This window comes from Caloramator sp. ALD01, assembly GCF_000472625.1.
In the GTDB taxonomy this organism is placed as follows: domain Bacteria; phylum Bacillota; class Clostridia; order Clostridiales; family Caloramatoraceae; genus Thermobrachium; species Thermobrachium proteoclasticum.
This window is the reverse complement of record NZ_AXAA01000018.1, coordinates 5,587-47,974: the sequence shown is the minus strand read 5'-3', so window position 1 is coordinate 47,974 and position 42,388 is coordinate 5,587. Positions and strand designations below refer to the sequence as shown.

Genomic DNA, 42,388 nt, shown 5'->3' with positions numbered 1-42,388 from the left:
CTACGAGTTTCAGAATTACAACGAGGACAAGTATGAGGCTTCTTTTTCATTTCTAAATAAATTTCATAGCAAACATTATCAAGTACTTTTGTTATAATAACATCTTTAAAACCAAGTAAATTTTTGATACAATTATTAGTGTGCACTTGTAGGATGCCTCCTTTCAGGTAATATTTTTGTAGTTAATTTAATTTTACCAGGCATCTAAAACAGGTGCATATTTTTTTTGTAAAAAAATATGCTGGGGCTACGCCCCAACATTTATTATAGAACCTTAATACAATCTCAGGTATTTATTTAAAATACCTGAGATTGTTGACAAACCTACTTATTAGATAAATTATGAAAAAGCCCTATGAATGGATTTCAATAGGCTCTTTCGTGAGCTTTAGCAATTCTTAGCTTTTCGACTTTGAAAAAGTCCGTAATTCGGCACAGGACGTGCCGAGCCGAGCGGCCATCAGGACGATGGCATCGCGAGGTTAGGACTTTTCAAACAAAGAAAAGCTTAGAATTGATCAGCGAAATGAATGAATGCCCAAGAAATCCTTCATAGGGCTAATCAAAATATATCTTTTTCAACAGCCTGAGGTATTTATTTAAAATACCTGTTTTTGTGTTTGTAAGATTAATGGTAATTGTATTATTGATGATGATATCAATTTTATTCAATATGTTAATATATGTTAAAAAATATTTTGGAATATTTTATACATAATTGAAATATTTTGATTATATTGTTATAATAAGAATATGCACAAAATGTGCACAATTTTCCTTGGGGGGGATTTAATGAATTTTTTTAATGATTTTAAGAAAAACCTCGAAGGCCAATATGAAGAATGTACTGCATATAGAGAGCTATGCAAAAGAGAAGGGTTTAATCCTTTTAACGACTTAAAAACAGAAGAAGATTTACAATTTGTTCCTTTTATTATGACAACATCCTTCAAGAGGTCTTATGGTTCATTTACCAAACTTTTAAGGGTTGGAGTTGATAGGGTATATAAATGGACTGTATCGAGTAGTACAAGTGGAGATCCAAGTATAGTTGGAAGAAGTAAAGAGGATATTGAAAACTTAAGAAAATTTGTTTTGGAAGATGAAATAAGACATAGAGCAGAAAGAGATTATGAGTGTACTTTTTTCCCAAGAGCAGAAGAAATGAAGGCGTTTAATAGGGGTTTGTTTTTAAATAAGGTATGTGAGTCCTACTTGGGAAATATTGTGGATATATATACTTATTTAGAGCAGACAATATTTCTACTTAAACTGCAGGATGGAAAGATGGTGCTCGATATTGAACCCTTTATACAATATATTAAGGAGCATAATGGTAAAAATCATCGTGCAGCATTAGGTGGTTCTACGCCTTTGATTTTCAAAACAGTATTAAATCTAAAGGAAAAGATGAAGCCTGTTGAACTTGGAGACAGAGCTATACTTCATACAGGTGGCGGTGGATGGGACGGAAGAAAGGGAAATATAAACATAGGTGCACTAATTGAAAGGTGGAGGTTTGTAGAGGAGGTATCTAATTTTTTGGGTATACCACAGGAAAACTTTACAGATACATACTCCTTTACTGAAAATAGCTTTACGATGACAGGGCATTATAGTAGAGAGCATAGGGATTATTTATTCCACGTTCCAGAGTTTGCAAGAGTCATAGTAAGAGATATAAAGACACTAAAACCTGTTAAGGAAGGTGAAAGAGGCTTTATTCAGGTATTAAATGCCTATGGAACTTCAGCCTTTGCAGGTGCAAGTATCCTTGTTGATGATATAGGAGAGGTAGTTTCCTATACTCATTGTCCTGAATGTGGCTATAAGGGAATGGTTATTAAACTTTTAGGTAGAGTAAAGGGGACAGAGGCAAAGGGTTGCGGTGCTACCTTAGGAGGTGATGGGGTTGGAAATAATTAAAAGGGATTATAATGGCTGTGTTGTAGATGTTGCAGTTTATGATATTTCTGATATAAAGTCGGAGGTTTTAAGGCTTAAGGAGAATAAAAATAAGGCACACAATATAAAAACAGAAGAAACACTAAATATTCTTGATTTGTGTGCTAAGAAGTGGCTGGATAGAGATTATTCGAAAAAACACATTGAGCAATTGGCAAGGATAACAAATCAAAGTGAAGAAATGGTATTATTTGAACTTCAACACACAATGCAGGGCCTTTTAAAGGAAAATACAAAAAAATTAATAGAGGAAGAACTAAGGAGAGAGGATATTTTAGATAATTGGGTTTCAACCCATTATGGTTTGGTTCATAGACAACCACGTGGATTAGTATTCCACAACGTATCAGGTAATGCCTTTATAGTAGTACCAATTAGTATTGCTATGGGACTAATATCAAAGAATGTTAATATAGTTAAGGTATCAAAGGATGAACCATATTTTGCTAATGTATTTTATAAAAGTCTAATGGAGATAGATGAGTCTATTAAGGAAAGATTATCTATTGTATACTTTGATAGTTCCTCAAGTGACATTTATGAATATATAGTGTCAAATTCTGATTGTGTTGTACATTGGGGAGGAAAAACTTCAAGGGACTATATGGCTAATTTATGTGCAAAACATTCTGTTCACTTTATAGAACACGGACCAAAAATAAGTTTTGAAGTTATAGATAAACAGCCAAGTATTGAAGAAATAAGAGGTATAGCTATTGATATGTCGCTGTGGGAACAAAAGGCTTGTTTATCACCAAGGATTGTATTTTTAAATACAGCAATAGATAAAGAGCAATTTCTTGAGCAATTTAAGTCCTGTTTAGAGGAAATAAATGAGGTACTACCTAAGGGTTACTACGATTATTTTTCTTCTATAAAAATATTGCAGGATAGACAAAGTTTGTTTTTAAAGAACATAGATAATCCTAAATTTAATATGTTCTGCAGCAAAAATTCAGATTATACTATAGTTTATTCTGAGGATTTCCCAAAGAACAACGAGGTCGATATGTGTTTTGGCAGATTCATATATGTTTGCCCATATAAAAATAAAGAAGAAGTTATAAACTATATTAACACTTATCTTAAGGGGTATCTTCAAACAATGGGATACTGTGGTGATGATTTAGAATTTATTGAACAAGTTACTTTGTGTGGTGTTAGCATTGTTACAAAGTTGGGGGAAATGTCGCTTCATAAGAATGGCACGTCCCACGATGGAATTTATAACTTAAGTGAATTAACCTATGTTGTTAGTTACCAAAAAGATTAGGGGGGATAATATGAAGGTAAAAGACTATTATAGGGACTTTATAACTGTTGATGAGGCATTAAATTTAAAAAGAAATGAAGTAAGGGAAAATTATAAAGAATATGTTAATTCTGCTGCAGTACAACTTTTAGGACTTTTAGACTTTGATAAACATTTTGTAAAGGCAAAAGGAACAAAGGTATATGATGAAGATGGAAAAGAGTATATAGACTTTTTAGGTGGATATGGTGCCTTAAATGTAGGACATAATAATGAATATGTTTTAGAGGGAATTAAAAAGGCTGTAGGTCTACCTAATATATTACAGGCATCCATATACAACTTTGCGGGTGTACTTGCCAAAAACCTTTCACTTTTAACTGGAGGACAGTTAAAGAGAACCTTCTTTGCAAATAGTGGGGCTGAAGCAGTTGAAGGTGCACTTAAAATAGCAAAGATTGCAAGTGGAAAAAGTAAAATAGCATACTGCCAAAACTCCTTCCACGGTAAATCAATGGGGGCACTTTCTGTAACAGGAAGAGAAAAATATCAAAATCCATTTAAACCTTTAGTTCCAGATTGCTATCCTGTTCCTTATGGAGATGATAAGGCCCTTGAGGACTTGCTTAAGATGGGAGGTTTTGCAGCATTTATTGTAGAACCAATACAAGGAGAAGGAGGAATAAATGTTCCACCTTCAGGTTACTTAAGAAGAGCAAGGGAAATATGTGATAAGTATGGGGTGTACCTAATTATAGATGAAATACAAACAGGATTTGGAAGAACAGGATATATGTTTGCATATCAAGCAGAGGAAATAGTTCCTGATATAATGTGTTTTGCAAAATCAATAGGTGGAGGAATAGTACCAATCGGAGGATACATTGCAAAGGATGAAATATGGAAGAAGGCCTATGGTTCTGTTGATAAGGCATTTTTACATACGTCAACCTTTGGAGGAAATACGTTAGCCTGTGCTGCAGGAATTGCAACTATTGAGTATTTAGTTGAAAATAATCTTGATAGACAGGCAAAGGAGAAGGGAGACTATTTTATAAAGAAACTTTTAGAACTTAAGGCAAAATATCCAGTAATAAAGGATGTAAGAGGTCGTGGACTTATGATTGGACTCGAGTTTGAGGAACCAAAGGGAATATTAAACAAAATTACAGCAGGAAAACTATCAGAATTGTCAAAGGAATATTTTGCATCTTTAGTAGCTGGAAAACTTATGAATGAATATGGTATTATAACTGCTTACACCCTAAACAATCCTAATGTTATAAGACTTGAACCACCTCTAATAGTAGAATATGATGAGATAGACAAAGTATTATTTGCATTAGAGGATATATTCGAGAAAAACGGTGGTTTTTTAAGTCTTGGATTAGAAAGTGGTAAACAGGTAATAAAGTCTTTATTTAAAAAATAGTGGCTATTTTAGCCACTATTTTTGTGAAACCCAGGGATTGTCCTTTATATAAAATCTCCAGGGATAAAATCTTGCCTCTTCAGCATAGTCAATGTTTATTCTTGTAGTTTCAACTATATCAAAATCATTATATCCTGCATCTTCAACATATAGAGTATCAGAAAACAGATTTATTCCGTTTAAAGATTTATCAAGATTTAGTGCAATACAAAGTTTAGATGGACCGTTTGTTAAGTTTTTGAATTGGCTTTTGCTTATTTCTTTAAGCTCCTTTTTGTATCTTAATTTGCACATATAATCAATTCCCTCTATAGGTTCAATAGCACGTATCAATACAGCACAGGGTTTGCCTTCATCTTCAGTAACAATATTAAAACAGTAGTACATACCATAGATAAAGTATATATAGGCGTGACCAGCATCCTTAAACATTACTTCATTTCTTTGAGTTTTTCTGTTATTATATGAATGTGCAGCTTTATCAAAGGGACCTATATATGCTTCTGTTTCAACAATTCTACCAACAAGCTTATGTCCATTAATATTTCTTACAATGTTTTTGCCAAGAAGTTCTTTAGCAACATTTAGAGTGTCCTTTTTATAAAAATCTTTATTGAGCATAACAACCTCCAGAAAGGGATGATATTTTGAAAAAATTAGTTTTGGTTTTTAAAATATTAGGTTTTCTAATTTTAAATGCATTAGGTTTGTATATATTAGAAATGACATTGAACTTTTTTTCAGTTTATTTTAATAATGCATATATTTTTAATATTATTTATTCATTAGGAACTATATTAGTTTTAATTTTAAATACTAAGCTGTTTATAAGAAAAGATACATTAAACTTTCTTAAATTATATTTTAAAAATATAGATTTTAAAAGAGTAGCATATTTAGTATTATTAGCATCGTGCCTTAATATCATTGTTACACTTATATTGATATTTCTTCGCAAGTACACAGTATATAATTTTATATGGGATAAGCTTTATATAGAGGATATATTAGGTGTGATTTTTACAGGATTTATTATATCACTATCATATTCAATAATTGAAGAAGTAATTTTAAGAGGATATCTATTTAATATGATACCTTTAAAAGAAGAAATAAATATAGTTTTGATTGCACTAATCTATACAACCTTTAATGCCTTAAGTAGAGGATTTAATTTTGTATTTATAATAAATACATTTTTGTTTGCCCTGTTTTTAAATATTATATATTACAAATATAAAAACTTAATATATACACTATCCTTTACTTTTATATGGTTTTATATATCCAACTATATTTTTTCCTTAAGTTTAGAACCAGAAAGTTTAGATATATATTCAGTTGTAAATTTAATGTATGGCAGCTTTGATATAATAGGCGGTGGCGAGTATGGAATATTTGGTAGCATTGTATTTTCTATTTTTCTTTTATTGATTAACTTATATGAGTTAAAATCTTTGAATGTATTTCATAGATGGACATTATAGAAATAAAAACAAAAGGACAGTACATTTAAAAGGTGTATTGTCAGGCTGTTGAAAAAGTTATATATTGATTAGCCCCATGAAGGATTTCTTGGGCATTTGTTCATTTCGCTAATCAATTCTAAGCTTTTCTTTGTTTGAAAAAGTCCTACCCTCGCGATGCCATCATCCTGATGGCCGCTCGGCTCGGCACGTCCTGTGACGAATTACGGACCTTTCCAAAGTCGAAAAGCTAAGAATTGCTAAAGCTCACGAAAGAGCCCACTGAAATCCATTCATGGGGCTTTTTCAAAATTTAGCTAACAAGTAGGTTTGTTAACAATCTCACAATACGTTTTAAAGCTGTATTGTCTTTTTTATTTTTATAAATGTATTAATAAAAGTGTAAAAAAATAAAAAAGGTGAATATAGTTATGGATAATTAATGTTCATAGAGAATAAATAAATTTAAAAAAATAATTAGATATGATACTATATTTAGTGTTCTTAGTGTATAATAATACTAAATATAGTAAGGGGCGATGTGTATGGGATTTTCTAAAAATGCTATTAAGGTATTAGAAAAAAGGTATTTAGCAAAGGATGTTGATGGAAACATAATAGAGACTCCAGATGAAATGTTACATAGAGTAGCTAAAAAAGTTGCAGAGGCAGATAAATTTTATGATGAAAATGCTGATGTGCAAAAGACAGAACAAATATTTTATGAAATGATGAAGAATTTAAATTTTCTTCCGAACTCTCCAACCTTAATGAATGCAGGCAGACCTCTTGGACAGCTATCTGCTTGCTTTGTACTCCCTGTAGAAGACTCGATGGAGGGTATATTTGATTCTATAAAGAATGCGGCACTTATCCATAAATCAGGTGGTGGAACAGGATTTAGCTTCTCAAGATTAAGACCAAGTGGCTCAAGCGTAAAGTCGACAGGAGGTGTAGCTTCTGGTCCAGTTAGTTTTATGAAGGTATTTGATGCAGCAACAGAAGCAGTAAAGCAGGGGGGAACCAGAAGGGGTGCAAATATGGGTATTCTTCGCATTGATCACCCTGATATTTTAGAGTTTATAAAATGTAAAGAGGATAACAATGCGATTAACAATTTTAACATAAGTGTTGCAGTAACAGAAAAATTTATGGAGGCTGTTATAAAGGGAGAGGACTATGATTTAATAGACCCAAATACAAAGAAGGTAAAGGGGAGATTAAATGCAAGGGAAGTATTTGACCTAATAGTTAAAATGGCTTGGAAAAATGGAGAGCCTGGTATAGTTTTTATAGATAGAATGAATAAGTTTAATCCTACACCTAATTTAGGGGAGATAGAGAGTACTAATCCTTGTTTACACAAAGATACGTTAATAGCAACAAAATATGGTTTAAAGAAAATATCTGAATTATATCAAGAAAATATTGATAAAGAGGTTGAAATATTAACTGATAATCGAGTATTAAATGAGGGTTTTGGTGTTAAGGTAAGGAGTGCTAAAATAGTTAAAACAGGAATAAGAAAAACATTAAGGATAGAGCTAAGTAATGGACAAAATTTAATATTAACACCAGAACACAAAGTTATGACTTTGAATGGATGGAAGATGGCTAAAGATTTATCAGTAGAAGATGAAGTTTTTGTTCAGAGTGGAGAAGGAGTATTTGTAAAGGAAGATAGTATAGGAAGTGAGCTTGGGTTTTTATTAGGATATATATTAGGTGATGGTTGGCTTACTAAAGATGGAAAGGTTTTAGGTGTTGTGTTTGCAGAAAATGAAAAGTATATAATGCATAAAATACAGGAGATTTCTGAAAAATACAATGGTGGAAGAGGAATTGTAAATAAGAGGGAAAACGGTATTTGGCAAATATTATTTAAAAGAAAGGAATTTGTTGAGAAGGTAAAGGAGCTTGGAATAGAAGGCAAAAAGGCACCTTTTAAGAGAGTTCCAAAGTCTATGTTTACAGCATCTAAAGAGACAATTGCAGCCTTTTTAGATGGAATTTTTAGTGCAGATGGTACTATAAATTATATAGATGAAGATCATAGAGATATTAGATTGACTTCTGCTTCAAAGGAGCTATTGCTGGATGTTCAACTTATACTTTTAAATTTGGGAATAACAAGTAAGGTTTATAATAGAACAAAGAAAAATCAAACTCATTTTAAATATAAAAACAAAGATGGTGAAGTAAAAACCTATATAAGCAATAACCTTTATGAATTGATTATAAATGGAAATGATATTATAAAATTTAAAGACGTAATAGGTGGATTTACACACAAAGAAAAGAACTTAAAATTAAGTCAGATTTGCAAAGAGTCGCGTAAAAATATATATTATAAGTTTAAAGTTAAAGATATAAAAGAATGGGAAGAGTGCGATGTCTATGATGTTATAGAACCAGTTACAAATTCACTTATAGCAAATGGGATGGTAGTACACAATTGTGGCGAGCAGCCGCTACTTCCTTATGAAAGCTGTAATTTAGGTTCTATTAATTTATCAAATATGGTTAAATGGAATGGAAAAGAATATGAAGTAGATTATGAACTCTTAGAGGAGACGGTATTTAATGCAGTTCATTTTTTAGATAATGTAATTGATGTTAATGTTTATCCTCTAAAGGAAATAGAGGCTATGACAAAGAGAACAAGAAAAATAGGCCTTGGTGTAATGGGATTTGCGGATATGCTAATAAAACTTAATATACCTTATAATTCAGAAAAGGCGGTAAAACTTGCAGAGGATATAATGAAATTTATAAATGATAAATCAAAGGAAGAAAGTAGAAGGCTTGCTAAATTAAGGGGAGCGTTCCCAGAGTTTAAAAATAGTATATATAAAGATGAAGAACCTTTAAGAAATGCTACAACAACTACAATAGCACCAACAGGTACAATAAGTATATTAGCAGGAGTATCATCAGGTATAGAACCATTATTTGCATTAGCCTTTTGGAGAAATGTAATGGACAATGAAAGGCTTGTTGAAATGAATTATTTGCTTGAAGATGAGTTAAGACAGAGGGGAATTTATTCAAAGGATTTGATTGATAAAATAGCAGATAGAGGAACTTTAGAGGGAATTAAGGAAGTACCAGAGGATTTAAAGAAGATATTTGTAACAGCCCACGAAATAGAACCAATATGGCACATAAAGATGCAGGCAGCTTTTCAAAAGTACACAGATAACGCTGTATCTAAAACTGTCAACTTTAAAAACTCTGCAACAGTAGAAGATGTAAAGACTGTATATCTTCTTGCCTATAGGCTTGGATGCAAGGGAGTTACAATATATAGGGATGGAAGTAGAGAAGGTCAAGTTATAAACATTGGAAAAGATAAGGAAGTTAAAGTTGATGAACATATTCCACGAGAACGTCCTGAAATAACTATGGGAATAACCGAAAAGGTAAGAGTTGGCTGTGGAAATCTCTATATTACAGTTAACTATGATGATAATGGAATATGCGAGGTATTTACTAATGTAGGTAAAGCTGGTGGGTGCCCATCACAATCTGAAGCTACTGCAAGACTTGTATCGATAGCATTAAGAAGTGGAATGGATGTAAAGGAAATAATAGAACAATTAAAGGGGATAAGGTGTCATTCAACTCTAAGGCAGAGAGCAAACAACAAGGATATAAAGGTTTTATCCTGTCCTGATGCTATTGCAAGAACAATAGAAACTTTAATAGATATAAAAAAAGTTGGAGGTTTAAAGGATTTAAATATTAAACCTGCTGATGAAATAGAGGACTTAATTGCAAATTCAAGTAAGAAATCAAAAATTAAATGCCCAGAGTGTGGTAATGAAATAACTCATCAAGATGGTTGTGTAATTTGTCCAAGTTGTGGATATTCAAAATGCAGTTAGGGTGTAGATTATTCTACACCCTAAATTTATTTACTGTGCTATTTAAATTTTCTGATAGATGAATTAGATTATCTGCTTGAAGTTTTATATTTTTAATTTCTTCTATTTGATTTAGAACGTGTAGCGACGATGCTTCAGCTGTTTCTAAAAATTGCTCTGATACAGATAGAGTATTCTTTATACTATTTTCAAGGCTACTACTTTTTTCTGTAATTTCATTTATAGTATCGTACATACTGTTTAATGAATAAAGCATATTTTTAACTGTATTATTTAAATATTCAAAGGAGTTTTCTGTTACTTTAACTGCATCGCTTTGCTTTAATATATTTTCTTTTATTGTTTTTGTATACTCAATAGTAGAATTAGTTATTTTATGTATGTCTTCAATAATTTTTTTAATATTATTGGTAGACAGATTTGTTTCTTCTGACAGCTTCCTTATTTCATTTGCAACAACTGCAAAGCTTCTTCCAGCCTCTCCTGCACGAGCAGCTTCAATAGATGCATTGAGTGCAAGTAGATTAGTTTGGGAGGATATTTGGTTAATTACTGTAATAACAGAGTTTATATTTTTAATATGCTCAACCAATAGCTCTATTTGCTCTTCTATATCCTGCATTGATTTTATAGTATGTTGGTTCTTTTCCTTTAGGTTACTAATTGAATCCAATGCAGTTTTATTAGAATTTTCTATGTTATAGCTTTCCTCTATAAGTTCACATCTTTTTTCATCTAATATCTTTGCGTCCTCAACAAAGGCCTTTGCTATTTCAATTGAGTTTGTAATTTCCTTCTTTTGATTTTCAGTTCCTACTGATATTTCCTTCATTGCAATTTCAACTATATCAGAACCCTGTAATAATGATACTGCATCTTTGTTTAAATCTTGAGATGAATTCATTAATGTGTCTGAAGCATTTTGTATTTGTTCTATAAGTTGCTTCATATTATAGAGCATTTTATTTAAATAACCTGACAGTTCACCAAATTCATCCTTTGAATCAATAATTACATCTATTGTTAAATCACCTTTACCTATATTCTCCATATATCTTGCAAGTTTTTTAAGTTTTCTATTAATTCTATTTGAGAATAGATAGCCTATGAAGATAGATATTCCAATAAATATAATGAATACAACAGCCATTATATAAAACATAAATATTGATTTAGAATATATATCTTTTTTGTTTATTTGAGTAACTATTTTCCAATTAGATTTGAAATTATTTTGATAAAATATAAAGCTTGAATTACTATCAAAATCGGTTTGCTTTAGGTTCCTTTTACCTGATAATATTTCTTTGATGATATTTTTGTTATTTATGTATTGATTAATATCTTTATTTACATATTGGGCTTGTCGTGTAGTGATTATTGTTCCATTTGTATCCAGCAAAAACACTTGTCCACTATTTTCTGTTATAAATCCTTCAAAGGATTTTAAAAAGTCTGTTAAGGATACAGTAAAGCCAACTATACCTGCTACATTGTTTTCATTATCATAGATTGTTTTTGCAAGTATAATTGAAGTTTTATTATTTCCCTTTTCTTTTATAGTATTACTCCAATAGGGATTATTGAAGTTGTTTATTGTTTTATTGTAAATATCAGTAGATGAAGTTACATTTATGTTTAAACTGTTATTTGGGTAAAAGTAAGTATTTCCGTTTTTATTAGATATAAAAACATTTCTTATATTTATATTTGAAGTCATTGCTTTTTTAAATTCATCGCTTAGCACCTCTTGGTTTAAATCATATAAATGTGTTTTAATGTTCTTGTTTTCAGCAACAAGAGTAAGTATACCCTCAAAGGAAGACAGTTTTTCATTAATTAAATTGTTTAATCTTTCAGAGGTTTGTTCAATGGAACTAGTATAATTCTTTTCTATTGTTTTAATCAAAAATGAACTTGAAATTAGACCAAATATAAGAATGGGAAGAAGTGATATTAAGAGCATAATAGAGATGATTTGATTTTTTACAGTTTTTAAGTTAACTTTTGCTAATGATTTTTTAAAATTAATGCCTTTGAATTTAAAATGAAATTTCTTAAATTTAAATTTTGGTAGTTTAATATTAATTTTTTTGAAAATCTTAAACTTCATATTCTTACCCCCTATAGATGCTTAACTTAAATATAGAAAGCTTTTTATTTAAAAACAAGAAAATCGAATAAATTTTAACACTGTTAACTTAAATTTAACATAAAATAATTAACTTAAATTTAACCAACAAAAAAATGTATATTTACATAACATATTTAAAATTTAATTAGCAAAGTAAAAGGGTGGTACTATGGATAAATATAATGAGCTTAAAAAAATACTTGATGAAAGGAATATAAGAACCTTTTTCCAACCTATTGTGGATATAAAAAATGTTAAGATTGTTGGGTACGAGGCACTATCTAGGGGACCTGTTGGAAGCATACTTGAAAGGCCAGATATTCTATTTGATACAGCAAAGGAATGTGGGCTTTTATGGGAAACAGAATACCTTTGCAGGACATTGGCAATAGAGAGGGCAAAGACGAATAAAATAAGCGAATTTCTATTTTTAAACGTGGACCCACAAATAATAAAGGACTCCAAGTTTAGGGATGGATTTACAACGGAATTTCTAAAGCTCTACAATCTATCGCCAGATAATATAATCTTTGAAATAACAGAAAAAACAGCTGTTGAGGATTATAAAGCCTTTAGAGAAGTTTTACAGCACTATGTAAAACAAGGGTATAAAATTGCCATTGATGATACTGGTGCCGGATATTCTGGATTTAGATTAATAACAGAAACAAAACCTCAGTTTATTAAACTTGATATGGGACTTATAAGGGATATTGATAAGGATAGCTTTAAACAGGCTTTATGCAAGAATTTACTTTCACTTAGTAGAATAACCAATATGAAACTTATAGCAGAGGGTGTTGAAACAATAAATGAGTTAAGTTTTCTTGTAGAAATAGGAGTAGAATTTGTACAAGGGTATTTTTTAGCAAGACCAAGTGAAAGTATAATGGACTTGACCGAAGAGTTAAAAGAAAAAATTTTATTTTTACAAAGGGAAAAGAGTAAAAAATCAACCTATAATGCAAAAACTTGCCCAATAGGAAAGATTGTTAGATTTGATACACCTATAGCAGAAACAACAAAATGTAAAAATGTTAAGGAATACTTCAATAAAAATTCAGTACAAGGTGTTGTAGTGGTTAAGGATGACTATCCAATAGGTCTTGTTATGAAAAGTGAGCTTAATTTTGCATTGTCCAAGCCCTTTGGTAATGAAATCTATTTAAACAGGCCTATAGAAATCATTATGAATAAATCTCCACTTGTTGTAGATTATAGTCTACCTATTTCGGAGGTAGCAGAACTGGCTATGTCAAGAAAGGAAGAAAATCTTTATGATTATGTAATTGTAATAAAGGATGATAAATATTATGGAATTGTTACAGTAAAGAAGCTATTAGAATATGCTATGGAGCTTGAATTAAATTATGCAAGGCATTTAAACCCACTTACAGGACTTCCTGGTAATTTGATAATAGAAGAAAAGTTAAATAATCTAATTGAAAATAAAATAACAGCCTCAATATTATATATAGATTTAGACAATTTTAAGCCCTTTAATGACCTTTATGGGTTTGAAAATGGAGATAGGGTAATTAGAATGCTGGCAGATATTTTGGTTGAAGCATCAAAAGAATACAACAATTGTTTTGTTGGCCATATAGGTGGTGACGATTTTGTTTTAATATTAGAAGAAAATATAAATAGCACTCAAGGATTATGTAGAAAAATAATAAGGGAATTTGATAGAAGAATTAGATCCTTCTATACCATAAAGGATTTAAATAATGGATATGTTGTATCTGTTAATAGAGAAGGAAAAGAGGTTGAGTTTCCTTTGGTATCTGTTTCAATAGCGTGTATGGAGGGGGATCTAAAGGAATATAGTTCAGCAAAGGAGATAGGAGAACATCTATCCTGTGTAAAAAAGCAGTGTAAGCTAACTAAGGGAAGCTGTTTTATTATTTCTTGATGTATATAAAAAGTTAAAAAACAAAAAATAAAATTAAGACTTAACTTAGAATTAACAAAAACGTGCAGGAACTTAACAAAAGAAAAATATAAAATGTAATTGTAAGTTGAAAGAATAACAATGAAAGGGGAAAAATTATGAAGGCTAAGAAATTTATGACATTAGCAGTGACAGCAATTCTTTTTTTATCAATGGTATCCTGTGCAGGACAAAAGAGCAAATCACTTAGTGGAACAGTTAAAATCGATGGTTCAAGTACAGTATATCCAATAACTCAGGCAGTAGCAGAAGAGTTTAAGAAGGAAAATCAAGGTGTAGAAATAACAGTAGGTGTTTCTGGTACAGGTGGAGGATTTAAGAAGTTTGTAGTAGGTGAAACTGATATAAACGACGCATCAAGAAAGGTTAAACAAGAAGAAATTGATAAGGCAAAAGCAAATGGAATAGAAATGACAGAAATACAAGTTGCATTTGATGGTATAGCAGTTGTTGTTAATAAGCAAAATGACTGGGCAAAGGATATGACAGTAGAAGAGCTAAAGATGATATGGGATAAGGATTCAAAGGTTCAATATTGGAGCGATGTAAGACCTGAATGGCCAAAGGAAAAGATTAAGTTATATGGCCCAGGAACTGACTCAGGAACATTTGAATATTTTACAGAAGAAATAAATGGTAAGGCAAAGCAAATAAGAGCAGACTATACTGCGAGTGAAGATGATAATGTTCTTGTTCAAGGTGTAGCAGGAGATAAATATGCAATGGGATTCTTTGGTCTTGCTTACTATGAAGAAAATATGGATAAGTTAAATATAGTTAAGATAAATGGTGTAGAACCAACACTTGAAACTGTTAAGAATGGAACATATAAGCCACTTTCAAGACCACTATTTATATACGTTTCAAATAAGGCATTAGAAAGAGCAGAAGTTAAGGAATTTGTTAAGTTCTATCTAACAAAGGGTAAGGATTTAGTTAAGGAAGTTGGTTATATACCAATGGAAGATTCAAGATATCAAGAAGAGCTAAACAAGATTAAGTAATTTAGGCACCCTAAGGGGTGCCTTATGGCCTGTAAAGAAGGGGGAGATGTTGTGAAAAAGATACAATTTGAAGGAAAAGAAAAAATGAATAGGCTTGAAAAGGTTGTAAAGATTATTTTAACAACACTTGGACTTATATCTATATTTACTACTATTGGAATAATTTTTTCCCTTTTTGAAGAAACATATATGTTCTTTAAAGAAGTATCTATAGTAGAATTTTTGACTGGAACAAAATGGACACCACTTATTGAACCAACTCACTTTGGAGTATTACCTCTTGTTGCAGGGACTATGCTTATAGTTGTTATAGCAGGTTTAATATCAATACCATTAGGTCTTGGTAGTGCAATCTACTTAAGTGAGTACGCTCCAAAGAAGGTTAGAAAGATATTAAAGCCAATACTTGAGGTTTTAGCAGGTGTTCCTTCTATTGTTTATGGATACTTTGCATTAACAGCAATAACACCTTTAATTAGAAATATATTTCCTGATACGAGTGTATACAATGCCTTAAGTGCAGGTATTGCGGTTGGTATAATGACAATACCTCTTGTATCATCTATGAGCGAAGATGCTATGATGGCAGTTCCTGATTCTTTAAGAAATGGTGCCTATGCACTTGGGGCGACAAAGCTTGAAGTTACCAAGGATGTTGTTATTCCAACTGCTATGTCAAGTATAGTTGCTTCCTTTATACTTGCTATATCAAGAGCAGTTGGAGAAACAATGATTGTTGCAATGGCGGCTGGTTCAACACCAAAACTTACTATAAATCCTTTAGAGAGTATACAAACAATGACTGGATACATTGTTCAAATAAGTATGGGTGATGTACCTTATGGTTCACTTGCCTACAAGACACTATTTGCAGTAGGTACACTTCTTTTCCTTATGACGTTTACACTTAATGTTATTTCAAGATATTTTGTTAGAAAATATAGGAGGGCTTATTAATGAATAATGAGGAGTTAAGAAGGCTCAAAAAAAGAAAAATGTTAAATAGTATAATGCACGGCATATTTTTAGCTTGTACATTGTTTGGAGTTATAGTACTTGTGATACTAATGATAGATATACTAAGAAAAGGTCTTCCTTGGCTGAGCCTTGATTTTCTAAAGAATTTCCCATCAAGATTCCCAAGAAAGTCAGGTATATATCCTGCCCTATTAGGAAGCCTTTGGGTAATTTTTTTAACTGCTTTAATAGCATTCCCTATAGGAGTTGGTACTGCTATATACCTTGAGGAATATGCAGAAGATAATAAGTTTACAGAGTTTATTAAATTAAATATTGCAAACTTAGCTGGTGTACCATCAATTATTTATGGAATGCTTGGACTTGCTGTGTTTGTAAGACTATTTGCAATGGGAAGAACAATACTGGCGGCGTCATTTACAATGGCAATTTTGATTTTACCAATTATAATAATATCTTCACAGGAGGCTATAAAAAGTGTGCCATCATCCCTAAAGCAGGCATCCTATGCACTTGGCACAACAAAATGGCAGACTGTAACAGGGGTTATACTTCCATATGCACTACCTGGGATATTAACAGGTTCAATACTTGCAATATCAAGAGCTCTTGGTGAAGCAGCACCACTTATTGTTGTAGGGGCCCTTGCCTATGTATCCTTTATACCCAAGGGACCATTTGACCAGTTTACAGTACTTCCAATACAGATATTCAACTGGGCAGGAATGCCAAAGAAGGATTTCCAAGATGTTGCAGCAGCAGGAATTATAGTGCTTCTTGTTATATTGCTTGGAATAAATTCCGTTGCAATTATATTAAGAAATAAATATCAAATAAGAATGAAGGACTAAGGGGGCTAAAAAATGGAACCAATAATAAGTGTTAAAAATTTAAACTTTTACTATGGTGAACACAAGGCCTTAAAGGATGTTAATATGGATATATACAAAAACAATGTAACAGCCTTTATAGGGCCTTCAGGGTGTGGTAAATCAACCTTTTTGAGAACTTTAAATAGAATGAATGATTTTATTGAGAACGTTAAGGTTGAAGGAAACATAATATATGAAGGAAAAGATATTTATTCAAAAGAGATGGAGCCTGTTGAACTAAGAAGAAGAATAGGTATGGTATTTCAAAAACCCAATCCATTTCCAAAGACTATATATGAAAATATAGTATATGGACTTAGAAAAAATGGAGTAAATAAAAAGGATGTATTGGATGAGGTAGTTGAAAAGACTCTAAAGGCAGTTGCACTATATGATGAGGTAAAGGATAAAATATATAAATCAGCTCTTGAGCTTTCAGGAGGACAGCAGCAAAGACTATGTATAGCAAGAGCTATTGCAATGCAGCCTGATGTTGTTTTAATGGATGAACCAACTTCAGCCCTTGACCCTATTTCAACTATGAAAATTGAAGAATTAGTACTTGAACTTAAAAAGGATTATACTATAATTATAGTAACACATTCAATGCAGCAGGCAGCAAGAATATCAGACTATACAGCATTTTTCTTAAATGGGGAAGTAATTGAATATGATGAAACCAGCAAAATATTCTCAAATCCAAGGGATAAAAGAACAGAGGACTATATTACAGGAAGATTCGGTTAAAAGGAGAGGTTAATATGAGAGAACATTTAGATCAACAGCTAACAAGATTAAATCACGACTTAATTAAAATGGGTGCAATGGTTGAGACAATAATAGACAAAGCAGTAACATCTCTCAAGAATCAAGATTTAGAACTTGCAAAAGGAATATATACAGAAGATGATGCTATAGATGAGATGGAACTAAAAATTGAGAAGGATTGTTTAAACTTAATTGCACTTCAACAACCAATGGCAAAGGATTTAAGAAGGATTGCTTCAGCATTAAAAATAATAACTGATTTAGAAAGAATAGGGGATCACGCTGTTAATATAGCAAAAATTACATTGGAGATTGGTAATGAGTCTTTAATGAAACCTCTAATAGACATACCTAAAATGGCAGAGATAGCTCAAAATATGATAAAATTAAGCCTTGATGCCTTTGTAAATCAAGATATAGAGATTGCTAAAAGGGCAGCGGAAATGGATGAAGAAGTTGATAAATTATACGACACTGTAATAAATGAGGTATTTCAGTATATACAAAAGGATAGCAAATTTTTAAACCAAGGAATAAAGCTTCTATTTGTAGGAAGATATCTTGAGAGGGTTGCAGACCATACAACAAATATATGTGAGCGAATTATTTATATGGTAACTGGAGAAAGAGTAGAAATAAATTAAGGTAGCAAATGCTACCTTAATTTTTTTATATCATTAAAGGGATAAACTCTAAGAACAGCGTGTCCTTTAAGATTCTTTATTGGTATAGGCCCTATATATCTACTATCCTCACTAACCTCTCTATTATCACCTAATACAAATACACAGTCTTCGGGTACAGTAATCTTTAAATCAACATCTGTATAAGTACCTGGTTCTAAATAATCCTCCTGAAGTTTATCTCCATTTATATATACATTTCCATCCTTTATTTCAACAGTTTCGTTTGGCAAACCTATTATTCTCTTTATATATATTCCTCTTCCTTTACTTCCAGGGTCTAATATAACAATTTCTCCTCTATAAATTTTTTTTCTATACATACTTATTTTTTCAACTATAACCCTATCATTGTTATGTAGAGTAGGAACCATAGATATTCCTGAAACCTGTATTATATCAAATATGAAAGCTTTTATAGTAAATGCAAGAACTGCTGCAATTACTAAGGAATATAACCACTCTTTGATTTCATTTTTTATGTTCTCCTTCAATTTTAGCACCTCCTAAAAGTAACTAATAATATTATACACATTTTACATAAAATTTGTAACTAAAAAATACAATATAAATAAAAGATTAATAAAATGTATAAAAATCCAATAAAAGTATAAAATAATAAAAGATGTATTTTCAAAAAATTTTAAAAAATTTTAGAAGGATTTTTAAAAAATCTATAGAAATATAAAAATAAGGCATAAAAACTGCCAAAGGGGGAATTGATATGAAGGAGTACAAAGCCGAAAATGTCCGAAACATCGGGATTATAGGTCATGGAGGTACAGGTAAAACATCTCTTGCAGAAGCAATTCTATTTAACACAAAGGAATCCGACAGACTAGGTAGAACAGATGATGGTACCTCTATATTAGACTATGATCCCGAGGAAAAAAAGAGAAAAATATCAATATCATCAGCAGTAGCAAACTGTGTTTGGAATGGACACAAGATTTATTTAGTAGATACTCCAGGATATTTTGATTTTGTAGGAGAGGTAATACAGGGTCTTAAGGGTGTTGACGCAGCTTTAATTAGTGTGTGTGGGGTTTCAGGTCTTCAAGTAGGAACTGAAAAATCCTGGGATTATGTTAATAGATATAATATTCCAAGAGCATTTTTTATTAATAAATTAGATAGAGAAAATTCAAGCTATGATAAAGCATTGCAAAGTCTGAAGGATAGGTTTGGACTTGCAGTTGTTCCTATAGAAATTCCAATAGGCAGAGAAAGTGAATTTAAAGGTGTTGTTAATATTATAAACAAAAAAGCTAAGGTTTATGACTCAAAGCTTAAATCAATGGTTGATGTTGAAGTAGCAAGTGAACTTATTCCAACTATTGATGAATATAGAAGTGTACTTATGGAGGCTGTAGCAGAAACAGATGAGGAACTATTAGATAAATACTTAAGTAATGGAGAGCTTTCTGAAGAAGAGATAATAATGGGACTTAAAAAGGGCATACTATCCTGTGAAATAGCTCCTGTATTCTGTGGTTCAGCTGTAAACAACATAGGGATTCATACACTTCTTGATAATATTATTAGCTATTTTCCATCACCAGTAGAGAGAACCTATGAAGGAATTAATCCAAAGACCGGAGATATAGAAAAGAGAAGCTCAAGTATAGATGAAGCCTTTTCAGCTGTTGTATTCAAGACAATTGCAGACCCATTTGTAGGAAGATTGTCATTGTTTAGAGTTCTATCAGGAAGTATTGCAGCAGATTCATCTATATATAACTCTACTCAAGATAAGATAGAAAAAGTAGGAACATTATATCTTTTAAAGGGAAAAAATCAGATTGCTGTAGATAGGCTTTATGCAGGAGAAATAGGAGCAGTATCAAAATTGCAGTATACATTAACAGGAGATACTCTCTGTGATGTTTCAAAACCAATTGTATATGGTAAGATGGAATTCCCAGAACCTTGTTTATCAATGACAGTTAAACCAAAGGCAAAGGGAGATGAGGATAAAATTTCAAATGGTCTTCATAAGCTACTTGAAGAAGATCCAACCTTTAAGATTACAAGAGATGTAGAAAATGCAGAAACTATTATTTCAGGACTTGGTGAGATTCATATTGAAATAATTGCAAATAAGCTTAAAAATAAATATGGAGTAGATGTTGTATTAGAAACTCCAAAGGTTCCATATAGAGAGACAATTAGAAAAACCTCCGATGTACAAGGAAAGTATAAAAAACAAAGTGGTGGTCACGGACAGTACGGAGATGTTTGGATAAAATTTGAACCACAAAATGAGACTGAGGATTTAATATTTGTAGATCAAATTGTAGGTGGTGTTGTTCCAAGACAATACATACCAGCAGTTGAAAAGGGCCTAAGAGAAGCTATGAAACACGGTGTTCTTGCAGGCTATCCAGTTATAGGAATAAAGGCAACTTTACACGATGGTTCATACCATCCAGTTGACTCATCAGAAATGGCCTTTAAGACAGCAGCATCTTTAGCATACAAGAAGGGAATGAAGGAAGCAGACCCAGTTTTATTAGAGCCAATAATGCACGTTGAAGTTATTGTTCCAGATGAATATATGGGAGATGTTATGGGAGATATAAATAAGAGACGTGGAAGAGTTTTAGGAATGGAACAAATGAATGGTCTTGAGGTGGTTACTGCAGAGGTACCACTTGCAGAAATGTTTAAATATGCTACAGAATTAAGGTCTATGACTCAAGCAAGAGGTAATTTTACAATGAGATTTGAACGTTATGAAGAAGTTCCTCCTGTAATTAGTCAAAAAATAATTGAAAATGCTCAAAAACAAAAGGAAATGGAAGAAGAATAAGCCAAGTGGCTTATTCTTTTTTTATTTCTTATAAATACCTTTATAAAAAAATTTTAAAGGGTAAAACTAAATATTGAGGAGGGGAGATAATGTCAGATTATAGAATAAATTTTGGCAGCATTATAGACCAATTAGATCAAAAAAAACTATTGGATGTAATTGATATAGTTGGAAAGAATGATGAACTTGTTATAACAATTGATGCAAAGGATGCAACCCAAACTGAAAATATTAATAGGGTTTTAGAAAACAATGGATTTGAAATAACTGTAAAGGGTGGCCACGATGATAGTAAATATAATATCATAGCAAGGAGGCGTTAGTATGAAGGATGAATACAATCTTCATTTATATGGAGAAATGGTTCCTTCTGAGTTTGCTTGGATGACTCCAGAGGAACAGAGAAAACGAGTAGATGAAGTTGAGCAGAAGTTAAAGTCAAAAAATAAAAAGGATAAAAAATAGGTGGTTTAACCACCTATTTAATAAAAAAATGAGAAAAAAATATATAATTTAAAAAATCAAACTATAAAGGCTATAATTTAAAATAAATTGGTAATAGTTAGATTTGAATAGTGATACAGTGGTATTATAATTATAGATGAAAGGTCAAAGAAAGTCAAAGTCAAAAGAGGTGGTGTGATGGCAAGACTGTCAGATATTATAGAAGAGTTTATAAAGAATATGCTTGAGACAAGCGAACAAAATGTGCTAGAGATACAGAGAAATGAATTAGCAAATATATTCAACTGTGCACCATCACAAATAAATTATGTTTTAACAACAAGGTTTACAATTGACAAAGGTTATTATATAGAAAGTAGACGTGGCGGTGGAGGATGTATAAGAATAACAAGGGTTGAACTTGATAAGAATCAGTATATAAAAAGAGCAATAAAAGAAAATATAATGGATAGTTTGACCCAAAATGAAGCAAATGCTATTATAGAGCTTTTTAAGGATCGAGGTTTTTTAAGTGAACGAGAGTCAACAATAATAAAGGCTGCAATAAGCGATAGGAGTATTCCTCTTGATGGTGAGACAAAAAATAAAGTACGTGCACATATATTAAAGAATATCCTAATAACTATGATAGAATAGGGGGTATGAATATGTTATGTCAAAGATGCAATCAAAAAGAGGCAAATGTTCATATAACAAAGATAATAAACGGGGTAAAGACTGAACTTCATCTATGTGATGAATGTGCAAAGCAGAGTGAGGATGTAAATATGAATTTTGCCATTAATTTTGGTATGCCTATGTCCTTCCAAAATATTTTAGATGGATTTGTAGAGATGTTAGGAGGAGCTCCTAAAACTTACGAAGAGGAGGTTTGTCCTGTTTGTAAGATGTCCTTCAACGATTTTAGAAATAAAGGAAGAATGGGATGCAGTAGATGCTATTCTGCCTTTGCACCTAAGATTACACCTATAATTAAAAGAATACACGGTAATATAGAACATACAGGAAAGGTTCCTGCAAGGACAGGAGGAGATTTAAAGTTAAAGAGGGATATTGAGAGATTAAAGGAAGAACTTAAAATAGCCATAAATAAGGAAGAATATGAAAAGGCTGCAAAGCTTAGGGATGAAATAAGAAATCTTGAATCAAAATTAGATAACCAAAGGGGTGAATGATATGGCGTGGTTCTTTTCTAAATCATCAGATGAGGGGATTGTTTTAACAAGTAGAATAAGACTTGCACGTAATATAGATGGAATTCCTTTTCCACACCTTTTAGATAAGGAGAATGCTAAAAAAGTAGTAGATGATGTTACATCTGCTATTTTAGAGAGTAATTCTGTGATTTCAAATGATTTTGAAGTTATTAACTTAAGTGATATTTCATTAAATGAAAAAATGTCTATGGTTGAAAAGCATTTAATTAGCAAGGATTTAATAAATAGAAGTGATATTTCAGCAGTTATGATTAATAGAGATAAAAATGTGTCAATAATGATAAATGAGGAGGATCATATTAGACTTCAGGTAATTTATCCTGGATTTAAACTTAAGGAAGCATATGAACTTGCAAGCAAAATTGATGATTTGATTGAACAGAGAGTGAACTATGCCTATGATACAAAACTTGGATATTTAACAAGCTGTCCAACTAACGTTGGAACAGGACTTAGGGCATCGGTTATGCTTCATCTGCCAGCATTAACTATCACAAAAAATATAAACAATATTATTAACACAATAAATCAGGTAGGTTTAACAATAAGAGGACTTTATGGAGAAGGAAGCAATGCACTTGGTAACGTATATCAAATTTCTAATCAAATAACATTAGGTCTTTCAGAGGATGAAATAATAAATAATCTTATAGCTGTAACTAAAAAGATTGTAGAGAAGGAAAAGAAGGCAAGGGAAATGCTTCTTGAAAAACAATCTGTTGAGCTTGAGGATGAACTTTATAGGTCACTTGGCATATTAAAATTTGCAAGAAGCATATCAACACAGGAGAGCTTAGAACTTATATCTAAGGTTAGAATGGGAGTAGAAATGGGTATAATAAAGGATGTAAAAGTAGATAGTCTAAATGAGTTGTTTGTAAGCGTCCAACCAGCCACATTGCAACTTTTAGAAAATAGAGATTTAAATCCAAGGGACAGAGATATAGTTAGAGCAAAACTAATAAGAGAAAAGTTAAGTTAAGGAGGTGTATATTATGTTTGGAGGATTTACAGAAAGAAGTCAAAGGGTTATAAATTTGGCGGCAGAAGAGGCCCAAAGACTCGGACATAATTTTATTGGAACAGAGCATATTCTTCTTGGAATTATAAGAGAAGGTGGTTATGCTTCAAAGGTTTTATCTGAATACGGAATAGATGCAAATAAATTAAGACAGGAAATAATTAATGTAGAGGGAGCAGGTGAAGTTGACTTTTTCTTAAAACAACTTGAACTTACTCCGAGAACTAAAAGATTAATTGAAGTTGCAAAGGGAGAAGCAAGCTCCTTAAACCATAGCTTTATTGCACCAGAGCATCTTCTCCTTGCAATAATAAGAGAAGGAGAAGGAGTTGCATTTACATTACTTGAAAAGATGGGACTTGATTTTAACAAAGTAAGAAATGATTTAATTCAAAATATGTCACAGAACAATGAGGTGCAAACAAAAACAAGACAGGATAAAAAGGTAAAGGCTAACACTCCAAACCTTGATCAGTTTGGTCGTGATTTAACTGAACTTGCAAAGTCAGGTAAACTTGATCCTGTAATAGGAAGAGAAGAAGAAACTGAAAGGGTAATAGAAATATTATGTAGAAGAACGAAGAACAATCCTTGCCTTATAGGAGAACCTGGTGTTGGTAAGACAGCTATAGCAGAAGGATTGGCACAAAAGATAGTAGAAGGTAATGTGCCAGAAATACTAAAGAATAAAAGGGTTGTAACTCTTGATTTGTCAGGTATGATTGCAGGTTCAAAATATAGGGGTGAATTTGAAGAAAGATTAAAGAGGGTAATGGATGATATAAAGAAGGCAGGAAATGTAATACTGTTTGTTGATGAGGTTCATACAATTGTAGGTGCAGGTGCAGCAGAGGGTGCTATGGATGCATCAAATATTTTAAAACCTGCCCTTGCAAGGGGAGAATTACAGGTTATTGGTGCAACTACAATTGATGAATATAGAAAATATATTGAAAAGGATTCAGCTTTAGAGAGAAGATTCCAACCTGTTATGGTAGGAGAACCTTCCGTAGAGGAATCAATACTAATATTAAAGGGATTAAGGGATAAATATGAAGCACATCATAAGGTAAAGATAACTGATGAAGCAATAGAAGCAGCAGTTACCCTTTCGCATAGATATATAACAGATAGATATCTACCAGATAAGGCAATAGACCTTATGGATGAAGCAGCTTCAAAGGTAAGGTTAAAGACATTAACAGCACCACCGGATATCAAGAAATTAGAAGAAGAAATAGAAAAGGTTAAAAAGGATAAGGATGAAGCTGTAAATATGCAGGAATATGAAAAGGCAGCAAAATTAAGAGATAGAGAGCAGGAGCTTGTTAATGAACTTAATAGATTAAAGGATAATTGGCAAAATAAGAAGGACAATGAGATTCTATCGGTTACAGCAGAGGATATTGCAAATGTTGTATCAAGATGGACTAATATACCAGTAAATAAATTAACTGAAACAGAATCAGAAAAACTTCTAAAACTTGAAGAGATACTTCATAATAGGGTTGTAGGACAAGAAGAAGCTGTAAAATCAGTAGCTCGTGCAGTAAGGCGTGCAAGAGTAGGACTTAAGGATCCAAAACGTCCAATAGGTTCCTTCATCTTCTTAGGTCCAACTGGGGTAGGTAAGACAGAACTTACAAAGGCACTTGCAGAGGCAATGTTTGGTGATGAAAATGCAATGATTAGAATTGATATGTCAGAATATATGGAAAAGCACGCTGTATCAAGACTTATAGGTTCACCTCCTGGATATGTAGGTTACGAGGAGGGAGGACAACTAACAGAAAAGGTTAGAAGACAGCCATATTCAGTTGTATTGTTTGATGAAATAGAAAAGGCACATCCAGATGTATTTAATATATTATTACAAATACTTGAGGATGGAAGATTGACCGATGGTAAAGGAAAAACTGTAGATTTTAAAAATACAATAGTTATAATGACATCAAATGTTGGGGCAAGTACGATAAAGAAACAGCAGAACCTTGGTTTTGCGGCAAATACAGAAAAGGATAAGGAAAATTCCTATGAAAAGATGAAGGAAAATGTAATGGAGGATTTAAAGAGAACATTTAGACCTGAGTTTTTAAATAGAATTGATGATATAATAGTATTCCATCCACTTGAAGAAAAGGATATAGAAAAGATAGTTGAATTGATGCTGAATAGTGTAATTAAGAGGTTAAAGGATTTAGACATAGAAGTAGAGTATACAGAAGAGGCAAAGAAACATCTTGCAAAGGCTGGATTTGACCCAGTATATGGCGCAAGACCTCTAAGACGTGCAATTACTAAGGCTGTTGAGGATAAGCTATCAGAAGAAATGTTAAAGGGTAATATCAAGAAGGGCGATAAAGTTAAAATGGATGTAAAGGATGGAGAGATTGTATTCGATAAATAAGGGGAGTAAAAATTCCCCTTATTTTTTTATAGTTTATATTTATTTTTTTATAACTTAGTGTAAAATATTAAAATGGATAAAAAAATTTTTGAAATTGTGGAAGTGATATTATGCCAAAGATTAAAACCAAGTTTATTTGTCAAGAATGTGGATATGAATCTCCAAAATGGATGGGTAAATGTCCAGAATGTGGCGTATGGAATAGTTTAGTTGAAGAATTAGAACAAAATAATGATAAAACTTATATAGCTACAACCAATATGATAATGCCTCTTACTGTAGATGAGATAGAAGTTACGGAAGAAGAAAGGTTAAAGACAGGATCAGATGAACTTGATAGAGTTTTAGGAGGAGGAATAGTTAGAGGTTCTTTAATTTTAGTAGGTGGGGACCCGGGTATTGGAAAATCAACCCTTCTTCTTCAGGTATCCAAAAATTTGTCATTAAATGGTTATAAAGTTTTTTATATATCAGGAGAGGAATCAGAAAAACAGATTAAAATTAGAGCACAGAGGTTGAAGGTTAAAGGCAGTAACCTTTACATTGTATCTGAAACAAATCTTGATATTTTAGAGAAGCATATACAAAATTTAAAACCAGATATAATAATAGTTGATTCTATACAAACAATGTTTAAAATGGAGCTGCAATCTGCACCAGGAAGCGTAAGTCAAGTTAGAGAGTCTACGCTTACATTTATGAGAATTGCAAAAGGCCTTTCTATACCAATATTTATAGTTGGACACGTTACTAAAGAAGGAGCAATTGCAGGCCCAAGAGTCTTAGAACATATGGTTGATACTGTCTTATATTTTGAAGGGGAGAGACATCATACCTACAGGGTTATAAGAGCTGTAAAGAATAGATTTGGATCAACAAATGAAATTGGAATATTTGAGATGAAGGGTGATGGATTGAAGGAGGTGCTTAATCCATCAGAGGTTATGCTCTCTGGAAGGCCTGAAGATGTTCCGGGTTCTGCTGTTGTATGTAGCTTAGAGGGAACAAGACCTGTACTTGTTGAGATACAAGCACTAACTTCTGCAACAGCCTTTGGTATGCCAAGAAGAATGGCAACAGGAATAGATTATAATAGAGTAGTTCTTTTAATGGCAGTTTTAGAAAAAAGAGTAGGTATGCAGCTTCAAACCTTTGATGCCTACATTAATGTTGTTGGAGGTTTAAAGTTAGATGAACCAGCCTGTGATTTAGGTATAGTTTGTGCAATTGCTTCAAGTTTTAGAAATATTCCTATTAATTCTAAGACGGTTGTAATTGGTGAATTAGGACTTACAGGTGAGGTTAGAGGAGTAAATTTCATTGAAAAGAGAATATTAGAGGCACAGAAGCTTGGATTTGAAAGGTGCATAATTCCCTATGAAAATATAAAGGCTATAGAGGATAAACTTGACATAAATGTAATTGGAGTTAAAAATATATATGAAGTATTAGAAGAGGTATTAGGGGGATAGTTGATATGAGATATAGAGAAACTGAACTTTTGAATGTTTTAAAGCTAATGGCTCCAGGAACACCCCTAAGGGATGGACTTGAAAATGTCTTAAAGGCAAAGACAGGTGGACTTATTGTCATTGGTGATCAAGAAGAGATTATGAAGATAGTAGATGGTGGCTTTTATATAAACAGTGAATATTCACCTTCGTATTTATATGAGCTTGCAAAGATGGATGGTGCAATTATAATCAGTAGCGATTTAAAAAGAATTCTATATGCAAATACTCAATTAATACCTGATCCAACTATTCCAACAACAGAAACAGGAACAAGACATAGAACTGCGGATAGGGTTGCAAAGCAGACTGGGAATTTAGTTATTGCCATTTCTCAAAGAAGAAATGTAATTACAGTATATAAGGGAAATTTTAAATATGTGTTGAAGGATATAAGTATAATCCTTACAAAGGCTAATCAAGCAATACAGACTCTTGAAAGATATAAACAGGTCTTAGATGAGGCTATGTCAAATCTGTCTGCACTTGAATTTGAAGATTTAGTTACAGCCTACGATGTAACTGTTGCAGTTCAAAGAAATGAAATGGTAATGAGAATTGTGTACGAGATTGAAAAGTATATATATGAGCTTGGTAATGAAGGAAGACTTGTTTCAATGCAGCTTGATGATTTGGCAGATGGAGTAGAAGAAGAGGGTATGCTTCTTATAAAGGATTATGCGGAACGTGATGTTTCAGATGTTCAAAAGGCAATAAGAAGTATTACGTCTGATGATTTAATAGACATAAATGTTGTAAGTAAAGTTTTAGGATATGCACCAGATGCTATGTTTGAAACAATGATATCACCAAGGGGATATAGGCTATTAAATAAAATACCAAAGCTTCCTCAGGTTGTTATTGAAAATATGGTTAAGTCCTTTGGACAGTTTAAAAATATTTTAAATGCTACAATTGAGGAACTCGATGCAGTAGAAGGTATTGGAGAGGCAAGAGCAAGAGCAATAAAGGAAGGATTAAGAAAGATACAGGAACAGGTAATTTTAAACAGAAGAATATAGGGCTAAATATAGCCCTATTTTTTATAGCATTGAAAATTTTCCGAGGGTGGTTATGTTTTTATATTCCTTTAGTAATACATCAAATAAGTTGATGTTTAATGCATCACAGAGTGCAGCAAGATAATATAGTTCTGTTCCAATTTCATCCTCAAGAACTTCGCGGCAGTTATCGCAAAGTTTCCCCTTAATCTGATATGATAGAAGTTTTGAAGCTTCCTCTAAAGAGCAGTCGTCAGGCAGCTTTTGTTTTTCTGCGTCTATCTTAATACAACCACAATTTGTTGCAGACTTTGCAATAGCTCTGTTAATACGAGATTGTGATTCATTAAGTTTGGTCATTATGTCTAAAATACTTTTGTGCCTTATTAATGATTCAGATACGGCATTTTGAAAGTCATCGATTATTATGTCCTTCATATGCTTACACCCCTTTTCTTAATAATTAAACAGGAGGTACAAAGCTTACAATATGTTGGGGTAAACTTTGCTTTAATAATATTATAAATATTCTTACTTTAATGTGTCAAATGTAATGCTTTAATGTATACAATATTTAACATATTAAAAAAGATATTAATATAATGAATTAAGAGGTTTATTTTAAATAAAAGAGGGGTTGCTATGTTTAATATAGGTGATAAAATATATCATCCTAAATTTGGGGCAGGAACTATAGTTAATATAGAAGAAAGGGAGATATTAAAAGAGATAAAAAGATATTATATGATAAAATTCGTAATAGAAGGTATAGAGATTATGTTACCTGTAGATGATAATAGTTATAAAAAGATAAGAAGAGTTATAGAAAAAGAAGAGCTCGAAACAATATTTAACAAAAGGAGTGGATCTCCTAAGAGTCTTCCTCCAAAATGGATAGATAGATTAAAACTATATGAATCAATACTATCTAAAGGCGACCCTTATGAGATGGCAGACATTATAAGAGATATCAATTTTTTATCACAAAAAAAACAGTTATCTAAAAGTGAAGAGAAGGTATTAGAGAATTTTATTTTATTTTTATCCAGTGAAATTTCTATTGTGCTAAATGTATCAATTGACGAAGGGAAGCAAAAAATAATTAATAACTTATTGTCTTAAAATTAATAAAAATATAATAATATTATCTTTTACATTCATTGCTTTTTTTTTATAATTGTTGTATAGTAGATATTAAAATATGGAAAATATATGTAATAGGAGGTGTATAAATGCTAAATAAGATATTCAGATGGCTTTTAACTATATCAGGGCTAATATTAGGGTATGTATTGACGGATATTGTTGTTAAAATCGATTATATCAAGCATTTATTTAATATCAATCCAACATCACTTACAGGAATCATAATTTATATTTTTGGCATTTTATTCATAGGACTAATATTTTATATAATATCACCCTTTATTATTTCTATGGTGTGGAAATTGGTTGAACTATTAGAAGCGGGGTTACAGAAGGTTCCAACTAATGAAATAATAATTGGAGTAGTTGGACTTATTATAGGACTTTTAATAGCAAACCTGCTTATTGGTTCAGTTGCAAGCTTTTTACAGACTAACTCTGTTTTATCAGCAATAGGGAGTGTAATATCTTTAATAGTTAACATTGTTTTTGGTACATTAGGTGTAAATGTAGCAATTAAGAAAAAAGATGAACTTTCAAATGTATTTACATTTATGAAAAAATTTACTAAGGATAAAAAACAGAAGATAGATATAAGACCAAGTCAGCCTAAAATACTTGATACCAGTGTAATTATTGATGGAAGAATATTAGATATTCTAAAGACTGGGTTTATTGAAGGTACTATAGTCATTCCTCAGTTTGTTCTTGAAGAGTTAAGGCATATCGCTGATTCATCCGACAATTTGAAAAGGGCAAGAGGTAGAAGAGGACTTGATATATTAAATGAAATTCAAAAGGAACTTCCTGTAAATGTAGAAATATGTGATAAGGATTTCCCAAATGTAGCGGAGGTTGATAGTAAACTTTTAAAACTTGCAGAAAGTTTAGGTGGTAAGGTTATAACAAATGATTTTAATCTAAATAAAGTTGCAGAGTTTCAGGGTGTACCAGTGTTAAATATAAACGAGCTTGCTAATGCAGTAAAGCCGGTTGTTATACCTGGGGAAGAGATGAATATCCATATCATAAAGGATGGAAAAGAGTCTGGACAGGGTGTTGCATATCTTGATGATGGAACAATGATTGTTGTAGAAGGTGGAAAAAAGTATGTTGGAGAAATAGTTGATGTTGTTGTAACAAGTGTTCTTCAAACAGCAGCAGGAAGAATGATATTTGCGAAACTTAAAAATGCACAGGATAAAGCAGTATAGGAGGAATTATGGTTACAGCACTTATTGTTGCGGCAGGAAAAGGCAAGAGGATGGGATTAGGATATAACAAGCAGTATCTCTTAATAGATGGCAAAGAGGTAATATCAAGAACAATAGACGTATTTGAAGAGGCTGAATTTATAGACAATATAGTTGTGGTAGTTTCAAAGGATGAAATAGAATATTTTAAAGAAAATATTGTTGAAAGATATGGATATAAAAAGATTGAAGCAATAGTATGTGGAGGAGAAGAAAGACAGCATTCTGTATATAATGGTTTAGTTGAATGTAAAAGAAGCGACATAGTGGTCATACACGATGGTGCAAGGCCCTTTGTAAAAAAGGAACATATATTAGAAACAATAAATATGGCAAAAAAATATGGAGCCTCTGCTCTTGCTGTTAAGGCAAAGGATACAGTAAAACTTGTAGAGGGTGATTTTTTTCAACAGACTTTAGATAGAAATAGTATATATTTCATTCAAACTCCACAGACCTTTCAATACCAATTGATTTTAAGGGCCCACGAGTATGCTAAGGAAAAGGGGATCTTTGCAACTGATGATACAAGCTTGGTAGAACAGTTAGGAAAAAAGGTAGCTGTTGTGGAAGGTTCCTATGATAATATAAAAATAACAACTAAGGAAGATATATATTTAGCAGAGCTAATATTAAAAAAATGAAATTTTTCAAAAAAGAAGTTGCAATTTTTGTATGACTTTAATATAATATACTATGTGAAGTAAATAGATTATCGGAAACAACGGCGTTTCCTTATATACACAAAAGTGTATTTAAGGGGCGCCGTATCTTTTTTTGAAGATTAGGAGGGGTTTTATATGGCAAATGGAAAAACTGATTTGAAGCAAGTTTTTGGTGAAAATGTATTCAATGATGAAGTGATGAGGGAGAGATTACCTAAAAATGTTTACAAAGCATTAAGAAGGACAATGGATGAAGGTGTTCCTCTTGACCCATCAGTTGCAGATGTTGTTGCCAACGCTATGAAGGATTGGGCAATAGAAAAGGGAGCAACACATTATACCCACTGGTTTCAACCTATGACAGGAATTACAGCAGAAAAGCACGAATCCTTTTTAAATACTATAAGTGAAGGAAGAGCAATAACTGAGTTTTCAGGTAAATCCTTAATAAAGGGAGAGCCAGATGCCTCATCCTTCCCATCGGGTGGAATTAGAGCAACCTTTGAGGCAAGAGGTTATACTGTTTGGGATGCTACATCCTATGCATTTTTGAAGGAGGACGAGGGCGGATTAACTCTTTGTATTCCTACTGCATTTTGTGCCTATACAGGAGAGGCGTTAGACAAAAAGACACCACTTCTACGTTCAATGGAGGCAGTTTCAAAACAGGCATTAAGAATATTAAGATTATTTGGAAATACAACAGCAAAGAGAGTATTTGCAACAGTTGGAGCAGAACAGGAATACTTTTTAATAGATAAGGACCTTTATCTAAAAAGAAAGGATTTAGTTTTTACAGGAAGAACGCTATTTGGGGCAAAGCCTCCAAAGGGACAAGAACTTGAAGACCATTATTTTGGAAGCTTAAAGGATAGAGTTGCAAACTTTATGAAGGATTTAGACTATGAACTTTGGAAGATGGGTATACCGGTAAAAACAAAGCATAATGAAGTAGCACCAGCACAGCACGAAATTGCACCTATTTTTGAAAATGTAAATATTGCAACAGACCACAACCAAGTTATAATGGATACTTTAAAAAGGGTTGCAAATAGACATAACTTAGCCTGTCTTTTACACGAAAAACCCTTTGCAGGAGTAAATGGTTCTGGAAAGCATAACAACTGGTCGCTTTCTACAAATGAAGGCCAGAATCTTTTTGAACCAGGAAAAACTCCACACGAAAATGCACAATTTTTGATATTTTTAAGTGCAGTTATAAAGGCTGTTGATGAGTATGCTGAGCTTTTAAGGGCATCTGCTGCAAATACAGGAAATGATCATAGACTTGGTGCAAATGAAGCTCCACCTGCAATCATTTCAATGTTTTTAGGAGACCAATTAACAGGAATATTAGAGAATATTGAAAATGGAAATGGAAATGAAAAGAAGGAAAGAGAATATTTAAGAATAGGGGTTAATACACTACCACCACTACCAAAGGATGCAACAGATAGAAATAGAACATCACCTTTTGCATTTACAGGAAATAAGTTTGAATTTAGAATGGTTCCATCATCAGCTTCTATCGCAAACCCAAATGTTGTTTTAAATACAGCAGTTGCAGAAGTTTTAAGTGAAATTGCAGATAGACTTGAAGGGGCAAAGGATTTTGATTCAGAGGTTAATGCAATAGTTAAAGAGATAGTAAAGAATCATAAGAGGATAATATTTAATGGTGATGGATATTCGGAGGATTGGATAATAGAGGCTGAAAGAAGAGGACTTAAAAATATTAAGAATACTGTGGATGCAATTACAGCTTGGATTTCAGAAAAATCAATAAATCTTTTTACAAAGCACGGAGTATTTACAGAAGTTGAGCTAAGAGCAAGATATGAAATAAAGCTTGAGGAATATATAAAGCATATTAATATAGAAGCACGAACAATGATAGATATGGTTAAAAAGCAAATTATCCCTGTAGTTTTAGGTGAAGTTACAAATATTGCAAATTCCATTAATGTAGTTAAGATGGCTATGCCTGATTTAGATTTAACAACTCAAGCTGAGTTATTAAAAGAATTACAGCTCAATTTAAATCTATTAAAGAAGGAAACCTTAGAGCTTGAAGCTGTACTTGAAGAAGCACATAGCTTTAATGGGGATATATTTGAGAAGGCTTGTATATTTAGAGATAGAGTGGCAGAAAAGATGAAGAATGTAAGAGTCTATGGAGATAAATTAGAGACACTAATTGATGAAAATAAATGGCCATTCCCAAGCTATGAAAAGCTGCTATTCTATGTGTAATTTTAAATTAGGGTTTTATTTGTAAAGTTTCTATGCAAAATGCCCACAATGGATTGTAGAAGGTATTTTATATTCCATTGTGGGTTTTTGTATTAAATGAGCTTATCAATTAAAGTTTATTAGTGTATATTTATTATATGTTAAAAGGTTGTTAAAGGATATAAATACTGCTTGGATTTCATTTAGCTGTGTGGTAAAATTTGTATAAATAGGAGGTGTAGTATGAGAATAGGACACGGTTATGATGTACATAGGCTTGTAGAAGGTAGAGAACTTATAATAGGAGGAGTAAAAATACCTTACGAAAAGGGACTTTTAGGACATTCTGATGCAGACGTTCTTTTACACGCTATAATGGATGCAATCTTAGGTGCTGCTGCATTAGGGGATATAGGCAAGCATTTTCCAGATACAGATGAAAGGTTTAAGGGTGCAGATAGTTTAAAGTTGTTTGAATATGTGATTAAGATAATTGAGGAGAAGGGATATAGAGTAAACAACATTGATGCTACAATCATAGCCCAAAGACCAAAGATGGCACCCTATATTGAAGGAATGCGAAAAAATATAGCAGAGGTTTGCAAAGTAAGTATTTATGATGTCAATGTTAAGGCTACAACAGAGGAGGGACTTGGTTTTACAGGTGAGGGCTTGGGAATTGCAGCCCACGCTGTTTGTACTTTAATAAGGGGGGAATAGAATGATAGAGGTAATTGGGTTAACAAAAAAGTTTAAAGAAGTAACAGCAGTTGATAATGTTAGTTTTAAAGTTGATAAGGGTGAGATTGTTGGACTTTTAGGAGAAAATGGAGCTGGAAAAACAACAACTTTAAGAATGATATCTACGATGTTAAAACCAACGTCAGGCACAGCAAAGATTTGTGGATTAGATTTGGTAAATGAACCCGATAAGGTTAGAAAGAAGATAGGAATATTGTTTGGTGGAGAAGTAGGATTATACGATAGGCTGACAGCAAGAGAAAATATAAAGTATTTTGCGGATTTAAGTGGTCTTTCAAGTGAAGAAGCAAACAAAAATATTGAGTTTTTAGCAGAGATGCTTGATATGAAGGAATATATAGATAGACGTGTTGGTAAATTTTCAAGGGGTATGAAACAGAAGGTTGCAATAGCAAGGTCAATTGTTCATAATCCCGATGTTATGCTCTTTGATGAGCCTACAATAGGACTTGATGTATCATCAAGTGCAATAGTTCAGGATTTTATATTAGATTGTAAGAAAAAAGGAAGAGCTATTATATTTTCAAGTCACAGTATGAGGGAAGTTGAAAGGCTGTGTGATAGAGTGGTAATTATACATAAGGGAAGAATTGTGTATGACGGAAAAATCGAAGATTTAAGAAGAGAATATAATGGAGAAGATTTAGAAAAAGTATTTTTAAGATTGGTGGGGGATAAAGATGAATAGTTTGTGGGGAATTGTTTTTAAGAAGGAATTAAAGGATTTATTTAGGGATAGAAAAACAGTTATAATGTCAGTTCTTTTACCTTTGGTGCTTTTTCCGTTACTATTTGGCCTAATAGGTAAAGGGGTTAAAAGTACAACTGAAAAGGTAGCAAAGGAAGTAAAGATAGCCTATATTGGAGAGGAGTCTTCCTTTAAAAATTTCTTAAGTAGTGTACCTAATATAAAGATAGTTGAAACTAAGGACTATCAAGAGGAAGTAAAAAAGGGAACTATATATTTGGCTGTTGTGGTTGAGGAAGATTTTGATGAAAAACTATCACAGGAAAAAATGTCGGATATAAAAATTATATATGATTCAGAGAGTACAAATTCTCAAACAGCATTAGATGTTGTTAAGGATGTTATTAATACATATAAGGATGAGGTTGTGAAAGGAAGACTTGAAAAGAGGGGAATAGATGTATCTATATTAAGTCCTGTTGATGTTAAAAATGAGCCTGTAAATAGAGAAAAGGCAGGTGGAGGAGCTCTTATGTTAACAATGCTTCTGCCACTTTACTTGATTATATATGCAATTACAGGACCTATGGCTGCTGCAGTTGATTTAGGTGCAGGAGAAAAGGAGAGAGGAACTCTCGAACCACTTCTTACAACACAGGCAAGCAGAATGCAGCTATTGTTTGGAAAGCTTTTTGCTATAACTGTTATGGGTATAATAGGAACAACATCATCTTTAACGGGACTCTATATAGCCTTTAAATATTCTATGGATTTTATGGGTGATGTTGGATTAAAAATTTCAATAGGCTCTCTTGTTTTAATCGGAGTTACAGCTATAATACTTAATATGATTTTTGCAGCAGTTGAACTTGCTGTTAGTATATATGCAAGGTCCTTTAAAGAAGCTCAAACCTATTTATCGCCTGTTACAATAATTGGTATGATTGTTGCCTATGGAACCTATATGATGGATGTAAAGAGTGCATCTACAATGATGTTCAATATTCCTCTTGCAAATATTTCGCTTATTATAAAGGAATTTATTATTGGAGTTTATAATCCTATGCACATAGTCATAACATTTGTGTGGGCAATAGTTTATATAATAGCTGCTATTCTATTTGCAAGGTATATGTTTAGTAGAGAAGAAGTAGTATTTAGAACTTGATTTAATGGTTTTAAAGTATGATGCAAAGAAGGTAAGTTTATGACTATTTTTGCTATAATGGCAACTTTGGTTATTGGTATTATTATACTCATTTATCGGGCGATAGCTAAAAAGAAGTGGCTAATGGCAATCGTAATAATACCACTTGCTATTTCTATATTTCAATTATTATATTTACTTTTGATTTAAGCAATTAATGTTTTGTATAAAAGATTAGTGCCAAGAAGTTTTGCTTGTTCTTGGCACTTAATAATTTTATCAATAATGAATTAAATCATCCAATAAATCCTTCATACTTGAGGTAATGTATGAAATTTTGTCCTCAAGTATTTTTTTGCTCTCTAAATAGATATCATCAACTTCAACAAGTTTAAGTTTTGAATCTATGTTATTAAGTTTCCTATAGGCTTGGGTGAAAAGGTTGTTAAGTAGATAACTCTTCATAGAGGGATTAGAGTTGCAAAGGTATAGGCATTTTATAAATCCAAGACTTTGAGAAAAATAAGAAAGAGAAGTTAAATAATCATTGTAGATTTCACGATATATAGGCATAGATTCTTTTGATACTTTAATTCCCTTTAAGTGGTATGAAAGGTTAATAAGAGTTTTTTCAAGGGAGTTCATCTTGAAAATTGGACCTACAAGAGAACGTTCCTTATATTTTGTTTCCAAGGGGAAAACCTCCTAAAATTTATTTTATACTATAAAATATGCAGAAAATATACTTAAGATGTTTTATATCCGTTTCAAATGTGATTTTGGTTTATGTGTTAACTTACAGTAATATTATGTTTGTGTAATGCGGACATAATGAAAAATATTTTTTTAATGCATTGTAAAATATTAGTTATTAAGAGTATTGATGATATATACAATGAAAATGTTAATAAAAATAGTATAATTACTAATAATAGACGAAAATTAATGAATATGAGCTAAAATGCACAAATAAGCGTATAATCTTAATTGAATTTTTTTGTCGAGTATTGTATATTAAAATTAAGATAATTTAAAATTTTTATAGGAATGAGGGAAAAATATGCAAGTTACTTTTGAAATGATTAAAGAGGCTCAAAAAAGATTAGATGGTGTAGTAAGAAAGACAGAACTTGCTAAGTCCTATAGCTTAACTCAATTAACTGGAATGAATGTTTTTCTAAAGGCGGAGAATAGACAAAAGACAAATGCGTTTAAATTAAGAGGTGCCTATAACAAAATAGCAAGCCTAACAGAAGAAGAAAGAAAAAAGGGAGTTATTGCATCATCAGCAGGAAATCATGCACAGGGTGTTGCATATGCTGCAAAGGTTTTTGGTATAAATGCAACTATATGTATGCCAGAGACTGCTCCAAAGACTAAAGTGGAGTCGACTAAATCATATGGTGCTACAGTAGTTCAATATGGACTTGTATATGATGATTGTTATCAAAAGGCAGTTGAAATTCAAAGGGAGACAGGTGCTACATTTGTTCACCCATTCAATGATCCTTATGTAATTGCAGGACAGGGAACTATAGGTCTTGAGATATTAAATGAGTTTAGTGATGTGGATGCTATTGTTGTTCCAATAGGTGGAGGAGGTATTATATCAGGTATAGCAATTGCAATGAAGGAAATAAAGCCAAGTATAAAGGTGATAGGAGTTCAGGCTGAAGTTATAGCATCAACAAGAGCGTCGCTTGATGCAGGGAAAATTGTAACATTGCCAGGTGTAAAATCACTTGCAGATGGTATATCAGTTAAGACTCCAGGGGATTTAACTTTTGATATAATTAAAAAATATGTTGATGATGTAGTTACTGTATCAGAGGATGAAATTGAGGATGCAATTTATAGACTTCTTTCAAAATCAAAGTTTGTAGTTGAAGGGGCTGGTGCTACAACAGCAGCTGCTGTTATAAACGGTAAGGTTAATATGCCAGGGAAGAATGTTGTTTGTGTTTTAACTGGTGGAAATATTGATCCAATGATGCTTGCGAATATAATTCAAAAGAAGAATGCATAAAAGAGCTACAGCTATTGCTGTAGCTCAGGCTGTTGAAAAAGTTATATATTGATTAGCCCCATGAAGGATTTCTTGGGCATCGATTCATTTCGCTAAGCAATTCTAAGCCTTTCTTTGTTTGAAAAAGTCCTACCCTCGCGATGCCATCGTCCTGATGGCCACTCGGCTCGGCACGTCCTGTGCCGAATTACGGACTTTTTCAAAGTCGAAAAGCAATAATTGCTAAAGCTCACGAAAGAGCCCATTGAAATCCATTCATGGGGCTTTTTTCATACTTTAGCTAACGAACAGGTTTGTCAACAATCTGAGCTACAGCTATTGCTGTAGCTTTTTTGATATATGTGTTGAAAAAAAATGAATAAATATATAAAATTGTATTAGTATATAATTTTTACGGAGGTGTACTATGGAAAGAGTTAGATTTGCCCCAAGTCCAACAGGGCATTTGCATATAGGTGGTGCAAGAACAGCACTATTTAACTATCTTTATGCTAAGAAAACTGGAGGAAAGTTTTTGCTTAGAATTGAAGATACAGATTTAAATCGTTCTACTGAGGAATCAGAAAAGGTAATCATTGAAGGATTAAAATGGCTTGGAATTCATTGGGATGAAGGAATAGAGGTTGGAGGAGAACACGGACCATATAGATCAACAGAAAGGGTACATATATACAATCCTTATGTTCAAAGACTTTTAGATGAAGGGAAGGCATATCTATGCTACTGTTCAGAAGAAGAGCTTGAAAGAGAAAGAGAAGAAGCTCTACAAAGAGGAGAAATGCCAAGATATTCAGGTAAGTGCAGACATTTAACAAAAGAGGACAGAGAAAGACTGGAGAAGGAAGGTAGAAAACCTGTTGTAAGATTTAGAGTACCAGAAGATGAACTTATAGTAGTAGATGACCTAGTTAGAGGGAGAGTAGAGTTTAATTCAAACGATATTGGTGATTTTATCATTGTAAAATCAGACGGCATACCTGTTTACAACTTTGCTGTTACAATAGATGATTATTTAATGGAAATAACAACAGTAATTCGTGGAGAAGAACACCTTTCAAATACGCCAAGACAAATTCTTATATATAAGGCATTGGGATTTGATATACCAAAGTTTGCACACGTTTCCTTAATACTTGGAAAAGACAGAACAAAAATGAGCAAACGTCACGGTTCAACTTGGGTAGAACAATATAGAGATGCTGGATATCTTCCAGAGGCTATAATAAATTTCCTTGCATTACTTGGTTGGTCACCTGAGGGAGAAGAAGAAATATTCTCTATGGAAGAACTTGAAAGAATGTTTGATATAAACAGAGTAAGTAAAAATCCAGCAGTTTTTGATATTGACAAATTAAACCATATAAATGGTATTTATATAAGAAATGCAGAACTTGATAGAATAGTTGATTTAGCAATTCCTCATCTTGTTAAGGGAGAATTTATTACAGAGGAATTTGCAAATACAAATAGAGAATGGATATCAAAGATAGTAGATACAGTAAGAGGCGGATTATCTAATGTTTCAGAAATAGTAAATCACGTAGGTATATTCTTTGGTGAAGAAGTTAAATTAGAAAATGAAGAAGCAAAAGAAGTATTAAAGCAAGAACATGTTTCTGCACTACTTGATGAATTTAAGAATATATTATTAGAAACAGAAGTTGTTACTAAAGAAAATGCAAAGGATATAATGAATGAAATCAAAAAGAGAACAGGTGCAAAGGGAAAGGCGTTATTTATGCCTATAAGAGTTGCTGTAACAGGACAAGTGCACGGTCCTGAACTTGTAAATGTTCTTGAAATATTAGGTAGAGATATGTTGATTAAAAGAATTGAATATGTAAAACAAAATTTGCTATAATAAAATAAAAGGCAATGAAGGGAAGAATAAGGAAGTAATCCATTCCAGAGAGTAGCTGTCTTAGGCTGTGAGCAGCTATATGGACACTCCTTTAGTGCGTCCTTGAGCTTTTCTACCGAAATGTTAGTAGGTAGGAACGGTAATTCCGTTATAATTTTGAGTGAGGCTTTTGCCTAATTAGAGTGGAACCACGGAGTGCCCCTTCGTCTCTAAGGAGATGGAGGGGTAAATTTATATAAAAGAGGTGATATTATGGGAATTAAGGTTTTTAATACTATGACAAGACAGAAGGAGGATTTTGTAACTGTAGAACCTAACGTTGTTAAAATGTATGTATGCGGACCTACTGTCTACAATTTCTTCCACATAGGTAATGCAAGAACCTTCATTGTATTTGACACAATTAGAAGATACCTTGAGTACAGAGGTTATCAAGTAAAATTCATTCAAAACTTCACAGATATCGATGATAAGATGATTAAAAGGGCTAATGAAGAGGGTGTTACTGTAAAGGATGTGGCAGAAAAATATATTGGCGAATATTACAAGGATGCAGATGCATTAAATTTAAAAAGAGCAACTGTAAATCCAAGAGCCACAGAATATATAAATGAGATTATAAAGTTTGTAAAGGACTTAGAGGATAAGGGATTTGCCTATGCTGTTGATGGGGATGTTTATTTTGATACAACTAAATTTAAAGAATATGGGAAGCTTAGTCATCAAAGCATAGAGGATTTAGAGGCTGGTGCAAGAATAGAAGTAGATGAAAGGAAGAGAAATCCTATGGACTTTGCACTTTGGAAGGCAAAGAAGGAGGGAGAACCAGCTTGGCAAAGTCCTTGGGGAGAAGGAAGACCAGGTTGGCATATAGAGTGTTCAACAATGGCCTGCTCACTTCTTGGTGAAACAATAGATATTCACGGTGGTGGAGCAGATTTAGTATTCCCTCACCACGAAAATGAGATAGCCCAGAGTGAAGCAAGAAATGGAAAACCATTTGCAAGATATTGGATGCACGCTGCGTATTTAAATGTAAATAATCAAAAGATGTCAAAATCACTAAACAATTTCTTCACTGCAAGAGAAATACTTGAAAAATATGATGCAGAAGTAATTAGAATGTTTATGCTATCTGGGCACTACAGAAATCCAATAAACTTCAGCCTCGATTTATTAGAACAGGCAAAGGCTGGTCTTGAAAGGATTTATAACTCGATATCAAATCTTGAACATGTTATTGAAGTTTCAAAGTATGATGCAATGAAGGAAGAAGAAAAGACATTTAGCTTAAAACTTGATGAATATAGAAATAGATTTATTGATGTTATGGATGATGATTTTAATACTGCCGATGCGATTTCTGTTATATTTGATATGGTAAGAGATATAAATAGTAATATTAATCTTGAAAGTTCTAAAGAGATTGCAAAGAAGGCACTGGATTTAATAAGAGAACTTGGTTCTCCTCTTGCAATACTTCAAAAAAATACAAAAGAATCTTTAGATGAAGAAATAGAAAGGCTTATCGAAGAGAGACAAAAAGCAAGAAAGGAGAAAAATTTTGCCCTTGCAGATAAAATAAGGGATGATCTTAAGGCAATGGGAATAATATTAGAGGACACACCACAGGGTGTAAGGTGGAAGAGGATGTAGATAGGGGCCTTAAGGCCCCTTCAGGCTGTTGAAAAAGTTATATATTGATTTGCCCCATGAAGGATTTCTTGGGCATCGCTTCATTTCGCTAAGCAATTCTAAGCTTTTCTTTGTTTGAAAAAG

Annotated in this window: 35 protein-coding genes and 1 other annotated feature; of the genes, 30 read left to right on the top strand and 5 right to left on the bottom strand. The window is 32.4% G+C overall.

Annotated elements, in window-relative coordinates:
- The first annotated feature begins 792 nt into the window (after positions 1-792).
- From A3M9_RS0108545 to A3M9_RS0108535, 3 genes are read left to right on the top strand one after another with little or no spacing between them, the layout of a single operon-like run.
- Positions 793-1,926 carry an acyl-protein synthetase gene (locus A3M9_RS0108545; RefSeq protein ID WP_027308861.1) on the top strand — a complete coding sequence of 378 codons (1,134 nt, stop codon included), beginning with the start codon at positions 793-795 and terminating at the stop codon, positions 1,924-1,926.
- Positions 1,907-3,238, top strand: coding sequence for an acyl-CoA reductase (locus A3M9_RS0108540; protein WP_027308860.1), 1,332 nt, complete (start codon positions 1,907-1,909; stop codon positions 3,236-3,238). The genes A3M9_RS0108545 and A3M9_RS0108540 overlap by 20 nt, the downstream gene beginning before the upstream one ends.
- A 10-nt stretch (positions 3,239-3,248) precedes the next feature.
- Complete coding sequence (locus tag A3M9_RS0108535) at positions 3,249-4,649, top strand: aspartate aminotransferase family protein (protein ID WP_143290245.1); 1,401 nt, start codon at positions 3,249-3,251, stop codon at positions 4,647-4,649.
- A 15-nt stretch (positions 4,650-4,664) separates the two neighbouring features.
- Here A3M9_RS0108535 and A3M9_RS0108530 read toward each other — a convergent pair whose 3' ends face one another.
- Entirely contained in the window at positions 4,665-5,270 is a 606-nt protein-coding gene (locus A3M9_RS0108530) for a DNA-3-methyladenine glycosylase (protein ID WP_035166220.1), read from the bottom strand.
- 26 nt (positions 5,271-5,296) lie between these two features.
- Between A3M9_RS0108530 and A3M9_RS0108525 the strand changes: the two genes are divergently transcribed.
- Positions 5,297-6,136 (top strand): type II CAAX prenyl endopeptidase Rce1 family protein, encoded by an 840-nt coding sequence (locus A3M9_RS0108525; protein ID WP_027308857.1) that lies wholly within the window; start codon positions 5,297-5,299, stop codon positions 6,134-6,136.
- A gap of 524 nt (positions 6,137-6,660) precedes the next feature.
- Positions 6,661-10,002, top strand: coding sequence for an LAGLIDADG family homing endonuclease (locus tag A3M9_RS0108520; protein ID WP_027308856.1), 3,342 nt, complete (start codon positions 6,661-6,663; stop codon positions 10,000-10,002).
- Positions 10,003-10,015: 13 nt separating this feature from the next.
- On the opposite strand, the gene A3M9_RS0108515 is transcribed toward A3M9_RS0108520, so the two are convergent.
- Positions 10,016-12,115: a methyl-accepting chemotaxis protein gene (locus A3M9_RS0108515; RefSeq protein WP_027308855.1), complete on the bottom strand. Its 2,100-nt coding sequence runs from the start codon at positions 12,113-12,115 to the stop codon at positions 10,016-10,018.
- 190 nt (positions 12,116-12,305) lie between these two features.
- On the opposite strand from A3M9_RS0108515, the gene A3M9_RS0108510 reads away from it, so the two are divergent.
- From A3M9_RS0108510 to phoU, 6 genes are all read left to right on the top strand, one after another.
- Positions 12,306-14,051, top strand: coding sequence for a GGDEF domain-containing protein (locus A3M9_RS0108510; RefSeq protein ID WP_027308854.1), 1,746 nt, complete (start codon positions 12,306-12,308; stop codon positions 14,049-14,051).
- 137 nt (positions 14,052-14,188) lie between these two features.
- Complete coding sequence (locus A3M9_RS0108505; RefSeq protein ID WP_027308853.1) at positions 14,189-15,094, top strand: PstS family phosphate ABC transporter substrate-binding protein; 906 nt, start codon at positions 14,189-14,191, stop codon at positions 15,092-15,094.
- Positions 15,095-15,145: 51 nt separating this feature from the next.
- The gene (gene pstC, locus A3M9_RS0108500) at positions 15,146-16,051 is read left to right on the top strand and encodes a phosphate ABC transporter permease subunit PstC (RefSeq protein ID WP_027308852.1); all 906 of its coding nucleotides are present in this window, start codon (positions 15,146-15,148) and stop codon (positions 16,049-16,051) included.
- Positions 16,051-16,923 carry a phosphate ABC transporter permease PstA gene (gene pstA, locus A3M9_RS0108495; protein ID WP_027308851.1) on the top strand — a complete coding sequence of 291 codons (873 nt, stop codon included), beginning with the start codon at positions 16,051-16,053 and terminating at the stop codon, positions 16,921-16,923. The genes pstC and pstA overlap by 1 nt, the downstream gene beginning before the upstream one ends.
- Before the next feature lie 12 nt (positions 16,924-16,935).
- Positions 16,936-17,691, top strand: coding sequence for a phosphate ABC transporter ATP-binding protein PstB (pstB, locus tag A3M9_RS0108490; protein WP_027308850.1), 756 nt, complete (start codon positions 16,936-16,938; stop codon positions 17,689-17,691).
- A gap of 14 nt (positions 17,692-17,705) precedes the next feature.
- Positions 17,706-18,356 carry a phosphate signaling complex protein PhoU gene (gene phoU / locus A3M9_RS0108485; protein WP_027308849.1) on the top strand — a complete coding sequence of 217 codons (651 nt, stop codon included), beginning with the start codon at positions 17,706-17,708 and terminating at the stop codon, positions 18,354-18,356.
- An 11-nt stretch (positions 18,357-18,367) separates the two neighbouring features.
- On the opposite strand, the gene lepB is transcribed toward phoU, so the two are convergent.
- Entirely contained in the window at positions 18,368-18,889 is a 522-nt protein-coding gene (gene lepB, locus A3M9_RS0108480; RefSeq protein WP_027308848.1) for a signal peptidase I, read from the bottom strand.
- A gap of 230 nt (positions 18,890-19,119) precedes the next feature.
- Here lepB and fusA point away from each other — a divergent pair, with 230 nt between their 5' ends.
- From fusA to disA, 9 genes are all read left to right on the top strand, one after another.
- Positions 19,120-21,207, top strand: a complete 2,088-nt coding sequence (gene fusA / locus A3M9_RS0108475; protein WP_027308847.1) for an elongation factor G — start codon at positions 19,120-19,122, stop codon at positions 21,205-21,207.
- An 89-nt stretch (positions 21,208-21,296) separates the two neighbouring features.
- Entirely contained in the window at positions 21,297-21,530 is a 234-nt protein-coding gene (locus tag A3M9_RS0108470) for a hypothetical protein (protein ID WP_027308846.1), read from the top strand.
- Between the two features lies 1 nt (position 21,531).
- Positions 21,532-21,672, top strand: coding sequence for a hypothetical protein (locus A3M9_RS14640; protein WP_156897890.1), 141 nt, complete (start codon positions 21,532-21,534; stop codon positions 21,670-21,672).
- 177 nt (positions 21,673-21,849) lie between these two features.
- Entirely contained in the window at positions 21,850-22,308 is a 459-nt protein-coding gene (locus A3M9_RS0108460) for a CtsR family transcriptional regulator (protein WP_027308845.1), read from the top strand.
- An 11-nt stretch (positions 22,309-22,319) separates the two neighbouring features.
- The gene (locus A3M9_RS0108455; RefSeq protein ID WP_027308844.1) at positions 22,320-22,847 is read left to right on the top strand and encodes a UvrB/UvrC motif-containing protein; all 528 of its coding nucleotides are present in this window, start codon (positions 22,320-22,322) and stop codon (positions 22,845-22,847) included.
- 1 nt (position 22,848) lies between these two features.
- Positions 22,849-23,871: a protein arginine kinase gene (locus tag A3M9_RS0108450; RefSeq protein ID WP_035166213.1), complete on the top strand. Its 1,023-nt coding sequence runs from the start codon at positions 22,849-22,851 to the stop codon at positions 23,869-23,871.
- Between the two features lie 10 nt (positions 23,872-23,881).
- A complete protein-coding gene (locus tag A3M9_RS0108445) occupies positions 23,882-26,317 on the top strand; it encodes an ATP-dependent Clp protease ATP-binding subunit (RefSeq protein ID WP_027308842.1) in 2,436 nt (811 codons plus the stop codon).
- A gap of 110 nt (positions 26,318-26,427) precedes the next feature.
- Entirely contained in the window at positions 26,428-27,789 is a 1,362-nt protein-coding gene (gene radA, locus A3M9_RS0108440; RefSeq protein ID WP_027308841.1) for a DNA repair protein RadA, read from the top strand.
- A gap of 5 nt (positions 27,790-27,794) precedes the next feature.
- Positions 27,795-28,850: a DNA integrity scanning diadenylate cyclase DisA gene (disA, locus tag A3M9_RS0108435; protein ID WP_027308840.1), complete on the top strand. Its 1,056-nt coding sequence runs from the start codon at positions 27,795-27,797 to the stop codon at positions 28,848-28,850.
- A 21-nt stretch (positions 28,851-28,871) separates the two neighbouring features.
- On the opposite strand, the gene A3M9_RS0108430 is transcribed toward disA, so the two are convergent.
- Positions 28,872-29,267 (bottom strand): hypothetical protein, encoded by a 396-nt coding sequence (locus A3M9_RS0108430; RefSeq protein WP_027308839.1) that lies wholly within the window; start codon positions 29,265-29,267, stop codon positions 28,872-28,874.
- 204 nt (positions 29,268-29,471) lie between these two features.
- Here A3M9_RS0108430 and A3M9_RS0108425 point away from each other — a divergent pair, with 204 nt between their 5' ends.
- From A3M9_RS0108425 to A3M9_RS0108395, 7 genes are all read left to right on the top strand, one after another.
- Positions 29,472-29,951, top strand: a complete 480-nt coding sequence (locus A3M9_RS0108425; RefSeq protein ID WP_027308838.1) for a CarD family transcriptional regulator — start codon at positions 29,472-29,474, stop codon at positions 29,949-29,951.
- Between the two features lie 110 nt (positions 29,952-30,061).
- On the top strand, positions 30,062-31,189 hold the full coding sequence (locus A3M9_RS0108420; RefSeq protein WP_027308837.1) for a PIN/TRAM domain-containing protein: 1,128 nt from the start codon (positions 30,062-30,064) through the stop codon (positions 31,187-31,189).
- A gap of 8 nt (positions 31,190-31,197) precedes the next feature.
- Entirely contained in the window at positions 31,198-31,872 is a 675-nt protein-coding gene (gene ispD / locus A3M9_RS0108415) for a 2-C-methyl-D-erythritol 4-phosphate cytidylyltransferase (RefSeq protein WP_035166208.1), read from the top strand.
- A 156-nt stretch (positions 31,873-32,028) separates the two neighbouring features.
- Positions 32,029-34,146: a glutamine synthetase III gene (locus A3M9_RS0108410; RefSeq protein ID WP_027308835.1), complete on the top strand. Its 2,118-nt coding sequence runs from the start codon at positions 32,029-32,031 to the stop codon at positions 34,144-34,146.
- A gap of 222 nt (positions 34,147-34,368) precedes the next feature.
- A complete protein-coding gene (gene ispF / locus A3M9_RS0108405; RefSeq protein ID WP_027308834.1) occupies positions 34,369-34,845 on the top strand; it encodes a 2-C-methyl-D-erythritol 2,4-cyclodiphosphate synthase in 477 nt (158 codons plus the stop codon).
- Between the two features lies 1 nt (position 34,846).
- Positions 34,847-35,575, top strand: coding sequence for an ATP-binding cassette domain-containing protein (locus A3M9_RS0108400; RefSeq protein WP_027308833.1), 729 nt, complete (start codon positions 34,847-34,849; stop codon positions 35,573-35,575).
- Positions 35,568-36,743 carry an ABC transporter permease gene (locus A3M9_RS0108395; RefSeq protein ID WP_027308832.1) on the top strand — a complete coding sequence of 392 codons (1,176 nt, stop codon included), beginning with the start codon at positions 35,568-35,570 and terminating at the stop codon, positions 36,741-36,743. The genes A3M9_RS0108400 and A3M9_RS0108395 overlap by 8 nt, the downstream gene beginning before the upstream one ends.
- A 258-nt stretch (positions 36,744-37,001) precedes the next feature.
- On the opposite strand, the gene A3M9_RS0108385 is transcribed toward A3M9_RS0108395, so the two are convergent.
- Positions 37,002-37,415, bottom strand: coding sequence for a hypothetical protein (locus tag A3M9_RS0108385; protein ID WP_027308831.1), 414 nt, complete (start codon positions 37,413-37,415; stop codon positions 37,002-37,004).
- Between the two features lie 367 nt (positions 37,416-37,782).
- On the opposite strand from A3M9_RS0108385, the gene ilvA reads away from it, so the two are divergent.
- The 3 genes from ilvA (at position 37,783) to cysS (ending at position 42,265) form a co-directional block, all read left to right on the top strand.
- The gene (gene ilvA, locus A3M9_RS13525) at positions 37,783-38,748 is read left to right on the top strand and encodes a threonine ammonia-lyase (RefSeq protein ID WP_035166206.1); all 966 of its coding nucleotides are present in this window, start codon (positions 37,783-37,785) and stop codon (positions 38,746-38,748) included.
- Positions 38,749-39,154: 406 nt separating this feature from the next.
- The gene (gene gltX / locus A3M9_RS0108375) at positions 39,155-40,609 is read left to right on the top strand and encodes a glutamate--tRNA ligase (RefSeq protein ID WP_027308830.1); all 1,455 of its coding nucleotides are present in this window, start codon (positions 39,155-39,157) and stop codon (positions 40,607-40,609) included.
- 5 nt (positions 40,610-40,614) lie between these two features.
- Positions 40,615-40,823: a binding site (T-box leader), on the top strand.
- 44 nt (positions 40,824-40,867) lie between these two features.
- Positions 40,868-42,265 (top strand): cysteine--tRNA ligase, encoded by a 1,398-nt coding sequence (cysS, locus tag A3M9_RS0108370; protein WP_027308829.1) that lies wholly within the window; start codon positions 40,868-40,870, stop codon positions 42,263-42,265.
- The last annotated feature ends 123 nt before the right edge of the window (positions 42,266-42,388 follow it).

Bases quoted from the DNA above. Each gene is read 5' to 3' on its own strand.
- disA (WP_027308840.1), top strand. From the start codon at position 27,795: ATGAGATATAGAGAAACTGAACTTTTGAATGTTTTAAAGCTAATGGCT.
- A3M9_RS0108520 (WP_027308856.1), top strand. From the start codon at position 6,661: ATGGGATTTTCTAAAAATGCTATTAAGGTATTAGAAAAAAGGTATTTA.
- fusA (WP_027308847.1), top strand. From the start codon at position 19,120: ATGAAGGAGTACAAAGCCGAAAATGTCCGAAACATCGGGATTATAGGT.
- A3M9_RS0108505 (WP_027308853.1), top strand. From the start codon at position 14,189: ATGAAGGCTAAGAAATTTATGACATTAGCAGTGACAGCAATTCTTTTT.
- A3M9_RS14640 (WP_156897890.1), top strand. From the start codon at position 21,532: ATGAAGGATGAATACAATCTTCATTTATATGGAGAAATGGTTCCTTCT.
- A3M9_RS0108535 (WP_143290245.1), top strand. From the start codon at position 3,249: ATGAAGGTAAAAGACTATTATAGGGACTTTATAACTGTTGATGAGGCA.
- ispD (WP_035166208.1), top strand. From the start codon at position 31,198: ATGGTTACAGCACTTATTGTTGCGGCAGGAAAAGGCAAGAGGATGGGA.
- A3M9_RS0108430 (WP_027308839.1), bottom strand. From the start codon at position 29,267: ATGAAGGACATAATAATCGATGACTTTCAAAATGCCGTATCTGAATCA.
- A3M9_RS0108410 (WP_027308835.1), top strand. From the start codon at position 32,029: ATGGCAAATGGAAAAACTGATTTGAAGCAAGTTTTTGGTGAAAATGTA.
- ilvA (WP_035166206.1), top strand. From the start codon at position 37,783: ATGCAAGTTACTTTTGAAATGATTAAAGAGGCTCAAAAAAGATTAGAT.
- A3M9_RS0108510 (WP_027308854.1), top strand. From the start codon at position 12,306: ATGGATAAATATAATGAGCTTAAAAAAATACTTGATGAAAGGAATATA.
- A3M9_RS0108470 (WP_027308846.1), top strand. From the start codon at position 21,297: ATGTCAGATTATAGAATAAATTTTGGCAGCATTATAGACCAATTAGAT.
- pstA (WP_027308851.1), top strand. From the start codon at position 16,051: ATGAATAATGAGGAGTTAAGAAGGCTCAAAAAAAGAAAAATGTTAAAT.
- A3M9_RS0108420 (WP_027308837.1), top strand. From the start codon at position 30,062: ATGCTAAATAAGATATTCAGATGGCTTTTAACTATATCAGGGCTAATA.
- pstB (WP_027308850.1), top strand. From the start codon at position 16,936: ATGGAACCAATAATAAGTGTTAAAAATTTAAACTTTTACTATGGTGAA.
- A3M9_RS0108400 (WP_027308833.1), top strand. From the start codon at position 34,847: ATGATAGAGGTAATTGGGTTAACAAAAAAGTTTAAAGAAGTAACAGCA.
- phoU (WP_027308849.1), top strand. From the start codon at position 17,706: ATGAGAGAACATTTAGATCAACAGCTAACAAGATTAAATCACGACTTA.
- A3M9_RS0108545 (WP_027308861.1), top strand. From the start codon at position 793: ATGAATTTTTTTAATGATTTTAAGAAAAACCTCGAAGGCCAATATGAA.
- radA (WP_027308841.1), top strand. From the start codon at position 26,428: ATGCCAAAGATTAAAACCAAGTTTATTTGTCAAGAATGTGGATATGAA.
- A3M9_RS0108460 (WP_027308845.1), top strand. From the start codon at position 21,850: ATGGCAAGACTGTCAGATATTATAGAAGAGTTTATAAAGAATATGCTT.
- A3M9_RS0108455 (WP_027308844.1), top strand. From the start codon at position 22,320: ATGTTATGTCAAAGATGCAATCAAAAAGAGGCAAATGTTCATATAACA.
- ispF (WP_027308834.1), top strand. From the start codon at position 34,369: ATGAGAATAGGACACGGTTATGATGTACATAGGCTTGTAGAAGGTAGA.
- gltX (WP_027308830.1), top strand. From the start codon at position 39,155: ATGGAAAGAGTTAGATTTGCCCCAAGTCCAACAGGGCATTTGCATATA.
- A3M9_RS0108540 (WP_027308860.1), top strand. From the start codon at position 1,907: ATGGGGTTGGAAATAATTAAAAGGGATTATAATGGCTGTGTTGTAGAT.
- A3M9_RS0108530 (WP_035166220.1), bottom strand. From the start codon at position 5,270: ATGCTCAATAAAGATTTTTATAAAAAGGACACTCTAAATGTTGCTAAA.
- A3M9_RS0108425 (WP_027308838.1), top strand. From the start codon at position 29,472: ATGTTTAATATAGGTGATAAAATATATCATCCTAAATTTGGGGCAGGA.
- A3M9_RS0108515 (WP_027308855.1), bottom strand. From the start codon at position 12,115: ATGAAGTTTAAGATTTTCAAAAAAATTAATATTAAACTACCAAAATTT.
- A3M9_RS0108450 (WP_035166213.1), top strand. From the start codon at position 22,849: ATGGCGTGGTTCTTTTCTAAATCATCAGATGAGGGGATTGTTTTAACA.
- A3M9_RS0108395 (WP_027308832.1), top strand. From the start codon at position 35,568: ATGAATAGTTTGTGGGGAATTGTTTTTAAGAAGGAATTAAAGGATTTA.